Raw genomic sequence first — 57671 nt, 5'->3', positions numbered from 1 at the left:
GGCAATCAGCATAACAAAGGCAAATATAGCATTAAAGCCCGTTGTATCAATCTTGATATGACGGGCTTTTGCTTGTTATGAAGTGTTTTAAATAGTTGTAAATTAATGTGAAATGTTGTGGTCAGTCACACTGCTAGTCACACAATGTGAAATAAGTTGAAAATTTGTCGTTATTAATTTTTCAGGAATGAACATAACTCTTGATGTAGCAGGCTTAATTGCTTGCTTTTTTGTGTGACTGAGTGTGACTAAGGAGATATATTACTTTTTCTTTAATAATTTATCTGTTTTAGCTCGATCGCAATTTTATGTTTCTCACAAAATTAGCAGCAATTAAAGTTGTTGTAGTAATAACTAAGTAAAAAATTATTAAATCGCTAAGAATAAGGATCGCTGCTTTCCAAATATTTTTTATTTATTATGGATTCCACTAGCCTTATTTTTTGACTAAGTTATAGAGTTATACCCATGTTATGTTTATTTAATAGATTTTGATGAGCATCGTGTTCAACAATATTAAGTTAGTTATGCAACAAGTTGCTAATGAGGCTGAATTAAGTTCTAAGATAAATAGTTGGAAGAGATTTACGGAATCTCTCTAAAGATTCTTAATGTATAAACAAAATAAAAAGAGAGAGCATCATAATAAATGAATTAGTTTGATATAAAATAAAATTATAGTTTTAGCTATCTCTTAGTTCCTATGAGTAATATGAGTGTATAAAATAAATTTTGTATTTTGACCATATCAGTGAATTCTAGATCACTATTCAATGTGATAGTTTTTATACTGTCTTGATTTTTATCAATTTATTTGTGAAATTTTTTAAACAATAGCACAGTAGTTGCTAACATATTTGTACTTTTTATGATTATAAAAGCAGGCAAGTATTCCGTACTCATAGAATAGGTATATGTCACCAAAATGTTTCATTCAAATCTAAGATATATCTTTATTTTTTTGAAAATAGTTTTAGATGTTACCAGTATTTAAATTAAGCTTTATAAAATTTGTTTTCTGAAATATTAGCAATTGAGCTTCGTATGTGTTATCAGTTGTTAATAATTTCATTACAAATAATTATAAAAATGGTAAATTATATTTTATAAAAATATGAAAGTTATCATTTACTTTTTAATTAATTTAATTTATACTCTGTTAAGTATTTACTAAGGAGAAATAGATGAAAAAGAAAACAAATATAGAAAAAGCAAACATAATAAACTTATTGATAAGTGGACAAACAAATAGTTTTGGTACACAAATTTTTGATTACGCTAATCAACTTGTAATTTCAGGATTAAGTAATAACACAAATCTTTATATGGGATTGTATCAAGGGGGGGAAGCAATAGCTGGTCTGCTATTCAATTTAGTGGGTGGCGTTTTTGCAGATAAAAAAAACAGAAAGAAATTATTAATTTATACAGATATCCTTTCAGGAATTGTAACATTGATAGTCTACTTAAACTATTCATCTAAAAAAGCTTGGAATTTAATAGTTGTAAACATAATTCTTGCAATTCTTTATTCTTTTAACAGTCCTGCATATAAAGCAATTATTAAAGATCTATTATCCAAAAAAAACATTTATAAATATAATTCGTATTCTAAATCAGTTTCTGAAGTAATAAATGTCTTGTCTCCTATACTAGGAATGATAATTATTAATGGATTTGGCTTTAAAATTGGAATGCTTATAAATTCGCTTAGTTTTTTTGTGTCAGCTTTAATTGAATGTAGATTAACACTTATAGTAAATGATAGAGCTATTGATTTAAAAAAACGAGATAACTTAATAGGTTCTTTTATAGAAGGAAGCCAATATATATGGAACAATAAAAAGTTACTGATTATCATAATTTCCAGTAGCTTAATAAATTTTTTCTTGGCAGGTTATAACTTTACATTGCCTTTTATTAATAAAATAAGTAACAGCAAAAATTTATACGCTTATGTATTGGTTGCCTCTTCAGTAGGTAATATCTTGGGTGCTTTATTGAATGGTATATCTAAAAAAAGTCTGACACCTGAAAGATATAGTAATTTCCTATTAGGTATGTCGTTAGCAACTTTACTTGTATCTATTTTCAAATTTAGTAATATATTAATTTTACTACTGATTTCATTAGCTATGCTTTGCCTTACATTTTTTAATATTCAAATGATTTCAGGTATTCAATCTGAAATACCTGATGAATTTATGGGTAGGGTTTTTGGTGCTGTTTTTACAATATCCACACTTTTTGCACCAATAGGTACATATACTTTTTCAATTTTAAATATTTTAGATTGGTCGGCTTTTATTATAATCGGTTTTGGAGAGTTTATTGTTTTTGTGCTGATGAAGTTTGGTCTTATATTTTTTAACTCACATCATTTAGATTAAGTGAAAGGATAAATAATGTTATTTTCAAATACAGTAAATGATAATTATAAAATTATTAATCACAGAAATGTGGACAAAATGATAGATGTGGAATTTTTACAAGATCTGTACAGTCAAGTTGATTTAGAAATTAATCCAGTACGGTTTAGAAATATTATTTCAATTTACAGAGATGGAATTTTTCAAGCTTATGCACCGGAAAAAGAGTGGAACTTTCTCCAGGAATATGTAGGTAATAAATTTCTTGAAAAAGATAGATCTTTTTTAATCGGATTGAATCATTACATAGAATTTCCCAAAACAGAACTAAAAAAACTTCTAAAATCGATAGCTCAACGGGACTTGAACTCTGATAGTCCTAAAATATTATGTCATACATTAATTAAATTACATTTTTGTGCTTTAAATGAAATTTATGGTATAAATTTGGTTCAAATTGAAGAAGGTCTACATTATGCCATTAAAAAATTTCTTCAAAGTGAACAAAACTTTGGTACTGATGCATTTAATTGGCTGTTGGGAGACTCACACTCTATTTTAACAGATGCAATTGAATTGAAAGTTTCTCTCTCTGAAAAGAAAAGAAAAGGGTTGATTACTAATAAAGAAGCCGAACAAATTTATACAAATCAATATGGTGGCTTAGAAACAGCATATGGTAATTTTAAGGAAAAAAATAGTAATAATGAAAAAGAAAAGCAATTTGTGAAAGATACTAATAAGGAAAGTTTTTTACCTTCTTATGGGAGAAGAAAAGATAAAATTGCATTTAAAAATATGGATTTAGCAATATGTTTGAGAAATTACAGTTCCAAAATTTTTGAATTAAGGGATAAAAATAAATTTTTAATGGGACAAGTATCAACAGAAAAAAACAGAGTATTCAATACTTTATTATCAAAACTAAAAATTTTGCCACAAGAGGGAAAATTCTATATGTTAATGGAATTGTATAAAGCAGTTTATGAAGATTATAGAGTTTCAAAAAATACTATAAAAGAGCGATCAAAAGGTGTCGTATTAAGTCGTAAGGAAAATATTAAAACAGAAGCAAATAGTAATACTAAATTATTGATTACTAATTTTGCCAGCAAAACCTCAAACAGTAGAACTTTAAAATTAATGAGAGGCGTACCTGTTAGCAGAGGTTTAGTTATTGGTAAAGCACACTTAGTTAATGATTCAACGGATAGTAACCAGTTAAAAAAGGGAGAAATATTAGTTGCACCTGGAACTGATTTTAATTTGGTAGATTCATTTTATGAGTGTGCAGGTTCTATTACTGAAGAAGGGGGAATTCTAAGTCACGCGTCAATAGTTGCAAGAGAATTAAAAAAGCCCTGTTTAGTTGGCATTAAAAACTTGATAAGAAAAATACAAAATAAAGACAATTTGATTCTTAATGGCACAATAGGATTAGTTGCAAATTTGAGAGATATTAATGTTGCTTTGATAGGAACTAAAATAGACGCTAAAATATTTGGTTCAAAGGTAGCTAGATTATCTTTACTAAAAAGAAAAGGCTACCCTGTTTTAGATGGAATTGCAATTTCGTTTGATCCAAAAAAATATAATTTATTAGAACTGAATGAAATATTATATAAATCTACTGTTAATATGTGGAAAACAAAATTTTTGATTATTAGAAGTTCCTCTTCTGAAGAGGATGGTTTGAAGTTTTCGATGGCTGGAAAATATGAATCAATAAAATGTAGTAATAATTTTAATTCATTTACCAAAACTTTAAGAAAAATGGAAAAGGCAAATCATCTTCAAATTTTTATCCAGCCGTATATAGCTAGCTCAATAGGAGGTGTTTCTTTTTTAGAAAAAAATACTAATAAATTTATCACAGAAGTTTCTGAAAATGGACCTCAAGATGTTGTCAAAGGAAAAGTGAATGAAAGATTTAGTGGGTATATTGATAATGAAATGAAAAATATAGACAAAGATTGGAAAAAAGAACTATTTTTACAACTTAAAAAAATTCAATCTGAGTTTTCTTTTGATATTGATGTCGAATGGACTATAGATAAATTTGGAAATTTCAAAATTTTTCAAGTTAGGCCAATTACTAGCAAGGAGGTATTTTATGACATTAAAAAAGAATGATTTTAACAAGTATATGAGTACGAAAGGGTATGATTATTTACCAGAAGTAAAATTAAATGAAAGTAAATCAAATACACTTTTTGTTGGCTCTTCAATTATGGGACATATGGATTTATTAGATGATAATAATTGCTTTAAATATGTGACTGAGCAGAGAATATTTACTAGCAAGAGATTTTCTGATATTGGGAAGTATCCTTTAGCGACTCCTTTCGAAGTTATGCTCTCTATTATTTGTCAAGAACATGGTGGCTTTTCATCTAGTCTATCAGATATTTTGAGCTTTTTAATTGATAAGATCAAATTAGCTAAAGATAGAATAATATTTTTAGCTCCTAAAAGTAGTGAGATTATGAGTGAGATAGTATCTATAGGGATAAGTGATAATAATATTATTAATTGGGAAAAAGATTTACCTCTATATTTAAATGATAATAATAAAGGAACATATGTAAAGCTGTTTTATCCGTATAACAATGGACTCATGCCAATAGGAACAATAGGAATCATTAAAAAGAATAGTAATGAATTTATTGACAGCGCCCTTTTTTTAGAACGATTAAGTTTTATGGAAGCTGGAAAAAACGATTGGTTTGAAGATAGATATTTTGAGAATGCGATTAAATATTTAAAAAAGAGTTTTTCCATTAAAGAATCTAGAATTCTGGCTATTAATATTAGAGCATTTCTCATTTTATATGAAGATGGATTAAGAATAGAAAATAATAGTGCAGGCTATATTTTAAAAAAAATGCTTAGAGTGATGCTATCTGAATTAGATATATTGAATATTTCTACAATAAAAATTAATAGCATAATTTCTTTTTCTTCTAAAGATCTTGAGTTACTTGGCTATTCAGTTAGTCAAGTAACTCGAGAAATATTATTTAAAGATTTAATTAGAGAAATTAATAAATATAATACTAATCAGATAAGAGCTCTAAATAAGTTAAATAAAATCAATGGTAAAGGGAAAATAACATCAGATAATTTATTGAAATTACATGAAGAGAATGGCTTATCAATAGCAACAACGAAGAAATGGGCGAGTGATAATGGTATTGCTTTACCTATGAATATATTTGATAAAAATAATAAATTCTGGTTGAGAAATGAATTATATAAATTTAGTAATGATAAAAATAATGTAGATCCTAGAAAGACATTATATTTAGCAGGGAGGAAAAGATTATGAAAAGAGCATTAGTTATAGGTGGCTTTAGAAGCTATCATATTAAACTAAAGGAAAGGGGGTATATCATTGATATAATTAAAGAAAAACACAAAATAAAGTCAGATGATAGCAATTTATATAATTTAATAATAGGAATAAATGAAAAAGATTACTTAAATCGAAATTTTATAGAAAATATAAGCAGCTTTTTGGATAAAAATAATTATGATCTAATTTATAATTATTCAGAAAAAGGGCAAGAATTTACAGCAGTGTTATGTAAGATATTAAATTTTCCTTACCATTCTTTTTCTACTGTTAAGGCAGTAAATAATAAGTTTGTGATGAGAGAAAAAATGTGCGGAACTGAATATGATAATATTGAATATAAATTACTTCATTGTAAGAATGATATTCTTTCCCTAAGTAAAACTTGTGATTGGATTTTAAAGCCACTTAATTCCTGGGGAAGTACGGATATTTTAAAATATTCACCACGAAATTTTAAAATAAGTGATTTGGATAATTTGAAATTTCCTATCTTAGCTGAAGAATTTATAAATGGACAAGAGTATAGTGTAGAAGCTTTTGTTCATAAAAATAATATTGAAATTTTGTCAATTACGAAAAAATTTATTGATAAGATAACTTTTGTGGAAATTGGGCATACGGTTAGAGAAAGTCTTGATATTGAAACAATGCACAAAATAGAAGGATTTTTGAGAGTTGTTTTCAATAGACTTGGAATTGAAAGTGGAATTACACATACCGAATTTAAATTGGTAAACGATAAAATATTTCTAATTGAAACTCATATTCGTATGGGAGGAGATAATATTTCTGAAGCAATTAGTCTTGCAACTGGTGTAAATGTTGATGATTTAATTATAGATGAAAGTATTGATAAGCAATTGCCTAATTTCTGTCCTCAAAAAAATATACCAGTTTCGATTTGGTTTGCTCTACCCAAAAAAGTCGGTTATCTTAAGAAAGCAGAGTTTAAATGTTCTAAAACTGCTAATATACTGGATGAAGATATATTAATCTCTTCGGGCACCTTTTTACCTAAATTGCATAGTTCTTTTGAAAGAGTAGCTGTAGTACTAGCTACCGGAACTAATAGAGAAGATTCGTTAGACAATGCCCGAAAAAGAGTTAAAGAGTTAGTAACGACTATTGAAAAGAAATAGTATGAAAGTTTTAGAAAAAATATGCATTAAATCTATAATTTGTATAGGAATAATTATTTGTCTTGTATGTATGAAACAAGGGGATTACTTAAAGAAAGAGCAAAAAGTTATCACTATAGGTTATCAGATACCAACATCTGTAACTTGGGGTGCAACTATTATGAAAAGAAAATATTTGGTAGAAAAAGAATTAGAGAAGGAGGGGTTTAAGAATTATAAAGTTGAGTGGAAAAGTACACAAAGTGGTTCCCCATTAGTTAATCTAATGAAATCAGGTAAATTGGATATTGCTTTTTTGGGAGATATGCCAGCAATAATAGCTTTGAGTAAAAGCCAAAAGACAAAGTCGTATGATCCAAAGCTAATTGGGATAGATGGCTTTGGCAAAAACGGGGTTGGTCAATGTATAGTTGTAAGAAAAAAAGATAAAATAAACTCAGTAAAACAGCTTGGAAATAAAAGAGTAGCAACATCGTTTGGTTCAAGTGCAGATAGATTGTTGAGAGAAGCATTTACTTTTTCGAAAATTAAGCATAAAAAGCCAATAGAATATATGGACTTAAATGTTGCAAAATTATCTTTGGACAAAGGTAATGTTGATGCAATTTCTGTTTGGGCTCCATATACGGTTTTAACAGCGTCAAGAGAATATAAAGATATTTTTGATGGCAAAAAAACTAAAAGAAACTATATAAGTTTAGTTGTAGCTAATAAGAGTACGTTACAAAATTATCGAGTCTTAAATGCCGTTAAAAAGGCATTAATGAGGTCTCATAAAATTATTAATAAGAAAAAAAGCAATGCAATTAAATGTAGTGCATATGAAACGGGATTTAACAGAAAAATTGTGAATAAGGTTTTTAAGATAATATCATATAAAAGTATAAAGCCCGAAGACTATATCAATACTATAAAGTCAGACTTTATGTTTATAAATCGAACAAAACTTGTTAAGCAAAATTATACATGGGAAGAATTTAAAAATGAAAAAATTATATTTTAAAGTTATTGATTTAATTCTTACTGTTTTAATTTGCTATTTAATTATTTATTTTATGGCGAAATATTTATTTAATTTTTTTTGTTTGAATAATTTTCCAAATTTTATGAGAATAATTGAAGCATTTAAAGAACTTAGTTTTCATAATTCTTTGTATAAAGATCTTTTAAGTACGTTTACAAGAATTTTAATTGGTGGTAGCGTTGGCGAAATATTTAGCATTTTTTTTTCATTATTAGCAGTTAAATTAAAGGCTTTTGGAAAGGTATTAAAAGGAATCGTAGGAATCTTTGCACATGCTCCAATTATTGCTTTAATTCCTTTAGTAATCTTAATTACTCCTGATACAGAATCGAGTATTTTATTGATAATATCTATATCTAGCTTTCTTGGAACGTTTGATTATAATATATCAATTATCCGAAAAATATCTTCTTGGAATAAATATTATATTGCATTATTTTATAAAAGAAATATAATAAGCGATTTTGTAGTTTCGATACCTTATTTTTTACATTATCTCCCGACTTCAATATCGTATAGCTTTTCATCTAGTTGGACTACTGTTGTAACTGCTGAGGTTCTGTCAGGAACAACTGGTGTTGGATTCAGATTGTGGCAATCCTTTTCAATTTTAGACTTTCCCCAAATGATTGTTTATTTGATAATAATAATAGGTTGCGGTGAAATAGGAAGAGCTTTCATAGACAGTATTGGATATTTAGTAAAGAAATTAAAAAATGTATAAATATAAGAAAAAAGAGATAATAATAAACGACTTAAAAAAATATGTGGGTAATGAAGTTTTATTTGAATGCGAGCAATTTCGTATTAAGTATAGGGACAGAATGGGTATTGTAGGAAACTCTGGAATTGGCAAAACGACGTTCTTAAATATGCTAGCTGGTTTAGATAAAAAATTCGATGGAATAATAGAAAACAATTTTAATAGAACGTTTTTTGTTCCACAATTTGATGAATTCCCAAATTGGCTTGGGGTTAATTATATAATTAGAAGAGCTAAACATTTATCTAAAATCAGTGATATACAAGGAAATTTCATAATTGATCAATTAGGTTTAAACAGTTTATTCCAGCAGAAATATGGCACTCTTTCGGGAGGACAAAGAAAAGTAGTTTTAGTAGGTGTCGCATTACTAAGTTTACCAGATCTTTTAATATTAGATGAAGCTTTTAATGGAATAGATGACAATAAGAGAAGAGAACTGTTTACTTTTCTTAATAAATGGATAGAAAATAATAAAATTACACTTATATTTGTTAGTCATAATAAAAACGATTTGGCATTGCTAACAAATAAAGTTATAAAAATTAAAAATAAGAGGATAACTTTCTAATATGAAAATAAAAATCGGTCAATATGATATACCTGAGATAAAATTTTGTGATCTAAATAAAGAAAATGAAATTAAAGATGAAATGTTCCTTGGTGGACGACTAGGAATAATTAAGTTAGGAAATCAAAAACACAGAGGAATTATTGCAATAGACAAGCTGCATCCCCATACTTTATTTGATATTATGTTAGCCTTTTCAAGCTTAGATGGGATTGATGAAATTATTAATAATAAAAAAGAATTTAAAACTATTTTGCAGACAGGGATTGATATTCAAAAAAAAATAGAGAATTTTAAGTTAGAAAAGAAATTTAAAATATATCCTGAAACCACAAAACTAATTTATAATATTTCATCAAATATTTCTAATAAATCAGCAATGTCGCTACCAGCTTTTCACCTACATATTAACACTTTTTCTAGCTATGAACTGAATAAATTGAAAATTAAAGAGATTAATCTAAGTGAATTTGATAAAAAACTAGAGGAGGCGTGTGTTTATTTCAAATATTTGTTTAATAAACGATCTATAGGAATCAAAAAAAGCAAAAAATATGGCTTAGGGGTTGGTATTAATGTAATTACAGAATGGAAGCAGTTTTGTGAAATTGATTTAGAAAAATTAGTTTTTATTCTTCAAGAAATTCATTTTGCAATGCTTGATGTAGCAAATAAGTATTACAATTGCTTCTGCAATTATGGTGTAAGCATTTATAAGCAAAAAAAGATAATTATTTTAATTCAACCTAAGTATGGGACCTCTATTGGAGCAGCTGGAGCAATGCAATGGAAAGGAAAAGTAGATTTTTCTATTCCTCAGAGAAGCTCAGGTGTATTTGATAAAGAGACTTTACAGCGAAGAAAAAGATTTCAAGACTATGTACTTTCGAATTTTTAAGGAGAAAAAATGATAATATTAATTCATGAATTTGGCTATCAAAGTGTTAAGACGTTTGTAGAAACTATACGAAAAAATGAGAATCTTAAGGTTATAATTCATACATATAAGAAAAAAACTTTTCCAAGTTATATCGACACAATTGAACTTGATGATTTTTCTATAGAAAATATTGTTGAAGCGGTTGAAAATATTTCGAAAAATATAAGTAATGAGAATGTTGGATGTGTGACCTTTGACGAAAATTTAGTAGAATTATGTGGCATACTAAATGACAGAAATTCTAGATCAAATAAAAAATGTTTGTCTGCAGTTACTTCATATTTGTTGACAGACAAACTATTAATGAGGTCATTTCTTGGAAATATTGTACCAGAACCTAATTTTTCAGAATATACAGGAAAAGAAAATGCAAAGAAGTTTTTAAAAACAAACCCGAATGGTATAGTGTTAAAGCCGAGAGCCTTATATTCAAGCCGTGGGCAATACTATGTCAATAAAGAGTCAGATCTTAATCATATTCCAATCTCGTTAAATAATTATTTGATGGAGGAAAAAGTAAATTATACCAGCATGTATACAAGCGACGGCTTGTATACTAATGGCAATATTTTTGTTACTATTCATCAGTATGGTGAAAAAATCTCTGATTCTGAAAAAAATACTGCTCCTTTAAAAGTTAAAACAGCTGATTTGTATGAGAAAGATCCAAAATTAATAAAAAAAATAGAAAAGATGGCAAAAAACATTTTAATCAATGTTTCAACTAATGCAGAGGTTATTCCTTTTCACTTTGAATGGTTTGTTGATACTAAAAAACGAACAATTAAATTTTGTGAGGGAGCAGCAAGATTTGGAGGAGCATATATTCCTGAACTGATTATGGCAGAATATAATGTAGATGTTAAACAAATGTATGCTAAATTGTTGACTAGTTCAACAGACGCTATAATATTGGGTAATTTAAAACTACGTAATAGACTGACTTCAATTTCGTTTTCACCACGTTTTTCTTCACTAAATCAAAAAAAATTAATAAATAATATGTTAGATTTTCCTAATTGGATACTATTTAAAAAATCCTATCTCGATAATCGGAAAGTAATCATAACAGAAGAAAATTGGATGACTATTCAGGCTTATACTGTTGTTTTTAATTATTCTTCTCAATTAGATCTTGAAAAGAAAGAAAAAATATTGTTGAATTTGTTAAAGCCAAATAAGATATAACGATTTAAATAAAAAGGCGATGTTTTAATTTTAGTAATGTCGTTAAGTTAAGAAATACTTTTTCTTATAGAGTTACAATTTTGATCAATTGTAACTCTTTTTAATTGAAGCTTGTTAAATTCAAATAGTTATTTAGCTTTTAGGCAGTTTAGCGTACAGCCTAAAAAAGTATACATTTCTATAATTACATTGTTATTAATACACTATTATAGTATTTTGATCTGAACCCTAAAATTAGGACAAATTAATTTCAGGGTTCAGATCATTTTTTATTGGGGTAGTGCATTTTATTTTATGTGTGTTGGGTTTGTGTATTAAAAAAAGAATTTTGGAATTTATTTATCAGAATTATAATTTCTTCATCTGTCTCTTTAATTGAGGAATTTAAGAGTGTTTTTCCTACAATGATATGTGCAGATGTGATTGAAGTAATTGGTGGAATAGCGTAGCCAGAATTGTTTATTATTTCCATATTTTCAACCCCAATTTTAGCTATTTTACTTATTAAGGATTTAATTAGTCCGATAACAGAATTAATGATTGCTTTAGTTTCTTTTCTAGGCATCGTGTTTAACTGATTTATTTCTTTACTTAAACTTTTGTATAAGTTCTTGTATCTTAAGAATTTAAAGTTTTTGTCCAGTGAATTGGATTGGTTTTCGTCAAAGATATTTCTTAATAGAAGAGATTCAATTTTTTTGATTGCTAATATTAAGAAATTATATATTGACTCATTGTCTATGTAACTTTTGTTTAGTAACTCTATTGGTACTTTTGTGTTAAAAGCATAGAATTTTGGAAAAATTGCTTCCCCACTATTGATTGTGTTAAATAATTCAGGTGTTAGTAATCCAGCTCTACCTATAGAAGTGTCATAATTGATTTTTAGCCACGTCACAACTGAAGTTAATTGAATGTTACTTAATATCCTGTCTGTTTCAAACATTATAAAATTTCTTGCTATTTCATAAGTACATATTGGATCAATTAGCGTAGCTATCTGTTCATAACCGCGTCTAATTAAATCTTCTTTTAAAGTCTCTTGGTTAAGAGATTTAAACTCTGGAAATTTACGTTTTTTTGGTGTATCGCGAATTTTTGTCAAAACATCGCAGATATATGAAAAGACTTTATCCATAAATGGAATAATTTCTGCTCCATTAGCGAAAATTGTTTCAATATAATCTTTGTTTAATAAATTTGCGATAGCTTGTCGCTGAACACCATTTATAGGACGTTTAGGATTTTTGGAGGTTAAATTAGTCCAATCTGAAAAAGTTGAAGGAATCAATATCTTTGCTTTTCCCAATTTTTGAAATCTATCTACTTTGTATTGAATCTTATCATTTTCGTTTTCAATTAGACTGTTGATTTTTTTAATAACTTGAATATCACTAATATGTTTTTCTTTTTTATAACTATTGATTAATTCGGCTAATGTACTTGGAATTCTTGGTAGTTTAGGCATTTTTTACTCCGTTTTTTTCTGAATTTTTTCGGGAACCTTTTTCTTGATTAAAAGGCATATACTCAATTGTGAAGATTAAATCTGATTGCAATCAAAGACATCTTCAGTATTTGATATGGGTGTAAATAAAATTTTACACCTAATTATGTAAGCGCATGTAAAAAAGCGATTAGATTGGAGATAAGTATGACAATCAAAATAAATTTAACAGCAAAACAAGTATTAACTGGTATCACCGCAATTATTACAGGTATAAGCGAACGTAAAGCCAGTGAAAAGTATGATAATGCCAAAGATGTTGCTGAATATCCTTATCTAGTAAGAATGGCAATCACGGTTGATAAAAATAATGTTAATAATGGCCAAATGCTAAACTTTAAGCTTAAAAAAGTTGGTGATTTGAAAGCTGGTAAAATGATCGATTTTGATAAGAGTTCTATTAAGAATGATCAAGTCAATCTGTGGGCTAATCAACGGGGCTATGTTCAGGTTTCCATTAAAGGAGATGAGATCATTGCAGGGTAAGCATACAACTATCTGTAATTACATTGAAAATGTGCTTGATAGTGTCTTATCTGATGAAGCAAGTACAATTAAGCAATCTTATCTGGTCTTAGAAGTAATTAAGGAGCCGTATGGTTTCTTGTTTATTCCGCGCTACCCAACAAATTTGGTATTAAATACTGATACTTATTATCGTATTTACGATATTATTTCGGCAGCTGTTTTCCCTGAATATACCTGTGTTAGACCTACTTCCATGCAATTAGTAGAAGTGGACGGTGAACAATTAGCAACAGCTAGGGGTTTTTATTTTCCAGGTTACAAGGGTAAGAAACAACGTTTCGTCGGCACAATTACTAAAATTGTGGCTGACTATGATTTAAATAAGGAAATACCGTTGATGCGGGGATTAACTGTTGGCAGGAATGCCACCACTTGGATTATTAGCGGTAATACAGGTAGCGGTAAAAGCTATGCCTTACGTTATTTAGAAGAAATAATTAGTCGTTTAACTAATCAAAATGGTGATGAACCAGCACAAGTTATTATGATTGATCCCAAAAAGTCTGATGGTGCGAGATATGCTAAAAAACACTCTGAAATTAAATTATTAATTCCAGAAGATAGCGATCGACCAGAAGATTTTCTAACTAGGGTGAATGCGGAATTGGCTGCTGTGGTTAATGAAATGCAGTTAAGGCAAAGTAAGCTTTATGAAGTTTCAAATAAGATTAGCACTGACGCTAACGAAATCAATGTGCCACCAATTTTTGTTGTTTTGGAAGAAATGGCCAGCTTAACTTTGGGTTTAGCGTCAACTTCAAGACAAGTTAAAGATTTATACCGCGAATTAGAATTAATTGCCTTACTTGGCAGAGAAAGCTTAATTAATTTAATTATTACTAGTCAAATTGCTAGAAATGATATTGTGCCTATTCCAATTCGCTCACAGATGAACGTTAGAATTTTGCTAGGACGAATAGATAAGGCAACCGTTCAGTATTTGTTCCCGTCAATGATTGATGGCTTGTCTATCCCTATTGGCGGCTTAGGAACGGGAATAATTGAGATTAATGATGGTAAACATTACGGGATTGAACCACTTGCCATGCCGACAATAACCAAAGGAGAAGAATCATGAAGGGAATAGACTTAATTAATAAGTTATTTGATAAATTAATTGCTTTGCTTGGCAAGATCAGCGTAATTTTGCTGATTATTCTAGTAATTCTGTTAATCGTACATTATTTTCTGAAATTTTATGGTAAATCAATTTCTAAAACCATTGCTTTAGAACAAACATTGAAGCTCATGGAACCAGAAAAACCAGATAAAATAATTTCTGCTGTTAACAAAGTGGTTTGTTGGGCTAGTGTTAAATACCTTGATAATAAGGGGCGTGTGCAGATAATAGTTCCAACTAAACGCTGGTTTCAATTATCATCACAATTAGAAGTTAAAAAGCGAATTAGGGAAATGCTTAGTTCAGAAGATTTTAGATTATTTTTAATGGATAATTTAGACAATTATCGTTTTGTAAGTAGACCAGACTATTATCATGATCAGTTTGTTTTAACCGGTACAAGAATTTAATAGAAGCAAGGTGCCAGCTTTGTCCTCAAGACAAAAAGAATGGCACCTTGCATAATTTATAAATATTCTACTGTGTAAGTGTGCTAAGCACTGATGTGACAACATTTGCTGGGCTTGTTATGGCAAATGTTAAAAGTGTGCAAACTGTGCAGAAGGGAATTATATGGCAGAGATTAGAGCTAGACAGTTTATGTATATGCAAGATTTTGCCCATTTAAAGATAGATTTTACTGAACTAACCAATATTTTAACTAAGGCTAATATTCAAGAGTGGGCTTATATCATTCATGACCAAGATTTGGATCAAGGTAATAGGCTAATTAGGAAACATCTACATGTGGTCTTAAAATATGCTAATCCGCAAATACTTTCTCATGTTGTAAGGCTTTTTAATGATAAACCGCAATATTTAGAAGTTTGGCAAGGAAGAATCAGTAATGCTTATAGCTATCTAATTCATGCAACATTGGAAGCTAAAGATAAGTATCAATACGATCCTAATAGTGTGGTGGCTTCATTTGATTTTCCCGCAAGGATTACTGAAATACAAAGCAGTGTTAACCAAAGCAGGTTAAATTCTAAAGTAGTGGCTAATTTCTTAACGCAATATGCTAATGAAGAAATTGATTATCAAGAATTAGCGGATATTATTGGTTTAGCTGAAGTTGCTAAAAGAAAAAGCGTGATTGACAATATTACTAAATTAATTGCGGATAAAAAGCATGAGGAATGGTTACATGAATATCATGATCGCAAAGCAGAAACAATTTGGTTATGGGGCGAAGCTGGAGTTGGTAAAACACGTTATGCAAATAAGCTAGTTCGTGGTGAAAAAGTTGCTATCTTAGGCAGCAGTCGGGATTACTTTCAAGATTATCATGGTGAACATTATGTAATTCTGAATGATTTGCGTCCCAATGATTTTAGATATGCCGACTTATTAAGGCTACTAGATCCTTATGAGCATGATAAAGTAGCACCAAGACGCTACCATGATGTGAAATTAAATGTTGAAATGTTGATTATTACTACTCCTTATAGTCCGTTTGAATTTTATCAACATGTGAAAATTGCTGATGAAAAAACAGATACCTTTGAACAGCTTAAAAGGCGGGTTCATGCAATTCATATTACACCAAAATTTATTGCGGAAGTTTTTCAAGATAATGAATCTGAATTTGAAGAGTTATTTGGTGGTAGATAAAACAATGAAAGAAGATGTAAAAATGTTTGGCAATGAGTTATTAAATGCCCGACAAATAGCAAAAAAGTTAGAAATTTCTAATACTTATTTTTTCAAATTAACTAAATTAGGTATGCCGTTTCACCGCATAACGCCAGGGGGTAGGAAATTTTATAACTATGATGAAGTAGTAAATTGGATCAGAAAGCGGTGATTATTGTGGTAAAATTTAAAGTAATCAAGGGTATGTTCTTCCTAAAAGTAAAAGGAGAATAAACATGCCAATTAGTAAAATTAATAAAGGAAAGAAAGCTGGTAAGTATCGAGTAAGAATACAACCAAGAGATGAGCATACTGGGAAAGTTATTCCTGTTCCTAGTCAAGTTGCCGACAATTATCGGGCAGCTAAGGCTTTATATGAAAAAATGTGGGTAGATTTCCGTTCTAATCCGCACGGCAATTACCAAGAACTGAGTCAACCGCTAGTGCAATCATATAAAAGTTTTATCGAAAGCGAGCATAAGTTAGGTAGATGGCAATCGGCAACTACTTATAAAGCATGGACTTATACAATTAGGCTATTAAAAGACTATTTTGGTGATAAAAAAGTAAAAGATATTACTGAAACTGATATTCGACAGTTTGCCCGTAATTATGTGCAAAAACATCATGCCAGTGTAGCACCACATACAACAATTGACCGCCAATTACAAAATATTAGATGTTACTTTAGTTCACTGGACAAGATAGTAAAAAATCCTGTTCCTATAAAAGCCTTGTATAAATTCTTTCGTAATGATGAAATGACTGTACCAGATGAAAAATATGTTTTTTCTGATAAAGAAATTATTGCCATTATCACTGATATTAAGGAGCGGTTGAAGTCAATAAAACCTAATTATTGGTGTAGTCGCTTGGCAATCTGGATTGCTTTAGAGACAGGAATGCGACCGCAAGAAATTCAAGCTTTGAAATGGGCTAATTTGACTAAAGATCATGGTAAAGTAGTGTTTGAAATTAACGATTCTTGGAATAGCAAGGCAAAGAAGCTAAATGGTCATTTGAAAACTAGACCTAAAGGGGCTAAAAGATTAACTTTGCCAATATCTGAAAACTTATATCAAATATTAATGATTTTTAAAGAAAAGCAAACAGATGTATTGCAAGAATATGGTTTAGATAATGAACAGGATTATATTTTATTAGCATTAACTACTTATAATTTATGTTCGTTAGGGATGCCAATAGATCAACGTGGCTTAAATGACATGATGCGTAAAATCTGTAAAAAGATAGGCGTTAATAATCGTGGCTTGCGTGTTAGTATGTATACTTGTCGTCATACTATAGCAACTAAATTAGCTAATATTCCAAGTATGAGTTACCCTTGGGCAGCTTATCGGTTAGGACATTCACTAAAAACGTTTATGAAAGTTTATGTTCATGTTGACCAAGATAAGAACGAAGATATGTTAAATGTCGTTAGCTCACAGTTAGTCACACAAAATTAGATACAATAGTTGTAAATGCTAGATTAGCAAGGCTTAAAAGGTTAATGCTACACTGGCAATCAGCATTTTTAAATTTCAGATAGTTCAAAACCTTTCAAAGAAGTCCTAATGGGTGAGCGCTTGAAAGGTTTTTTATATTGCACCTGTATTAAATAGATTTGGATAATCAGGTAAAACTTCAGAATAAAAACAAAATATTTTTACAAATGTAGAAATTGTTGATTATCACTAATCGAGAGTTTAATAAAATGAGTAAAATTACGAAACCCACAATTGGAGAAATACTAAAAGAAGAAATTATGAAGCCGTTGCAAATTTCTGCATATAAACTAGCAAAATTAATAGGTGTGCCTACTTCAAGAATTCAAAACATATTGCATGATAGAATTGGAATAACAGTCGATACTTCTATTAGGTTAGGTAGAGTATTTGGCGTGAGTGACAAATATTTTTTAAATTTACAGGAAGATATAGATTTTTGTAATGCTAAGATAAAAAAGGGTAAAGAATACGATCAAATAAAAAAGTACCAATCTGCATAGCTGTTTTATCCGTTGATATGTTTGAAATTTGAAATAGTCTTTTAAAATAATTGTAGGTATATAGTTATATTTCTTAGTAGGTAAAAGTTTCCTGAAATTAAATATAAAAACTGAATTTGGTCCGAATTTTTATATTCTAATAGAAACGCTATTTTGTATAATAGAATTAATTACTAGATTAGTTACAAGGATAAAATAATGGATGTTGCAACACAAAAGAAAAATGCAAAAAAATTTATTAATGATTGGAAAAATCGTGGGCGTGAAAAGCAAGATAGTCAGTCATTCTGGTTAGCATTGTTACATAATGTGTTAGATGTAGAAAAACCAGAAAATTTTATTCATTTTGAGGAAAAGGTGCATCTTGAACACGATAGTTTTATTGATGCATATATTGATCAGACTCATGTGATGATTGAGCAAAAGGGTAGTAATAAAAACTTAGATAAGCAGCCAATCAGACAATCTGATAAAACATCTCTCACTCCCTTTCAACAAGCACAGAGATATTCTGCTGGATTGCCATATTCAAAACGACCTAGATGGATTGTAACTTGCAATTTTAAGGAATTTCGAGTTTACGACATGGAACATCCTAATTCTGAACCTGATAAAATTGAGCTAAAAAATCTTGAGAATGAATATTATCGCTTGGATTTCTTAGTTGATAAAAGTAATCAAAATTTGGAAAAAGAAAAACAAGTTTCAATAGAAGCCGGGGAATTAGTTGGCCAAATTTATGATGAATTATTAAAGCAATACAAGGATCCTGACAGTGAATTTTCTCAAAAAAGTATTAATCAGCTTTGTGTGAGAATTGTTTTTTGTCTTTATGCAGAAGATGCCGGAATTTTTGGTCGTAGAAATATGTTTCACGATTACCTAAAGGATTTTGACGCTCATCACTTTCGATCAGCATTAATCAATCTTTTTAAAGTTTTGGACACAAAAGTAGAAAATAGAGATCCTTATTTAGCTGATGATGAACCTGTACTTGCAGAATTTCCTTACGTTAATGGCAGGATGTTTTCAGATGAGAAAATTGAAATACCTTCTTTTACTGATGAATTAAGAGACTTATTACTTAATAAAGCTAGTAATGAATTTGATTGGTCTGAAATAAGTCCAACTATTTTTGGAGCAGTTTTTGAATCTACTTTAAACCCAGAAACTAGACGTCAAGGTGGAATGCATTATACTTCTGTTGAGAATATACATAAAGTGATAGATCCTTTATTTCTTGACGATTTAAAAGATGAATTCAATGAAATTAAGAAAACTAAGCAGCCAGCAAAATTAAAGAAAAAAGCAAAAGCTTTCCAAGATAAAATTGCTAACTTAACTTTTTTCGACCCTGCCTGTGGCTCTGGTAATTTCTTGACAGAAACATATTTACAACTTAGAAAACTAGAAAATGAAGCAATTAAGCTAATATATGGTGATAATGTCCAATTAGATGTAGGCCAACAAATAGTAGAAGTTACTATTCAAAACTTTTATGGAATAGAAATAAACGACTTTGCTGTATCTGTGGCAAAAACTGCTCTTTGGATTGCTGAAAGTCAAATGTTAGAAGAAACAAAAGAAATTGTTTATGCTAATTGGGATTTCTTACCTTTAAAGACTTATTCGCATATTCATGAGGGAAATGCACTAACAATGGATTGGAATAAAGTGCTGCCGAATTATGCTTGCCATTATATTATGGGAAATCCTCCGTTTATAGGTAAGAAAGAACAAAGCATAGAACAGAAACAAGAGTTAAAAAGAGTTTTTAATGATAAAAAAACTGGCAATTTAGACTATGTAAGTGGATGGTATAAAAAAGCATCAAATTATGTTAAAAAATATGATGTCCAGTGCGCATTCGTTTCAACAAATAGTATTACTCAAGGGGAACAAGTTCCGATTTTATGGTCAAAGTTATGTGTAACTATTAACTTTGCCTATACTTCATTTAGATGGAATAATGACACAAAAAATGGTGCACATGTTCATGTTGTTATAATAGGATTTAGTAATAATGAGTTTTCTAAGAAAGATAAAAAAATTTATTTTTCTAATAAATTATGGAGAACAGCTAAACAAATAAACCCCTATTTAATTGATGCAAATCCGAAATTATTTGTTGTTTCAAGAACAAAGCCTGTGTCCAAAGTTCCTGAAATGAGATATGGAAGCATGCCTATTGATAATGGATATCTTATTTTAGAAAAAGATGATGTTGCTCAGCTTTTAAAAGAAAATAGTAATAATAGTAAATTCATTAGATTATGTTTTGGTGGTAGGGAAATTATTCAAAATAAAAAAAGATGGTGTATATGGCTTAAGGGGGTTAACCCTTATGAATATAGAAAATCTAAAATAATTATGAATAGAATAAAACATGTTAAGTCTTATAGACAATCTAGTTTGAGGTTTCAAACTAAAAAATTAGCTGAAAATCCAAGTTTATTTGGTGAAATTAGACAACCTGATACAAAAATGTTAGTTTTTCCAAAAGTATCTTCTCAAAATAGAAAATATATTCCTATTTCATATATTGATCCTACAATAATTATTACAGGAAGTGCATTAATTTTACCTGATTCGGGATTATATCAATTTGGAATCCTTGAATCAAATATGCATATGGGCTGGATGAAGACTGTAGCTGGAAGAATGAAAAGTGATTACCAATATTCTAAAAATATCGTTTATAATAATTTTCCTTGGCCAAATCCAAGTGATAAACAAAAAAGTAAGATAGAAAAAACAGCACAAGCTATTTTAGACGCTCGTGCTTTATATCCTAAAGATTCACTTGCCGATTTATATGATCCATTAACTATGCCACCTGAACTTCTAAAGGCTCATCAAAACAATGATCGTGCAGTAATGGAAGCGTATGGGTTACCAGTTAAAACTACAACAGAAAGTGATGCTGTCGCTTTCTTATTTGATTTATATAGCAAACTGATTAAAAGTAAAGATAATTAATACTTAATCATTTTATCTTTACAAAACATTGATTTACAAAAAGAGTGATTGTTTGAATTATCAAAAATTCAGCAGTTTGTAAGTCAATACTGAGTTGAAAATAAGGCTCTTTGTCAAATCCTGTTGATAGAGCTTAAATGAATAGAATCAAGCAGCTAAAAAACTGCTTGGTTCTTTTTCTTTTACCTTGTTTTCTGCTAATCTAATCCTGGTTAGCAGATTGTGGAAGTTGGCGTAGCCAAAAGCTGTGCGCTCAATTTGTTTAATCTTGCGATTGAAGCCCTCTAAGCAGCCGTTGGAATAATTCAATGTTATCCCGTTAATTACTGCTTTCAGGTTATGCTTAAAAGTTAACAGGGTTTGATGCATTTGCCAGCCAACTTCTTCTTTAGCATGAATCACTTCTTTAATTGCCAGCGGATCTTTGGCAGCCAAATCATCATAAAATGCCTGCAGCAGGTTGTAGGCATTAGTAAGCTCCGTGCTGCAGGCGATGCCTTCGTTGACTATCTGCTCTTGCGTCAGATTTTCTTTGTAGTGCCAATTGTAATGCGGATGAATTTGGTCGAGTGCCTGGTACTTCTTGAGATACAGTTTCCACGGTGATTTAAGCAGCTTGTATTCTCTGCTGATCTTTTTGAATTTCTTCATGACCTGCACGCGCAGGGAGTTGAAGGAACGCGTAAGCATTTGTACCATGTGAAAGCGATCAAGCACAATCTCAGCGCTGGGGAAGCATGCTCGCACAATGTCCTGATAGTAAAAATTCAGGTCCAGAGAAACTGTTTTGACGCCTTGCAAAGCCGCTGGCGAAAACTTTTTGAAGTAGGCAATGATTGCTTTTTTATAGCGTGTTCGGAGAATCTGCACCACCTCGTGTTTGTCGGCATCAAGACAAATAAAATGCAAGGTGCGGTCAACGCCTTTAAACTCGTCGAAGGCCAGATGCTCCGGCAAATAATCATAGCTGCTACTAAACTGATGCGAGCAAGAAGCCCAGCACTCTTTGCACCGTTTTGACAGAGACATTGTTTTCCCGGGCAATGCTGGTCATTGAGCGGTCTTCTGTTAAAGCACTGAGAATTTTGAGCTTAGAATGCTGGGAAATACAGCAGTATTTGCCTACCAGGTCAGATTGAACCATTGAGCGTTTATTGCAGGTGCGACACCAGACTTTCTGCTTAAAAAGTCTAATAATGACTGGCTGACTGGCATTGGCAGCAGGATAGCGGATTTCGGTTTTCAAACGGCCATTGTGTCGCAGCTCCTGTGAGCCACAAAAGGGACAACTGGGCTGCAATAAGACAGCTTGGTAAATCTTCTGCTTATAGCCGTTAGCCAAACGGAAGAAATAATCTTCAAAAACAATGTTTTGATCTTTAATATCAAGAACAAATTTAATATAATTATTAAAAGAGGACATAATTCAAACCTTCTATAAAATATTGGGTGAAGTTAATATTTTATTACAAGAAGCAAGAGGAAGATGTCCTCCTTTTTTATTTAAAAATAGCGAATTTCACTAGGAAGGCAGTTAAATTTATTCTTAAACTTTTGGTAAAAGAAAGTTTTGTTTGAAATCCCTACCTTTTGAATAATATCAGAAATTGACAAATTAGTTGAATTAAGTAGGTTGTATGCATCTAGTAGCCGTTGCTCAGTTAGTGCATCTGAAAAAGATTTACCCACAGTTTTCTTAAATAAATTGCCTAAGTAAGAGCGACTATAATTGGTCTTTTTTGCAATATAAGATAGAGAAATGTTGGCACTGTTAGCAGATATTTCTTTTAAAATATACAGAATAATATCGGGAGTGTTTTCTTTTAAAATCTTGTCAGAATGGATGTTAGTATTTCTTGATAACAATATCAATAACGAATTGAGGTAACTGTCAATCAGCTTATCAGAAAAATTTTTGTCAAAGTAATATTCTTCAATTATTAAATTGGCTATTTGGCGAATTGATGATTCAGTATGCTTTTTTCTATAAATCATAAAATCATGAGAGTTGTCATTGGCCAAAATAAAGCTGGACAGAACATTCTTGGTCTTGCCAATGATTCTTAAATTTTCTAAAGAGAAACTAATATTATTTCTGAAAATAATATTTATCAAAATGTCATCTTTACCCAGAGTAGCAATTGAATGGGTAGTGCCGACACCTAATAATAAAATATCGCCTTGGTTTAAATAAATGGTATGACCATTCACTTTTTCCTTGGCACTTCCAGATACCATATAATTCATTTCCAAGAATGTATGGGTATGTTTAGGATAGGGCGCAAAGCGGTTGTGCTTACTGACATATATATTTTTACCTTTAAAAAATTCCTCCGTAAAAATAGGGACAAATTTTTTGTCTGAAGCATGTAGCAAGGTTTTATCGTTAAAGTCATTAATAAAAAGTTGTTCATTATATTGCTTTTTTTCCACCGGATTTAGTTCTTTTAGTTTGCTTAGTAATTCATTGTTCATCCATTTACTACCTCAAATATAACTACCTATCATATTGTTATTTGATATTATCTTCAGAATAGATAAGTTTATAAATAAATGTAATTAATACTTATGTTATGGTGCTATAAAACTAATGAATAAATATTTCAAATCAAAATAGACCTACCAATATGATACAATACGCAACCTTATATGTCATTGTAAGCGGTGACATTTTAACGTATAAATATAACTGTAAGGTTTGAAAGTGAGGTGATTATAATTGACCAAGACCTATGTAGCGGTAGACATTGGTGCTTCAAGTGGCCGTCTGATGCTAAGTCAATTAAAAAATGGCAAAATGGTCTTAACAGAAATGCATCGTTTTAAAAATGGTTTTACCTTAAAAAACGGACATGACCGCTGGGATATTGACCATATTATCAAAGAGATTTTATTAGGTCTGCAAAAAATAAAAAGAGCTGGCTTTAGTAAAGTTTCTTTAGGAATTGATACTTGGGCAGTTGACTATGTTCTAGTAGGAAAAGATGGAAATAAGCTTGATGATCCGATTAGCTATCGTGATAAGAGAACCACGAATGCGATTAAGGAATTAACAGCTAAAGTATCTAAGGGACAGATTTATCAAAAGACAGGAATCCAATTTCTGGATTTCAATACTCTATACCAGTTGTTTGAGGAAAACAAAGAACTTCTGGCTCAAACGGATAAGATCATGATGATTCCTGATTATATTGGATATGTTCTCACCGGGAAAGCAGTTTTAGAGACGACAAATGCTTCAACTACACAAATGTTGAGTCTCAGAGAAGGCTTGTTTGATCAGAATCTGCTACAAGAAGTTAATGTGAGACAGGATCAATTTCCTAAATTAGTTGATGCTGGTACCCCGCTTGGTAAACTGAAGCGAGAAGAATTTCAAAGTTATGATTTGCCTGATACTGATGTGATTACAGTCGCAACCCATGATACAGCTTCAGCTGTAGTCGGCACTCCTGGAATAGGACATCATTGGGCATATATTTCTTCAGGCACATGGTCGCTTCTGGGAACAGAACTCAATGTTCCAGAAAATGGTCCAGATGCATATAAAGAAAATTACACTAATGAATGGGGCGCTTATGGCACCTATAGATTTTTAAAAAATATCATGGGGCTGTGGATGGTTCAATGTGTAAAACGTGATTTTAATGACAAGTATTCCTTCAGTGAATTAGCGCAATTAGCAAGCAAAACTAAACCGTTTAGTCAATTTATCAATATTAACGATGAACGTTTTGTCAATCCCAAAAATATGATCCAAGAAATTCAAGCTTATTGTCAAGAAACAGGCCAAAGAGTTCCAAAAACACCTGGTGAAATAGCTATGGCGATTTACTCCAATTTAGCTTTATTTTATGCTTATGAAATTCAAAAATTAAATCATATTATAGGATACCAAATTGATACTTTGAATATTGTTGGTGGTGGATCAAACGTTGCCTTGCTAAATCAGTTGACGAGCACAATTGCTGGCATCGATGTTTACGCTGGACCAAGTGAAGCTACAGCAATCGGTAATTTAGCAGTTCAAATGATTACCAGAAACGATGTTGCAAATGTTTCAGCGGCGCGACAAATTATTAAAGATTCATTTGCAATTAAGCATTTTAAACCTGAACAAGGTAAGTATTTAGGAACCCTTGATGACTACATTAACTTTTTGCACACAGCTAACCGAGGTGGAGCAATATAAGAGTGGGCCCGGCTAAAGTAAAAAATAAAATCAGTGTCAGAATGCATCATAAAAATCATATGCAATTGTCCACGATACTTGAACGAAAATTTGTGCAGTAAGCAAACCTTACAGTAGACCTATGCATGCAAATTCAAGGGATAGTCTAGTTATTTATGTTTATAAGTATTTTTTAAATAAAAGGAGAATAACGATGGTTAGTGAAAAAGCAGTTGAAACAGCATATCAAGTTGCTAAAGAACGTTACGCAGAAGTCGGTGTTGATACAGAAAAGGTTTTAAAGAAGTTACAAAATATTCGTGTATCTCTTCCTTGCTGGCAAGGAGATGATATCCATGGCTTCTTAACACCAGATGCTGCTTTGTCTGGAGGAATTGGCGTATCGGGTAATTACCCTGGCATTGCAAGAACACCTGAAGAATTAACTAATGACTTGGATGAAGCCTTTAAGTTAATTCCTGCAAAGCAAAGATTGCAACTGCACCAAATTTACGCTGTGACTGATGGTAAAAAGAAGGATGTGTCTGAAGTTGGACCAGAAGACTTTAAGTTCTGGGTTGACTGGGCAAAGAAAAATGATATTTACCTTGATTTCAATCCGACATTTTTCTCAAGTCCTAAAGTAAAAGAAAATATGACTTTAGCAAGTCCTGAAAAAAGCGTTCGCGATTACTGGATTCAAGTTGGTAAAAATGCACGTGCAATTTCTAATTACTTTGGCGAAGAGCAAAAAGCACAATCGATCGACAACTTCTGGATTATGGATGGTATGAAGGATGAACCTATCAGTAGATTGGATCCACGTGAGCGTTTGATTGATTCATTAGATCAAATTAACGAAGAGAAATATGATGAAAAGAACACCATGGAATCATATGAAGGCAAATTGTTTGGTACCGGTGTTGAAAGTTACACAGTTGGTTCTCACCTCTTTTACAACAACTATGCTTTAACAAGAGGTAAAGATTGGTGTATGGATATTGGTCACTTCCATGAAGCTGAGGATCCTTCTGATTACCTGTCATCATTCTTGGCATTTGGCAAGGGCATGTTCTTACACTTATCTCGTCCGGTTCACTGGGACAGTGATCACGTACCTGCAATGAATGACATGTTAATTAAAATGATGCGGGCTTTGGTCAGAGATGATTTATTATCCAAGACAGTTATTGGCTTAGACTTCTTTGATGCCTCAATTAATCGCGTTTCTGCCTGGGTGATTGGTACTCGTTCAGCACAAAAAGCTCTGCTTTTGGCATTGCTGGCTCCAATCGACCAATTAAAAGATGCAGAAAATCACTATGACTATACCCTACGCTTAGCAGAAACTGAAGAATTAAAGTCATTCCCATTTGGTGCTGTATGGGATGAATTCTGCTTAAGAAATAATGTTCCCGTAGGGATGGATTGGTATCAAGAACTTAAGGATTATGAAAAGAACGTTCAATTTAAGAGAAATTAATAAGAAAGTTTCTGGAGATTAAATAATGGCTAAGTTTATCAATTCAACATTTGTTAAAGATATGTGTAATATCACTCGTCAAAGCTATGACAATGGTTGGGATGAGCGCAATGGCGGCAATATGAGTATCCGCATTATTCCTGAAGAACTAAAGGAATATGAAGACGTTAAAGAAGTAAAAAGAGTTTTTGATCTTGGCTTTGACGCTAGTTGTTTGAAGGGGCAGTATTTTCTAGTCACAGGCACAGGACGCTATTTTAGGAATGTTTTCCAAAATACCGAAAAAGATTTGGGTTTAGTTCGTATTAGTGCTGATGGCCAAAAAGGTGAAATTGTTTGGGGTTACACTGATGGCGCTTTGCCCACAAGTGAATTTCCAACTCACTTAATGAATCACTATGCTCGTTTAAAGCTCGATCCCAGGCAAAGAGTAGTTATGCACTGCCACCTAACCAACTTGATTGCAATGTCATTCACTCAGCCACTTGATGAAAAGTATTTCAGTAAAACTATTTGGAAGATGCAAGCTGAATCAATGCCAGTTTTGCCAGAGGGGATAGGAATTATTCCTTACGAAACACCTGGTACTACAGTTATTGGTGAGCACACAGCAGCTAAAGTTGCGGATGGCTTTAGAGTTGTTATGTGGCCACACCATGGCATATTTGCAGTGGGTGACACACCGGATGAATGCTTCGGTTTAATTGAAACTGTTGAAAAAGCGGCTACTATCTTTACAGCGATTCAAGCGCAGGGTGGTAACAGGTTAGACGAAATAACTGATAAGCAATTGGTGGAAATTGCCAAGTATTTCCATGTTACACCCAGGGAAGGGTTTTTAGATTAAGAGCAAAATGAGTTGAATATAAAAGAAAGTCGGAGTTAGTTAGCTTCGACTTTCTTTGTGTAAGGGAGATAACAATTATGAGTATGCCAATATTAGTTATTTTTTTAATTTTGATGGGTATCATTTCAGGCATTATTTCTGCCGTTGCCAGCATGGCATCTTTGGTATCTTATCCAGCCTTATTAATAGCAGGCTGTTCACCGATTGCAGCGAATATCACAAATACAGCCGCTTTAATTTTTACGGGCCCTGGTGTACTTTTAGCTTCTGCCAAAAAAATGAAAGGCCATTGGCAAGAGTTCAGCTTCTACTGTCTTTTCTTGTTATCTGGCGCGGTGGCAGGAGGACTGCTTTTAATCTCTTTTCCTGGAAAAGTCTTTGAAAAAATAGTCCCGTTTCTGGTGCTTTTATCTGCGGTTGGTTTAATAATGACAAGTGGCAAAAATAGTAATAAAAATGAAGCTAGAAAAAGAACTAAAGGGAAGGCTTTTTTAGCCTATATTGGTTTGTTTCTAGGAGGGGTTTACTCTGGTTATTTTGGAGCTGCTGCTGGTGTAATTCATTTGATTTGCATTAATTATCTATCTGATGATGAGTTTTATACTATTAACGCTATGAAAGATCTTGTAGGTGCTTTAGCAAATTTGGTAGCCTTAATTGTTTTTATTTTTGGTGCTCATGTCAACTGGATGATGGCCATATTGCTAGCAATTGGCTTATTTATCGGTGGCTATATAGGTCAATATAGTATCAAGTTCTTGTCTTTAAAGATTGTATCTTGGATTACCTTTGCTTTTTCAATTGTTTTAGCAGGTTGGTTATTTTATACTGCTTATTTTGATTAAAATGAAATTTTTCCACTTAAGGACTTATAAAAACAGTGAGTTAAGTACGAATTTGGATACTTAATTCACTGTTTTAATTTAAAAAAGTTCATAGTTTATTTAACTGTTTTGCGAAATTGGTCGGGAGTAACATTATTCTGCTTTTCAAATGTTTTAAAAAAATAGCTGACACTTTTATAACCCACCAGCCTTGAAATTTCTTCAACTGAATAATTAGTTTCTGATAAATATTTTTTAGCTTGTTTCATCTTTTCTTGCATAATAATTTCTTTAATAGTTAGTGCAGTATGTTTTTTAATGTATCGTGATAAGTAAGCCGTACTGTAGCCAAAATTTTGGGCTAATTGTTGGACAGTGATAGTTTGAACGTTATCTTTTATTGCTGATATGACATTTAAACTTAGGCTATCGATTCCAGTGTAAGAATAATAATTTTCATGACTCAATTGGTCAAAAAAGATGAGCAATAACCCCAGCATTGCGTAATTATAATGATAATTGTTGGTAACATATTCAGATAAAATTCCGTTAATTATAGGTAAATATCTAGATAAGCTGGTAGGGGAAAAATAGAGGTAACTGTTATTACCTTTATCACAAAGAAAATTACATAAATAATTGTCTTGCTGTAAAAATTCAGCAAAAACACCACCTGTAAAAATTTCCGGTTTAATGCAAATATTGATTACTTGTGCCTTAGGATCTTTGACCTTTAATGAGTGTGCACTATGTAAATTCATTAATAACAACGAATCAGGAAGTAGGTAGATATCTTTATTATTAATATTGCTAATAGCAATGCCGTTAGTAATAAAAACAAATTCATAAAAATCATGTTTATGAAAGGGTACAGGAATATCTAAATCGTGGCTTACCACAAAGATTTTTTCAGAATTTGGTATATTGCTTGAACGAACCAAATTTGGAATTTTAAAAAAATCATTTCTTGAAAGCTTAGGCAATTTATTAGAATTAATCAATTTCATTTTTGGTAATCCTCAATGTCATAAAAACACACAAACTTATCATAGCACAGTATTGTAAGCACTTACAATAAGCTGTTAATATGACCATGGATTAAAGAGATAGGCCTATTAATGAAAGTTATTATGTAAGAGGTATTCGTTATGAATAAAACAAAAATGAAAATAAGTATTCTAAGTATGAGCTTGCTAACAATGAGCTTCTTAGTAATCACTAACGCATTTGGGGCGATGACAAAGTCTTTTCCAGATGTTCCTGTCGCTAAAATTCAAATGATAGGAACAGTTCCTTCTTTAGGAACACTAATTGCCACAGTGGTAGTTGGAACTTTGGCCGTTAAATATTCAAAAAAATTGTTATCGTTAATTGGTTTGGGAATAGCTACGTTGGGCGGTTTATTACCGCTATTAGTTCATAGCAGCATTGATGTTTTAATCGGATGTGCTTTTATTCTGGGATTTGGCTTAGGCTTTGTTAACACCTTAATTCCTATGCTCATTTCAATCTTTTTTGAAGGAGAAGAAAGAAATGCAATGATGGGTAAGAATACAGCGATGAATAGTTTAGGCTCTATTTTAATGATGCTTGGCGGTGGACTTTTAGGAGCTAAGAATTGGGTTAATTCTTATTGGGTATTTCTTTTAGGTATATTTGTTTTTCTCCTAGTGCTGTTTGCCTTACCGAATGATAAAGTAGACCGTAGTGAAAAGAATGCTAGCGGCAATATTTTTGGGATTTTAAAACATTTAAATGGATATGTCTGGCTGATAGGATTTGTTACTCTTCTAATGGGGATACTTTACACAATCTATCCGACTAACCTGTCAATTATTATTGGACAAAAAGAACTAGGTAGTACTAGTATTACGGGTATTATCAATGCTGTCGGCACAGCGGGCGGTTTTATTGCCGGCTTTAGCTTAAAGTATCTGAACAAAGTATTTAAGGACAAAATAATTGCTGGTGGTTACATTACTTTGGGAGTTACCTTCTTACTGGGAAGAATTGCCAATAACCTTATTTTAATTGGTATTGGCGGTGTCCTTTCAGGTTTTGCCATGTCTATGATTATGTCCACAATTCCGTTTTATATGTCTGTCCTTTCACATAAATATGAATTAGCAGTATCAATGATGCTTTTCCAATTTATGAATTCTATAGGAGGTTTTATTAGTCCTGTATTATTAAATTTACTTCACATTAAAGTTGGTGAAAGTTCCTTTACTTTTGGGTGTGTAAGTTGCTTTGTAATTGGTATTATTTGTATTTTGACAAATCTTGGTAAAAAAGTTTTGTCTAATTCTGTCAAAGAGGGATAGTAGAAATGATTAAAAATAGTGAAGATAAATGGTTAGGAAAATGGATAAGTTCAGATTTTGCTGAGGTTAGTAAAGAACCAGAGTTTTCTTTAGCTGACATGTTTGGTGGCAAAAAGGCACCAGTTCCCAAGCCTGTTGATGAAAGACTACATGCGCCAATAGTTTTTAAGAAAATTTTTAATATAGCTAAAACTATTAATTCTGCCAAACTAGAGATTACTGCACAAGGCTTGTATCAAGCATATTTAAATGGTCAGAAGATTGGTGATGCCATCTTTACGCCAGATTATACACAATACCAAGAATATTTACTATATCAAACTTATGACATAAAAGATCTATTAGTCAGTGGGCAAAATGTGTTGACAGTAGTTGTAGCAGATGGTTGGTATGCCGGCAGAATCGCTGTTTCAGGAGAAAGTTGTCAGTTTGGTGATCGGTTAGCATTACTAGCTGACTTAACTGTTGAATATGAAGATCACAGCTATTTAAAAATTGGTACGGATAAGTCTTTTACTGCTGGTACCGGCAAGTGGCGTTATGCAGATGTCGTTATCGGTGAAAAACAAGATCTGCGCATTAAAAATGAGTTAGCTACTAATACTCCTTTTTCGCAAGAGGCAGAAGTAATTGATGCAGATTATGAGCGCTTAGCCCCACAATTTGGCCCGCTGGTAAAACGAATGCAAACTTTAACAGCAAAAAAGATTTGGCAAGAAGAAAACAAGTTAGTAGTTGATTTCGGTCAAGTTATAACGGGACGAATTCGGCTAACAGCTACTTTTAAAAAGGATGTTGATATTAAGATTGAACATACTGAAGCTTTGGACCAAGATGGTCATTTCTTCAAAAATATCATTGGTCGTAATAAGGATCAGGAAGATCATGTGATTGGTGCTGGGAAGTTGGCAACTTTCGAGCCTGACTTTACGTATCATGGCTTCAGATATATTAGGATCACTGGCCTTGAGCAAGCAGATATTCAAGATTTGACTGCGATAGTTATTTTTAGTGATATGAAAAGAACTGGTGAGATAAGTACTTCTAACCGGCAAATAAATCGTTTACTACAAAACATTAAATGGAGTCAACAGGGAAACATGTTGTCTATTCCAACTGATTGCCCGCAGCGTGAACGTGCTGGTTGGACCGGGGATATGCAAGTCTTTGCACCAGCTGCTACTTTTTACTACAACGCAGAAAATTTGATTCGTCGCTGGCTAAAAAATGTGCGGATTGATCAGCAAAAAAACGGGGAAATTATTGACTACTCACCGGCTCCTGCCAGCTTTTATCAAAGCACGTTAGATTTTAAAGGCAGCTTAAGTTCAGCTGGTTGGGGCGATGCAATTATAATGGTGCCGTGGACTTTATATCAAAGATATGGTCATAAAGAGGTTTTGACCGAAAATTATGCTGCCATGAAGAAGTGGCACAATTATAGCGTCAAAAGTGCTGCTGGTCATAAGAGTGGCATTGATCGCTACATTTGGGATACTACATTTCATTATGGTGACTGGATGCTTCCAAGCATGATGATTGGAGATCCTAATCCAATGAAATCTGCTGAGGCAACTAAAGATGTAGTTGCTACTGCTTTTCTAGCTCATTCTTCTGACCTTCTAGCTAAAATAAGTAATGTTTTAGGTGAAAATGGTGACGAATATATTGCCTATTCTAATAAAGTTAAGCAAGCCTTTACTGAAAAATTTGTCAAAGACGGGAAATTAACCAGCGACTATCAGGGATGTTATGTTCTGGCCTTAGCATTTGATATGATTAGTGATACTAATACGAGAAAGAAATTACTAAGTAGATTAGTGGCATTAATTCATAATAATCATGACTGCCTGGATACAGGGTTTTTATCTGTTCCTTATTTGCTGGATGTATTAGTTGATAATGGAGAAACTGATTTGGCCAGAAAGGTCTTTCTCCAGAATAAATGTCCGTCTTGGTTATATGAAGTTGACCATGGTGCAACAACTATTTGGGAATCATGGGCAGGAATTCAACCAGATGGTAAAACAGGAACATTTTCGTTCAATCACTATGCGATGGGGTGTGTTCTTGACTGGTTTATTAGAAAAGTTGTTGGTCTAAAAGAGGTTAAACCTGGATTTAAGGAAGTAGAAATTAAGCCTCAGATAAAAGGTGTTGTTGATGATTTCCAAATGAAATACTTGAGTGAAAATGGCTTGTTTACAATAAAATTGCTGAATGGAAAATATGAATTTACTATTCCTGAGGGTTGTCAAGCGATAGTATATCTTCCAAATGCTGCTGGCTTTTTAAAGAAATACCCTGAAGCCAAAAATCAAAACACCGGAATTAGTGTAAAACCAGGTACTTATCAATGGGAATATTAATGCAATAAATAAAGGATTGGTCCAAAATGGTGGGTTAATCCTTTATTTTATGTAATTTTTCAAAAAGGTTAGTATGTTTACGAACATATGTACTATAATTTGCTTATATAATTTTGTAACTTAATAGGTAGCTGGCATTTATGAAACAAAAACAAACTTTTTCAGATAAAGTTTTGCAATTTGCTCAAACTTTCTATCAAAAATATTTCAATGACACTAATAAGCGGCGCTTAATATTGGGCAGTTCACCAACAAGAAGAGGATTGGCAATAACGGGAGTTCCCTTTGAAGATGGTTCCAATCTCCAAAAAGAAATAGGAATCTTAATTGGAAATTTTCATGTCAGTAATGCAGCTTCTATTTTTTAATAATGTCATAGACAAATAAGAGGGAAGGAACAAATTTTATCATGACTTTTACCTCAATTTTGCCAGCAATTTAGATGATGATGTGAATAAAATCAGATATTTTATGCAAAAAGCTGCCAATAAAAAGTTTCCATACTTGTCTGGTAATATGCTTTGTAACTATTGGCTCTATGCTCTCAGTAACTACATTGCAATTCCCTTAAAAAACACTAATAATATTTATATTACTGCAGACAAGCATTTAATCAAAGCAAGATATAAATTAGGCATAATAACCAAAGAACGAATGGAAAGTTCTAAAGTGCAAACTTATGTGATTAATGCTTGGACAAAAGAACTTCAGAGTACAGAATATGTGCCAACCGACCTGCAAAATCCATTGTGGTTATGGAGTACGAAAGATTTTAAGACTATGAATTGATGTGATAAATAATTAAACTGAAGGAAAATTAATGGTTTTAGAAAGGCTGGAACGGCAGTAAAATTTTACGCTAATAGATAAAAGGATTGCAATCTTTTTCTTAAAAGATGATAATGGGCAATACAAAAAAGCGCTTGCTTTGTTTAAAGTGAGATGCTATACTTAACTATACATTAATGGTGGGATGGTAATTGTCTCTGACAAGCTAAACCCGTTTACAAACATGAGTAGAATCTACTCTTGTTTGTGAACGGATTTTTTGTTTTAAAAATCTAATTTGTGATTCATAGTTAAAATCTAGTGAATAAAGATTATTGGCAACTATCAAAATTAACTTTTGAATGGTATGAGACATTATGGAAGGGAGCAAAAAGGAGTGATTATTTATAAAGTTTTAAATAATAATGCAGTAATTGTCCAGAATGAAAAAGGTGTTGAAGAAGTTATTTGTGGAAAAGGTATTGCTTATAAGAAAAAAGCGGGATACTTCTTACCGGATAATGGAAATTACCAAATTTTCGTAATGCATAGTAAAGATTTAAGTCATAAATTGCAACAATTAATTGAAGAAATTCCTTTAGAACAATTAACACTTTCATCTAAAATCATCGACTATGCAAAATTGCATTTAGGTAAGCCATTAAACGAAAGTATTTACATTTCTTTATCTGATCATATTCATACATCAATTATACGTTATAAGGAAGGTATATCCTTAAAAAATGTTATTTTTTTAGACATTAAACATTTTTATCCTGATGAGTTTCGTATAGGCGAGAAAGCATTAGAAATGATAAATAAAAAACTTGGTATTAGTTTGCCAGAAGATGAAGCGGGATTTTTAGCTATTCATTTTATTAATGCGGAAATGGATGAAAATTTCGATAATACTCTTGAAATTATTCATTTAATTCAAGACATTTCATCGATTGTCAAATACGTTTTTAGTATCGAGTTTGATGAAGACGATGTTTATTATTATAGGTTTATTACGCATCTTAAGTTTTTTGCCCAACGAGTAATTTCAAAAAAAACTTATCAAGAAAGTGATGATGAATTATTAGAGATTGTTCAAAAAAAATATCCAGCAGCTTTTAGTTGTGTTGAAAAAATTGACGATTATTTACAAAAAAAATATGCTTATCAAGTTCCTTGTGAAGAACAAGCTTATTTGACAATTCATATTCAACGTGTTGTCTATAAAACGAAGCAATATTAAAACATTTTTAAGATAGATAGAGAGACAGCATAAAAATAAAAATTTGGATGGTAACATTAAGTTGGCCAAACCTTCAATTTAATAAAATAAAGAAGAAGGTAAAAAGCAATGAGAAAATATGAAGAATTAGCAGCAAATATCATTAAATATGTTGGAGGAAAGGAAAATATTAATAGCTTAACCCACTGTGTTACACGTTTACGTTTTCAACTAAAAGATGAGCAAAAAGCTAATGATAATAAAATTAAAAGTCTTGATGGTGTAATAACGTTAATGAAAAGTGCCGGACAATACCAAGTAGTTATTGGTAATCAGGTACCTGATGTATATAAAGAAGTGGTGCGGCAAGCTGGACTTTCTGATGTTGCAGCAGAACATATAGAAAAGAAGAAAATGGGTATTGCGGCGAGTTTTATGGACTTTGTCACTGGTTTGATGACACCTATTTTAGCTGTCATGACAGCCTGCGGAATGATTAAAGGTATTATGTCCATTGTGCAAGCATTTGGATTGATTTCACAAAAAAGTGATTTGTATACCTTATTAAATGCAGTAGGCGACTCGCTGTTTTATTTCTTTCCTGTATTTCTTGGATATACTACAGCTAAGAAAATGAAAATTGATCCTTTTGTTGGAGCAGCAATTGGAGCTGGACTTATGTATCCTACATTGCAAGGTGTTAACTTGAATATTTTAGGTATAAAAATTAATGTAACATATTCGAGTACTGTAATACCAGTGGTTTTGACGACGGTTGCTGCTTCCTTTTTATTTAAATGGTTACAAAGCTTTATACCTGAAGTCATTAGAACATTTTTTGTACCAATGATTACCTTAATGATTTCTATTCCTGCTGGATTTTTATTAATCGGACCTTTTGCAAATCTGTTATCTAATACTTTAGCCAACTGGATTATGGCTATTTATAAATTAAGTCCTTTAATAGCTGGAATAGTTATAGGTGCTGGCTGGGAAATTATGGTACTATTTGGTATTCATATGGGGCTCATAGCTGTAGCATTGGTTCAATTTGCCGCTGGTCAACCGACTCCTGTTTTTTCATTAGCTGGTTCTGCTTCTTTTGCACAAACTGCCACAGTATTTGCTATTTGGTTAAAAACAAAGAATAAAAAATTAAAAGAGATCGCACTACCTGCTTGGATATCTGGGATTTTTGGCGTTACTGAACCTGCAATTTATGGCGTAACCCTACCACGAATAAAATACTTTATTATAAGCTGTATTGGAGCTGGATTAGGTGGTGCTTACGCAGGACTTTCTGGGCTTTTGGCTTATCAAATGGGTGGAATGGGAATTTTTTCATACCCAATGTTTTATGGTGGACACATGAATGTTATGCAAGCGACACTACATTTTTCAATTTCAATTTTAATAGCAATGGCTTTTTCCTTTATTGCTACAATGACACTGTTTAAAGATAACAAGTCTATAAAACCTTTACAAAATAAAAATTTTTCTTCCATACCAACCGAAGAAAAAATCTTGGCACCTGTTAGAGGACATGTTGTTCCTTTAAGTCAAGTTGATGATGAGGCATTTTCATTAGGTGTTCTGGGTAAGGGAGTGGCAATCGATCCAGCGGAAGGTAAGGTTTATGCACCGGTAGCTGGTACTGTAACAACTCTTTTTCCAACGCTACATGCCATTGGATTAACCTCTGATAAAGGTGTTCAGATATTAATTCATATCGGTATGAACACAGTTAATTTAAATGGTAAAGGATTTACTGCACATGTGAAGCAAGGAGACAGAGTCACTCAAGGACAATTATTGATGGATTTTGATATGGTAGCAATTAAAGAAGCAGGATATTCTCTTCTTACACCAGTGATTGTCACTAATAGTAAAGATTTGAAAAAAATTGAAGAGACTAAAAAAAGCCAAGTTTCAAAAGATGAAGAACTGATACGGGCAATTTATTAGTGAAAGGATAGTATAAATATGAGTTTTCCAACTAATTTTTTATGGGGCGGCGCTACAGCTGCTAATCAACTAGAGGGAGCTTGGAATATTGATGGAAAGGGAGATAGTATTTGTGATCATGTTCGAAGCGGTAGTAGAAAAAAAGCTAGAGTTTTTGATGATGTGATTGATTCCCATTACTACTATCCTAGCCATGATGGAATTGATTTTTATCATCACTTTAAAGAAGATATTGCATTATTTGCAGAAATGGGATTCAAAATTTTCCGTCTTAGTATAGCTTGGTCACGAATTTTTCCTCAAGGTGATGAGGTTGAACCAAACGAAGCTGGATTGCAATTTTATGATGAAGTGTTTGATGAACTTGCTAAATATGGTATAGAACCATTGGTAACACTCAGTCATTTTGAAATGCCATACGGGCTAGCAAAAAAATACGGAGGATTCAGAAACAAGAAAACTATTGAATGTTTTGTTCACTATGCAGAAACTGTTTTTGCTCGCTATAAAGATAAAGTTCACTATTGGATTACTTTTAATGAAATAAATTTTGGTACCTTGCCTCATGGAAAAAGGGCAGTCTTAGGGATTTTAGACGATTCTGTGGACGAAGAAACTTGTTTTCAAGCACTACATAATGTTTTTTTAGCAAGTGCAGAAGCGGTAAATATTGGTCATCAAATTAATCCAACATTCAAAATAGGTTGCATGATCGCATATATTACAATGTATCCATTAACTTCTAAGCCGAATGATGTAATAGAATGTCAATCAGTTAATCGAATGGTTAATTTATTTTGCGGAGATGTTCAAGTTAAAGGAAAATACCCCTATTATATGGAAAACTATTTTCATAAAAAGAACATTAATTTGGTAGTTAGTCCAAAAGACCGAGATATTTTGAAAAAGGGTACAGTAGATTTTTATACTTTTTCTTATTATATGAGCACTTGTATTACTGCAGAAAAAGGAAATACCACTACTACAGCCAGAGGAAATTTATTTGGAGGAGTCAAAAACCCATACCTAAAGACTAGTGATTGGGGTTGGCAAATTGATCCAGTTGGCTTACGGTTTACTTTGAATGAAATATACGATCGTTATCAAATTCCAATAATGATTGTAGAAAATGGATTAGGTGCTGAAGATAAGGTGGAAAAATCTGGAAAAATTCATGATAGTTACCGAATAAATTATTTGCGACAACATATTTTAGAAATGAGTAAGGCAATTGAAGATGGTGTTAATTTAATAGGTTATACCCCTTGGGGATGTATTGACTTGATTTCAGGTAGTACTGGTGAAATGCTGAAACGCTATGGCTTTATTTATGTAGACAAAGATGATGATGGAAAAGGGACATTAAAACGTTTTAAAAAGGACAGTTTCCAATGGTATAAGAAAGTAATTTCTACCAATGGTAAAAACATATAGTTAATTTTGATTTTATTTAAATATGATATTATAAAGGCTTTTATAAATACAAAAAATAAGATAATATACCTGATTTATTGATCAGGAAGAGACGGTAAAATTAATCCTCCAGGCTGAACAAAGGTTCAACTGGAGGATTTTATTATAAAAATATAGTCACTATAAAGTTAAATAGAAATTAGTATTTGTGATGATACCTTAAAGAAGTAGTTTATTATCTTTACTAGGTACTTTTTAATAATTACGCATAATAATCAATGATTGCTTTCAATATTTTCGCAGCGTCAGGGTTACCGGTGCCTTCTTCATAATATTTTCTAAAACGTGGGTCACACACATACATTTGGGCAAGTTTCTTATGTGCTTCTCCCGAATACTGACCTTTAGGCCATATTGTTAATAAATATTCTTTGTGCAAGTCGAAAAGGTGCTTGGCAGCAGCTTGTTTGATATCAGCAGTCTTATTAAAGTTCTTTAATTCAGTTAAAATTTCAGCGGACAATTTTTTGAAATGTGCTAATTCTTTTTCAGATAAAGAGCTAAATTTTTGATTGCTAAGATCTATATGATCATCACCATATTTCTCCCTGATTTCCCTACCATATTGTTTTTCATTTTTGCTAATCATTTCTTTTTTTAATGTGGCAAATTTTTCCGTGTCAGTCATTTGTGCTTCTCCCTTCATTGTTGCAAGTGTCTTGTCTAAATTCCTAATCAAATCATCTAGATATTGCTCTCGAGCAACTAGTTTGCTCCGCTGACTTCGTAAAACTTGATATTGAGTTTCCGGTGAAGTCTGCATTACCTGTTTTATTTGTTCAAGTGGTAAGTCAAATAGCTTTAAAAATAGTATTTTCTGCAATTGATCAACTTCGCTTTCCTCATAATAGCGATAATTATTTTCGGGATTCCTGCGCGCTTTTAAAAGTCCCTGTTTATCGTAATATCTTAAAGTTCGTGATGAAATGCCAGCTAGTTTTGCTAGTTCATTGATAGAATACGACATGGTTAAACTCTCCTCACTTGCAAAATTAAGTATATTGGTTGACGCAGCGTCAAGGTCAAGCACGGAAAATAATTTTTAGAATAAAAAGCCAGTAATCAATCAAGACTACTGGTTTTTGACTATGATATTTAATTTACGACGTTTAATTTTTCACCTTTTAGAAATGCCTGCAGATTTTCAACGACAATGCCCAGTAAGCGATTGCGGGTTTCGCGCGGTGCCCAAGCAATATGAGGGGTAATGTAACAGTTCTTAGCAGAAAGAAGTGGACTGTCAGCAGGAATGGGCTCTTTTTGGGCAACATCAATCCCCGCTGCAGCAATCCTGCCTTCATTTAAAGCGTCTGCGACATCTTTTTCATTAATTAAACCGCCACGAGCAGTATTAATTAAAATGACGCCGTCCTTCATTTGAGCAATTGCTTCTTGGTTTATCATTTCGGTAGTTGCCGGTGTTTGTGGCACATGCAAACTGATGATATCTGCTTTTTGATAAAGTTGATCAAGTTCAACCTGCTTAACGTAATCTGGTAAATCTGATTTTGGCCGATGGTTCCAAAAAATTATATTCATAGAAAAAGCATGACCGATTTCTGCCACTTTTTTAGCTATGTTGCCAAAGCCAATTAATCCTAAAGTTTTACCGTTTAGTTCCATTAACGGTTTTGCCCAAAAAGTAAAATCAGGGTTGCTGCTCCAGCGACCTTCATGGACTAATTTGTTATGTAAGCCAACTTGACTGGTAATTTCAAGTAGCAAAGCAAAAGTAAATTGGGCAACCGCATCAGTACCATAAGTAGGGATGTTAGTAACAGGGATGCCAGCTTCGCGAGCTGCAGTCGTGTCAATAATGTTATAACCAGTAGCAGTCACACCAATATATTTGATGTTGGGCGCAGTCTGAAGGACTTTTTCGTCAAGAGGCGTTTTGTTAGTCAAAACAATTTCAGCATCCCCAATCCGCTTTAAAATTTCAGCATCATCATTAACTGGAGTCCGGTCATAAAATTTGCATTCACCTAATTGTTCAAGTGCTGACCAATCTAAATCACCAGGATTGAGAGCATAGCTATCTAAATTAACAATCTTCATATCTTTGACCTCACATTAATATATCTGTACTTCTTAAGTTTACTACATATTTTATGCATAACGATAAATTGTGGGACAATCAAAAATGGAGAAATTGAGAGGTAATAATGACTGTATCTCTATCCTTATTAATTTTGCTACCTTATATCAAATTGAATATTGCAAGTTTAAATAAGATGTTATGATTTGTAGAATTTTAAAAATTTAGAATATTTGAATTGAACTAGAGTAGTAGTTATTACTGATACATGAAAATACCTTTTTATTAATAAAACGCTTTCTTTTTTTAAATGAATAAAAAAATATTTTTTAAAGAAAAACATCTGTTATAACTCTTAATATTGTGCTATTATTTTTTATATAATAAGAAAGAGAGGTAATTTTCTTCATATGCATGGATTAACTCAAATTGATGAGTCTTTTGCAATGGGGAAAGTGCGGCTTTCTTATCTATATAAATTGTTGCTGCTGTTTTTTAATATGATCAATAATAGACTTAGCTTGATACATTAGTATTATGCTAAGTCTTTTTTGATTGCAATATTTCCAGATTAGGAGGAAATCATGCCAAAATTTAAAAAGTTTTTAGTTGGTGCTATTGCAGTTTTAGGTACAGCTTTACTTGCCGGATGTTCTAATTCAACCAAAAAGCAAGCTGATAGTGGTACACCAAAGTCTCTCAACGTACAGTTCGTACCCAGCGTTTCTGCGAATACGCTAGAAACTAAGGCAAAGCCATTAGAAAAAATGTTATCCAAGCGTCTGGGAATCCCAGTTCATGTTTCAGTTTCAACAAGTGGTAATGCGTTGGTAGAAGCAATGAAGTCTAAAAAAGTAGATGTTGGCTTTTTACCAGGGGATGACTATGTGCAAGCTCATAGACAGCATGCAGCTGACGTTTTATTACAGTCGGAGCGTTTTGGCTTAAGCAGACCGGACGGCAACTGGACTAAAAAACTAGTTCATACTTTCCATTCCGAGATTTTAGTTAGAAAGGACTCTGGCATTAAGAGTTGGAAAGATCTTAAGGGTAAGAAAATTTCAATTCAAAGCCCAACCTCAACATCTGGTTATATCTTCCCAATTGCTGAATTAAAGCAAAAGGGATTAGATGTTCCTCGCAGCTGCAAATTAGTTACTACTACTGGGCACGATCAAGCCGTACTTAATGTCTTAAATAAAGACACTGATGCTGCTTTTGTTTTTGAAGATGCCCGCAACAATGTAATCAAGGATAATCCTAAGATTAAGTCCGAAGTTGTGCCAATTTACTATACACGTGCTATTCCCAACGACACTATCTCAGTTATTCCTAGTTTGTCAAAATCTTTCCGGGAAAAATTAGCTAACGCATTTATTGCAATTGGCAAATCTAAAGAAGGTAAGAAAGTAATCGAACGTGTTTACTCACATGAAGGATATGTCAAAGCCAAAGATAGTGACTATGACACTGTGCGCAAATATGAAAAAATTTCTCAGTCAATTTCTAAATAGTCAGATTATTAATTAATAGTAAATGCATCTTTTTAGCCAAAAGTTAAAAAGATGCATTTTTTGTGGATAAAATATAAACTAAATTCAGATAAATATAAGTTTTTAAATAATTGCGATCTTAATTTTGTAAAAAAGCTCCAGATTGTTTTAATTAACTTAAATGTAAATTGCAACCTTTTTAGTTCATACTATAGCTATCGAACAATTTCAAACATTGACAAACAAAAGTTAACAACTATAATAAAAATGGACTAAGTTAGTTGCTTAATCTAGTTAAGAAGTAGGTTACTAATGTTAAAGAGTGAAAGACTGAAAACTATCTTACAAGTAGTAAAAACTCAGAAATTTGTTACAGTTGATGAATTGGCACAGGCTTTAAAAGTTTCGGATATGACAATTAGACGGGACCTCAATGAATTGCATAAGGCAAATAAAATTTTGCGTATTCATGGTGGAGCTCAATTATTATCTGATCAGATTCGGACCGAAAAAAGCTACCAGCAAAAACGGGAAATTCATAGTAAAGAAAAGTATGAAGTAGCTAAAAGAGCTTGTAACTTAATCCACGAAAATGACTCAATTTATGTCGGCCCGGGAACAACGTTAGAGTTACTTGTTGCTAACCTAAAAGTTAAGCATTTGAGAATAGTTACTAATTCATTACCAGTATTTGAAGCTGCAAAAGATAATATGAATGACTATGACTTGATTATGGTTGGCGGCTCATATAGAAGAATAAGTGGAGCTTTTGTGGGTGCTTTAGCTAACAATGAGTTAAAAACTATGTCTTTTTCTGTTGGTTTTGTCGGCGTTAATGGCATTAATGATACTTCTTTGACAACTGCTAACTTAGAGGAGGGTCAAACCGAAGGTATTGGATTAGACCGTTCTCAAATAAAATTTGTTGTCGCTGATTATACAAAGTTGGATCACAGTGATTTTCACCAATTTTACGATTTGCGCAATGTGGATGGACTAATTACTAACCATGGAATTGAACCTGAGTTGGAAAAGCATTACAGCCAGTTTACGACTATATATAAATAGTTTTGAGAGGAGATTTGACTATGAAGGTTGTCATTGGTAGTGACAAGGCAGGTTTTGCTTTAAAGGAAAAAGTAAAACAATACTTGCAAGCACACCATTATGATGTTTTGGATGTTACACCGCAAGCCGCAGAGGACTTTGTTGAATCGAGTTTAAAGGTGACTCACGAAGTCTTAGATAATGGTATCAAAAAGGCCATTATGTTTGACGAATACGGTGTAGGCTCGGCTATGGCTTCAAATAAAGTTAAGGGCATGGTTACAGCAAACGTCAATGAAGAAAGAACTGCACATATGACCGCTATGCACAATGGTGCAAAGGCAATTGCGTTAGGTAGTGGCATCGTAGGTGAAAAACTAGCTTATTCAATTGTGCAACATTATCTAGATACAGAATATGCTGGCGGACGCCATCAGGTTCGCCTGAATATGCTTGAAGAAATGATTTAAGGAGGCTTACTAATGTTAGATAATGATAGACCACAACCAGAATTTGTTGATACTAAAGTTGACAAGCATACTGTTATTGCCTTAGGAAACGATCATATTGTAACCTCTGTTAAAATGGCCATTTCTGATCATTTAAAAGAAGAAGGATACCAAGTCATTGATGAAGGTACTCATGACAATACTAGAACTCACTACCCAATCTATGGTAAACGCGTAGCTGAAGATGTTGCCGATGGTCGTGCAGATTTAGGTATTGTTCTTTGTGGTACTGGCATTGGCATTTCTACTGCTGCTGATAAGAACGAGGGAGTTCGTGCGGCAATGGTAGGTGATGTTGCTCAAGCCGAATATGCTCGGCGTGAATTAAACGCCAATATCTTGGGCTTTGGTGGTATTGTTTTAGGACGTGACTTTATTTTTGATATTGTCGATTCATTCTTGAATGCTAAATATGAGTCTACCCCAAAAAGACAAAATTTAATTGCCAAAATAGACGGTATTGCTAAACCAAATCCTGATCAAAAGGATAATGTACACTTCTTTGATGAAGAAAATAAGAAGTGGGCTGAAGGCGTGTACCACGACTAATAGCTAAATAATAATCTAAAAATTTAAAGTTTTAATCGCACACAAAAACCATGACTTAAAAAAGTCATGGCTTTTATTTTGCTTAAGAAATTAATAGTGAATGTAAATCAAAAATGCGTAGTGCTAAAAAGTACAATATGATACTATTAAAGTTTTCAAATCGAATTATTTTGATTTTAGTAGTAGGACTAAATTTTTACAAGTAGTTTTTGTAGTTTAAATAGATATTAAAAATATATTGTTAATAATTTACCTACTCTTTGCTAGTTTAAATATTAATGTCAATTAAAATGTTTTATAATTTGATTGGACTATTATATTTTAATTTTGAAACATATTGTCTGGCATTTTCTTCTACCTGATCAAAGTTACCATTTGCTCCTGGACTTACAAGGTTACTGCCAATTCCCACTGCTGCAACGCCTGCTTTTACCCAGTCTGAAATATTATCTAAGTTAACTCCGCCAGTAGGCATTAAATTAGCATTAGGAATTGGTCCCAAAATACTCTTGATAAACTTTGGACCAAGGACATTACCTGGAAATACTTTGATTATATCAGAACCATATGATAATGCTGTTGTTATTTCTGTAGTGGTCATACAACCGGGGATGTATGGCCTTTGATATAAATTAGCAATAAGAGCAATTTCTTTGTTAAAGTTTGGTCCCACAATAAAGTCTGCGCCTGCTAAAATAGCTAAGCGTGCGGAAACTTCGTCTAAAATTGTGCCAGCACCAATTATTACATCATTTTGATATTTTTCTTTTAATTTTTTTATTACGCTATCAGCAGAAGGAACGGTAAAAGTTAGCTCGATGGTTTTAATTCCACCCTTAATGCATGCAGCAGCGTCGTTAAAGGCTTCATCAGCAGAAGCACCTCTAATGACTGCGACTAAAAAATTATGATTAATTGATTTTAAAATATTTATTTTTTTATCCATTTTATTGTCCTGTTTCCAAATAATAAATTATAATTACAAATAATAAATTCAAATTGAGTATAACGCTTGCAGTTTTTTTAATCAAGAAAGGAAAATAAATTATGACAGATAAACTTTATGGTACTGTTCTTCTCAAAGCGAAAAAGATAATGGATGTGCTTTCTGCATCAGAGACAAGCTTGACTTTAGAGCAAATTTCTAGTGCAGCAGGAATACCTAAGCCAACGACATTTAAAATATTGACTACCTTGGACTACATTAATTTTGTAAGAAAAGATCAATCTGAGAAAAAATATTCTTTAGGAACAAATTTAATTGGTTATGGCAGTAAAGCTATGAGTGGCTTTGATATAGTTTCTATTGCAGAACCATATTTGATTGAATTAAATAAAGTAACAAGTGAAACTGTTAATTTAGGAATTGAGGAGCATTCTCAAATTGTACTGTTAAAGAAAATTGATAGTCCTCAGCCAGTTAACTTAAATTCAAAAGTTGGAGGAACCCTTGAACTTTATTCTTCTGCTATGGGTAAAGCAATACTAGCAACTAAATCAGAAAGAGAGCTTGATCAATACTTTTCAAGCGTTGAGTTGAGGCCAAGTACACCAAATACAATTACAAGCATTGCTAAATTAAAAAAGCAGATTGAAGAGGTCAAAAAAACAGGATATGCAATTGATAATCAGGAAAATCAAGCAGAAGTGGTTTGTGTTGGGGCAGCGATTCAGAAATATGGCAAGGTTTTTGGGGCAATAAGTGTAAGTACGCCAAATTATCGTTTGGACGAGCTATTGTTTAGTGACTTGAAAAAGCTTGTTAAATCAGCAGTTGATCAAATTAATCAAATTATTTAAAAAAAACACTTGTAAAATCGCTTACATTGTATTATATTTTATTTGTTTGGATAAATAAGAAATATAATTTCTTATATGGAAAGGAAAAGCAATGTATGAAGACTTAACAAAAAAAGTTATTAACCCTGATCATAAAACCTTTTTAAGTAAACAAGAGATTGAAGCTGCGATAAACACAGTATTGAAGCAAATTAATCTGAATATCAAGTTTTTTGACAATCTTTATCCAGCTCCAGCTACTTCCCAAGGAATTTATCGCAAAATTTCCAATACTGAATGGACAAATGGTTTTTGGACTGGAATTTTGTGGCTAGCTTTTCAGTATACTCAAGATCCTAAATATAAAAGGATTGCAGAAAAAAACATTGACTCATTTGAAAAAAGAATTAGTCAAAAGATTGCAGTCAATCATCATGACTTAGGCTTTTTATATACGACTTCGGTAGTTAGTGATTTCAAAATTACTGGAAGTGAAAACGCCAGACAAATAGCCTTGAAGGCTGCTGATTGCCTGGTCTCAAGGTTTCAACCTAATGGTGGATTTATTCAAGCTTGGGGTGATCTAAATGATAACAATGAATATAGACTAATCATTGATTCTTTAATGAACATTCCTTTACTTTATTGGGCTGAACAGGTCACACGGAATTCTAAATACGGTAAAATTGCTGATCAACATTACCAAAATGTTATTAATACTGTTATTAGGGATAATGGTTCAACTTATCATACATATTACTTTGATAAACAAAATGGTAGACCTTTAAAAGGTATGACCAAACAAGGATATAGTGATGATTCAAGTTGGGCCAGAGGACAAGCCTGGGCCGTTTATGGTATTCCTTTACACTATAAATATCGTCACAAACAGGAAGATTTTAAACTTTTTAGAGGCGTAACTAACTATTTTTTAAATAGGTTGCCTAAGGATTTTATTCCGTACTGGGATTTGATCTTTAATGATGGTGATAATCAACCTAAAGATTCTTCATCTGGTGCTATAGCAATTTGTGGAATTGCTGAAATGCTAAAACATTTACCTGAATCTTTTAGCAACAAGTACGAATATGTATTGTTACTGCATAAAATGTTGAGATCTTTAATTGATAATTATGCAAATAATGATTTGAAGCCTGGTGCACCATTACTAAATCATGGTGTGTACTCTTGGCATTCAGGTAAAGGAGTTGATGAAGGAAATATTTGGGGAGACTATTTTTATTTTGAAGCACTTATGAGATTTTATGAAGACTGGAAAGTATTTTGGTAGAAAAGGGCGAAAGAAATGACGAATCCAAATATTGTAGCTGTCCGTTTGGATGAAAGATTAATTCATGGCCAGGGTAGATTATGGATTTCTAATTTAGGAGTTAATTTGGTCATAGTTGCAAATGATGAAGTTGCTAAAAGTTCAATTCAGCAAACTCTGATGAAGTCACTATTACCTGACTCAATCGGGGTTAGATTTTTTACAATTGCAGAAACTATTGACAAGATTTTTAAGGCAGCACCTCAGCAGTCAATTTTTATAATTGTTAAAACTGCAGCTGACACGTTAAAACTAGTTGAAGGAGGCGTACCAATTAAGAAATTAAATGTGGGAAATATTCATTTTAAAGATGGAAAAACTAAAGTTACAAATTATATTTCGGTAGACAAGGAAGATATGACGGCTTTTAAAACAATGAGAGATAAATATCAGATTGATTTTAATACCCGCGTAACTCCGATTGGAAACGAAGTAGGATCAGATTTTAATTTAAATAAATATGTTGATGATTGGAAAGGAGAATAAATATGAACTTTACCGTTTGGCAGGCTATATTGGTAGGTTTATGGGCCGCATTTTGTTTTGCAGGACAAGTTTGGGGCACTTATACAAATAGGGCTTTGTTTATATCATTTGGTGTTGGCCTCATTTTAGGAGACTTAAAGACAGCAGTTATTTTTGGTGCTACAGCTGAATTAGCATTTATGGGCTTTGGTGTTGGACCTGGAGGTTCTACTCCACCTAATCCGCTTGGACCTGGTATTGTAGGTTCAATTTTAGCAATTTCTATGCATAAATTATCGCCAAGTGCAGCATTAACTCTGTCATATCCATTTGCTATGTTAGTACCATTTATTATCACTTTGATTTTCACGATTAACTCAGGTTCAATGGCTTCTGCTAAAAAAGCCGTTAGTGAAGGAAAATATCATAAGTTCAATATTATGTCTAATTTAACTTTGTGGGAATTTATGTTATTTGCTTTTCTGTTTGGACTAGCAGCTACATTAAGTACATCAGCTTTAAGAGCATTTGTTATGATGATTCCTCAATGGTTGATGAATGGATTAACAGTTGTCGGTGGTTTGCTTCCAGCTGTTGGTTTTGCTCTTATCATGAGTACCATGCTTAAAAAAGAATATATACCAGCCATCATAGTTGGATATATCTGTGTTGCTTACCTTAAGATGCCGGTTATTGGTCTTGCATTTGTAGGTGTAGCCTTAGCATTTAATAATTACTACAATCGTAAAAAATCTGGTAGTAATCATCAAGAGCAAAACAATGGAGGTGTAGAAAATGGCATCTAGGAAACCAGTTTTAACTAAAAAAGATTATGCCATATCTATTTTAAGATCATATTATCTGCAAAATGTCCAGAATTACGGCAATATGCAGGGAACAGGAGTTTTAAAATCTATTTGGCCAGAGTTACATAAAATCTATCAGGATGATGAACAAGAGTTTAGACGTGTAGCTATTTCTAACTTAGAGTTTTATAACACTAACCCACAACCTTATCCTTTTGTTACCAGCATTATGCTGGCTATGTATGATAGTGGTCAAAGTGAAAGTGATGTGCAAGCAATTAAGATGGCTTTAATGGGACCTTTAGCAGGTATCGGTGATGCGTTATCACAATTTGCCTTGGCACCATTGTTTTCAACTATATTTGCCTCACTTGCTTTACAAGGCATTATTTATGCACCATTAATGTTCTTTGCCTGCTTATTTGGAATTACATTTGGTGTTAGATGCTTAATGGGTTACTTGGGCTGGAAAGTCGGTACTAGTATCATTGATACTTTGAGTGACAAGATGGCTGTTATAGCTGATATTGCTAGTACAATTGGTCTGACAGTTATTGCCGGGTTATCTGTTTCATTTGTTAAAGTAAATTTAGGCTTAAAATATTCTGCTGTAATCAAAGGTAAGACCCAACTAGTAACAGTGCAGGCATTTTTAGACAAAATCATGCCGTACCTATTGCCTGTATTACTAATTTACTTTGTTTATTGGTTAATTACCAAGAAAAAGTGGACAGTTTATAAGATTATACTTTTACTTTTAGTCTTAGGAATTGCACTTTCAGCCATGGGCATATTAGTTCCTTGAGGTAAATAGTTATGAAATATGATGTATGTATCATAGGACATGGTAATTTTCCTTCGGGCCTTAAATCGGCTGTCAAATTAATTGCAGGAACTTGTGATAGAATCACCTGCTTTAATTTAAATGAAGAAACTACTCATGAGCAATTTGAGCAAGATGTTGATCACTATATTCAATTACATACGAATGTAATTTTCTTTGCTGATATGGTTGGCGGTGCACCATACCAAATCGTAGCTAAAAAAGTTTTATTACAAAATGATGTACACAAATTTATAGTAGCTGGTGTTTCTTTAAATTTAGTTTTGGATATATATTTGAAAAACATGTCTGAGCAGTTGAACACTCAAAATATTGACAAAGAAATTAAGCATGTAATTAATGAATCAAAATTATTAATGAAAGAGATTTCATGTAAACAAGATTTAGAAAAAGAGTCCTAATAGTGAACTGGATCAATATTTTAATAACAATTATGGTAATTATCTTGGTAGTTCTTTATTTTGTTATTATTCCTATTGCCAGAAAAAAAAGCAATGAAAGGAAGAAAGCAGAGATGGATAACTTTTTTGCTTCACTACATGAAGGTGAAAAAGTTATGCTGCTTAGTGGTGTTGTCGGTACCATAAAAAACATAACAAAAAATTATGTTGATTTAAAAGTAACAGATAATGCTGTAGTCAAAGTCAATAAGCACGGGATAGCTTCGAAAATAAAAAATGAAACCAAATAATCTAAAAGAAAAAATAAATTTAAATAGTTTTATTCACGAGGGTAGGATTTCATATGCAAAAGACTATTTAGATAACGCAAAATTATTATTGAATAGCCAATTCCGTTTTCAACATGTTTATGATATGGAGCCTAGTCCTGAAGTATATCAATTAAATAGCTGGCAGAAGTCTCCTAATGGTGACCCTGAATGGCTTTATGTTTTAAAGCGTCAAGAATATTTACAGGATCTTTTATATTCTTATCTTCGGACAAATGAGAGTGAGTATTTATTTAAAATAAAAACATTTATTTTTGACTGGATACAAAATAATGATACAGACGATTCAGCTCGTTATAAGACATGGCGCACAATTGATACTGGGATAAGGCTGTTAAATTGGTCAAAGCCCCTTAGCTATTTAATTAGTAGGAACATCGTTAGTGCGGAAGAAGAAAGCCAAATTAATCAATCAGTCAAGTGTCAAGCTAAGTATTTGGAAGACAATTATATTGAAAAGTATGATCTAAGTAATTGGGGAGTACTAATAACCACTGGTATACTAGCCTTTTCTGCTGAACACCCTAATATAATAGATGATCAAATTTCAAATTGGGCCTTGGATAAGTTAATTCAAGAGTTAAAACTGCAAGTAGATGAGACGGGCCTTCAATGGGAGCAATCACCACTGTACTTCATTGAAGTATTTAGAAGCTCATTATCAGTTGTTGCTAGTTTTAAGGCTAATAAAAAGTTTGTTCCTGCAGAAATTACGAATGTATTAAAAAGAATGCTTAAAGCAAGCAAATTTTTAATTAAACCTAATGGCAATCTTTTACAGCAGGGAGATACTGATTCAATTAAAATAGCTGACTTAGTTGCAACAGCAGAATATATTTTAGCTGGCAAATTCAATTCGAATTATAAATATGATTTTTTACTGATTTCTTTGGCAGATAAAGCAGAAATAACTTTAGGCCAAAAAAAATTAGATGAAAATAGATATTTTGATTCGATTACTTCAGGAAACTTTTTCTTTAAAGATACTAATAGCAAGAATTATTGGCACATTTATAACGGTAATTTAGGAAGCGGACACGGTCATGCTTCTTCCGGTCATTTAGACTTGGTAATTAATGATGATGATATATTTCTTGATCCTGGAAGGTATACATATGTCAATTCGCAAGAGCGTAGATATTTGAAGTCAGGCTTTTCACATAATGTTATTTTAGTGGATAATACTTTTCCTACTGTACCACTAAATTCTTGGAAGTTTAGTACGGTAGTTTCAAACCAGAGAAATGAAGTAGCCCATTTTAAAACCTTTGACAGTATCAAATGTACTTATGTGGATAAGAAGATAAATTACATTGTGACAAGGTATTTTATCTGGATTAAGACTGCCACTATTATGGTTATTGTGGATATTGTCGAAGATTCTGGCCAGCACTTACAAAGCAATAATTGGATTTTAAATCCAGTATCTCAAGTAAAGGAAATAACACAAAACCAAATTAAAATTAGTATTAACCAAAATGAATACTATTTATTTCATTCTTCAAAACAAGTTGAAATACAAAGGCAATTACTTTCAGATAGATATAATCAGATCCAGCAAACTTCGAAACTGATTATTTCTGATAATTTTAATAATAGTAATGTTTCTTACACTGTAATTGGTAAAAAAGAGGTTATTGCAGGTGTTAACCATGTGGACTCAATGAGGAATGGCAAGGTTGATACAAGTGATATCCATAACTACGGAATAGTTATTTCTTTGAATGGAAGAAAGCCGATAACTGTTAATATTCAACATGAAAATACCATTAAAGGAAATAAGTTATATTTTGTAAATAATATTCCTTTTTATGGCAACATCAGTGTTGAGGAGTAGTTTTAAAGCCAAAAAGAGGTGAACAAAGATGAAAAAAAAGAAAATTTTTTGTTTCATTTTAACATTTGCCATAGCTATTTTAGGAATTGCATTTACACAGACGAATGTTAAAGCAGCTACTTATTATGTTGATCCTAAAGGATCGGACTCAAATAGCGGCATAAGTAGAAATTATGCGTGGAAAACACTTGCTAAAGTTAATTCTGTTCAATTTTTACCTGGCGATAAAATCCTTTTTAAGAGCGGTGCTGAATGGAACGGCCAGCTTCATCCCAAAGGAAGTGGCAATGAAAATCACCCAATTGAAATAAATAAGTACGGGGGAAAAGAAAGACCTCGTATCAACGGCAATGGTACTTCAAATTATGTTAGAAATTCTGGAACAGTAATGCTTATTAATCAACATGATTGGGTGATAAGTAACTTAGAAGTTACAAATTATAGTTTACAAGTTCATTCTCAGAGGTCCGGAATTTTAGTAATTAATAACGGAAATACACCAGAAAAAAATATTACAATTGCTAACAATTTTGTCCATGATGTTAATTCTGACACACAGGTAGATCATGCCTGGAAAGTAACTGGTGGAATCATACTGATTGGTATCAATGAAGATCTCAATGGCAAAATAAATAATAATAAGAACTTTGGCTTTCAAAATGTTTCGGTCACAAGTAATCAAGTTAAAAATGTAGCAACAGCTGGAATTAGAAACAAAACTACGATGCTTTATTCTAATGGTTCAGAAAGTTACCCTAAGCTAAATAAAAATATTAGGTATGAAAACAATAAAGTTGACGATGTGTTTGGCGATGGATTGATTATTTCTGAGGTTGCTAGTGATGGTATTGTAAAAAACAATATAGTTAATAAATTTTGTAATGCAAATACTAGTTATAACTACGCTGGACTGTGGGTAATGTCCTCAGACAACGTTGTAGTTGAAAGAAATGAAGTTGCCAACGGAAAATATGGTTCTAATGACGGTACTGCGTTTGATATTGATTTAAACTGCAATAATGTTATTGTCCAACACAATTATTCTCATGATAATGCTCGTGGTACAGTGCTGTTTATGAATTATTCTAAAAACGGGGTATTTCGATATAACGTCAGCGTCAATGATGGTTGGGATAATAATAAATTGATTTCTTATCTACCTAAAGACAATGCTGAAAAAGTGGATATTTATAATAACCTTTTTATTACTAATCCAAATACGGCTGAAATATTTAAAACAAGTTCTAAAAAACGGACTTTGAGGTTTGTAAATAACGTCATTATTTCTAAATCGGAAAAGCTAAAAACATTCAATTATGACGACATGACTGGTGATATTAATATTTGTAATAACGCTACTTATGGTTTTAATGATAAGTGGTTCACAAGTGGTGAGAATATTAAATTACAAAATCCCGTACTGGTAGAAAAATTACTTTCTGATATTCAGGATAGTGATTCAGGGATAAATAATTTGAATATCGCTGAGTTATTACAAATATCAGAATTACAGAAAGCTGGTACTACTATAGCAAGTAATATTACAGATTTTGCTGGTAATCCCATTTCAATTAATCCTTCAATTGGACCATTAGAATTTAAGTAATATAAAGAAAGGCTTTTATTTTTATGAAAATGAATATTAATTATGGTCATAACCCTGAAGATATAAAAAACTATTCAACTTCAGAATTAAGAGATCAGTTTTTGGTAGAAAAAGTATTTGAACCCGGAAAAATCAATTTGACCTATACTTTTAATGATCGAATGATTCTTGGCGGAGTAATGCCAACTGATAAGCCATTGGAAATAGTTCTAGATAAGGACTTAGGAGTTGACTACTTTTTGCAAAGACGTGAATTAGGAATTATTAATCTAGGAGGCGATGGTGCATTAGAAATTGATGGTCAAAAAGAACAAATGACAAAACATGATGGCTTTTACATTGGTAAAGGAAATAAGCATGTGGTGTTCACTTCTGCTAATCCAAAAGAGCCGGCAAAATATTACGTAGTATCAACACCTGCTCAAAAAACGTATCCTAATAAAAAATTGTTATTTAAGAATGCACTTAAGAAACGTTTAGGTGATCAGGAGCATATGAATAAGCGTACTATTTATAAATATATTGATGCCAGCCAGATGGATACCTGCCAATTACAAATGGGGTATACAGTTCTAGATAGTGGCTCAGGCTGGAATACAATGCCTGCGCATACTCACGCCAGACGTATGGAAGCTTATTTATATTGTGAGTTTGCTTCACCAGATACCCGAGTGTTCCACATTTTGGGTAAGCCGCATGAAACTAAGGAAATTGTTATTAGAAATGAACAAGCTGTAATCAATCCTAGCTGGTCAATTCACTGTGGAGTCGGAACAGCAAATTATGCTTTTATCTGGGCTATGGCTGGTGAAAATCAAACTTATGATGATATGGATACAATTCCAATGGAAGATTTAAATTAAAAGAGGACAAAATGGAACAATCAAAAGAAGAAATTAAAAATAACGAAAAAGCATTAGATAAATTTAAGATGAGCTTTTTTGATCTAACAGGAAAGGTTGCCGTTATTACTGGTGGTAATACAGGATTAGGTCAAGGTTATGCCGTTGCTTTAGCAGAAGCAGGAGCCGATATATTTATTCCTACTTTCGGTACACTTGAATGGGATAATACTCGTGCAATGATTGAAAAACGCGGCCGTAAAGTAGAGTTTATGGATGTTGACTTGACTAAGCCAGGCGTTCCTCAACAGGTAATAGATAAAGTACTAGAAACTTTTGGTCATATTGATATTTTAATTAATAATGCAGGTATGATTAGACGTAATCCTTTACTAGAATCAAAAGACGAAGATTGGGACAAGGTTATTAATATTAACTTGAATGCAGTTTACCATATGTCAATGGCAGCAGCTAAGGTAATGGCAAAGCAAAAGTCCGGAAAAATTATAAACATTGGTTCTATGCTATCCTTCCAAGGTGGTAAATTTATACCATCATATACTGCTTCAAAGCATGGGGTTGCAGGACTTACTAAATCTTTTGCTAGTGAGTTAGGTGCTTACAATATTCAGGTTAATGCTATTGCACCAGGCTATATTAAAACAGCTAATACCGCCCCAATTCGTGCTGATAAAGATCGCAACAAGGAAATTCTAGATCGTATTCCAGCTGGTCATTGGGCAGAACCTTCAGAATTGATGGGAGTGGCAGTTTTCTTAGCTAGTGCTGCTTCAAATTATGTCAATGGTATTATTTTACCAGTTGATGGTGGTTATTTAGTAAGATAGGATACTATGAAGCGGCTTAAATGCCGCTTTTTTATTGGTGAAAATAATGGAGTCTCAAAAAAATAAAGTTTTAACGGTAGGTGAGCCAATGATTGTGTTTAGCTCTAGAGACATAGACCAATCATTGATTGATTCTGAGAATTTCACAACGTTTCCTTCTGGTGCAGAGCTAAATGTCGCTGTTGGTCTCGAAAAGTTAGGAATAAAAACGACATATTTATCAAATGTGGGTAAAGATCTTTTAGGCAAAAAAATTGTCAAATTTATGCGAAAGCAAGAAATAGATATAAGATATTTGCGACAGGATGAGGAATGGCCTACGGGATTTTACTTTAAGGAGTTAGTGTCAAAGGGAGATCCGCAAGTTTCATATTGTCGTAAAAATTCTGCTGCTTCACATTTGTGTTGTGCAGACCTGGCAAAAATTAACATTTCAGATTTTCAGGCAGTTCATGTGACAGGTATTTTAGCTGCGTTATCAACTAGTACTTTACATTTAACTGAAAAGATTTTGACTGAAGCTGAAAAACAGGAAGTTATTAGTTTTTTCGATCCTAATATTCGCATGTCTCTTTGGCACGATAAAGAAAAAATGATTAGAGTCCTCAATGATTTATCATTTCAGTCTAAAGTTGTTCTGCCTGGAAGCAATGAGGGAAAAATATTAACTGGTACTTCTGATCCAAAAGAAATTGCTAGTTTTTATTTAAGTAAAAGTGATATCACAAAATTAGTAGTTGTTAAATTAGGAGCTAAAGGTGCCTATTACCAAACTAGCAGCGGTTCTAGTGGATATGTAAAAGGATATCATACAGATAAAATAGTTGATACTGTTGGTGCTGGAGACGGTTTTGCAGTGGGACTAATCTCAGGCTTGATTTCTGGCTTAGAAATAAAGCGATCTGTAAAAAGAGCTTGCGCAATTGGCTCGTTAGCTATTCAGTCTCGTGGTGATAACGATGGCTATCCTAATGTAAGTCAATTAGAACAATTTATGAGGAAAAATAATAAATGCGAATAAAGGTTAGCTTAAAAGATGCAGAAGATAAGGTATTATTGGAACAAATGCAAGATGATATTACAGTTCTTGTGTTTAAAAAAAGATATCAATTGGGGGATTATTATGAAATTGAATTAGAAAAGCCTAATTCATATATAGTTGTTCAGCTTGATCCTATTTTAAATCCAGCATTAATATATATTCAGGGCAAGCACTGGCGGTATAATATTCCCTTTAATTTTCAACGCTACCCTGCTATGGCAGATGGTTCTTTTGGAGGGATTGCTCATTATGCCTACGTCCGAGAGGCAACAACAGAAGAAATATTAAGAGAACAGAACCTGGCATATAATTCACACGATCAGCACCAAAATAGTGGAGCCTTTCCTCATGTTACTGCCAATGCAGAGACCAGAAATGAAGATGCCTTTTTAGCTAAAAATGTGATTGATGGTTATTTAGCAAATAAAGGACACGGTCGGTTTCCTTTTCAGTCATGGGGAATAGACCAAAGAGATGATGCTGAATTAAAATTAGATTTTGGCCGTGAAGTGTTGGTTAAAAAAATTGGTATTCTTTTGCGTGCGGACTTTCCTCATGATAATTATTGGACTAAAGCAGATATTACGTTTTCTGATGGAGCAACTATAACATTAAATTTAGAAAAGACAGATAAAATTCAGTATTTTTCCGTAGTAAAAAAGAAAAGCAGTTATTTAAAAGTCAACCATTTGTGTAAGGCTGCGAATGGTAGTGAAGCTTTTCCTTCTCTAAGTCAGCTATTGGTGTGGGGAACGAATATCAATTAAATAGTTATTGTATTTCGGCTGATTCATTTTTTCTTTAAATTAATGAATCAATAATAAGTCAAAAACTTATTTACTTGAGTGAAAAATTTGGAGAAAATATTACTTTTAAAAATTAGTTGAATAAATCTAGTTAATACCATTAAGGGTTTTCTCTTAATGGTATTTTTAATCTCCTATTTCATTTTTATTATTTATAAAACACTAAAATCAAATTGCAATGAACCGCTTTCTTTGATAAACTTTAAGTGGTATCAACCAGTTAATTGAGGAGGGGGTATTAATGGAAAAACCACTTTATCGACAAGTAATTTTAGACTTAGAAAAACAGATAAAAAATATGAAACCTAATGCCAAATTACCTAGTGAACGACAACTATTGGTTAAATATGGGGTTAGCCGTAATACAGTTAGGTTAGCACTTCTGGATCTTGAAGAACGGGGACTGATTTATCGTCTTCATGGTAAAGGTACTTTTGTTTCAAGTACTTTTCTTAATCAGCCTAATATTGGAGGGATGTACTCTTTTTCAGAAGAATTAAAACGAACTGGTCAGAAGGCTTCAAC

General features: G+C 32.3%; 52 protein-coding genes, 1 tRNA gene and 1 pseudogene (2 of these 54 cut by a window edge). 47 read left to right on the top strand and 7 right to left on the bottom strand.

All coding sequences use genetic code 11. The features are described 5' to 3' along the window. The 10 genes from ACFQ32_RS09190 to ACFQ32_RS09145 form a co-directional block, all read left to right on the top strand. A tRNA-Thr gene (locus ACFQ32_RS09190) sits at positions 1-11 on the top strand (it extends 62 nt beyond the left edge of the window). Between the two features lie 1173 nt (positions 12-1184). Further along, positions 1185-2390, top strand: coding sequence for an MFS transporter (locus ACFQ32_RS09185; RefSeq protein ID WP_046324364.1), 1206 nt, complete (start codon positions 1185-1187; stop codon positions 2388-2390). A 15-nt stretch (positions 2391-2405) separates the two neighbouring features. Next, on the top strand, positions 2406-4502 hold the full coding sequence (locus tag ACFQ32_RS09180) for a PEP-utilizing enzyme (RefSeq protein ID WP_046324365.1): 2097 nt from the start codon (positions 2406-2408) through the stop codon (positions 4500-4502). Next, positions 4483-5697, top strand: coding sequence for an alanine--tRNA ligase-related protein (locus tag ACFQ32_RS09175; protein ID WP_046324366.1), 1215 nt, complete (start codon positions 4483-4485; stop codon positions 5695-5697). Before ACFQ32_RS09180 ends, ACFQ32_RS09175 begins: the two co-directional genes overlap by 20 nt. Further along, positions 5694-6866, top strand: a complete 1173-nt coding sequence (locus ACFQ32_RS09170) for an ATP-grasp domain-containing protein (RefSeq protein WP_046324367.1) — start codon at positions 5694-5696, stop codon at positions 6864-6866. The genes ACFQ32_RS09175 and ACFQ32_RS09170 overlap by 4 nt, the downstream gene beginning before the upstream one ends. A 1-nt stretch (position 6867) precedes the next feature. After that, the gene (locus tag ACFQ32_RS09165; RefSeq protein WP_052724622.1) at positions 6868-7869 is read left to right on the top strand and encodes an ABC transporter substrate-binding protein; all 1002 of its coding nucleotides are present in this window, start codon (positions 6868-6870) and stop codon (positions 7867-7869) included. Continuing rightward, complete coding sequence (locus tag ACFQ32_RS09160; RefSeq protein ID WP_046324368.1) at positions 7850-8614, top strand: hypothetical protein; 765 nt, start codon at positions 7850-7852, stop codon at positions 8612-8614. Before ACFQ32_RS09165 ends, ACFQ32_RS09160 begins: the two co-directional genes overlap by 20 nt. Continuing rightward, a complete protein-coding gene (locus ACFQ32_RS09155) occupies positions 8607-9224 on the top strand; it encodes an ATP-binding cassette domain-containing protein (protein WP_046324369.1) in 618 nt (205 codons plus the stop codon). Before ACFQ32_RS09160 ends, ACFQ32_RS09155 begins: the two co-directional genes overlap by 8 nt. 1 nt (position 9225) lies before the next feature. Continuing rightward, positions 9226-10122 (top strand): hypothetical protein, encoded by an 897-nt coding sequence (locus ACFQ32_RS09150; RefSeq protein WP_046324370.1) that lies wholly within the window; start codon positions 9226-9228, stop codon positions 10120-10122. A gap of 9 nt (positions 10123-10131) precedes the next feature. Continuing rightward, positions 10132-11352: a hypothetical protein gene (locus ACFQ32_RS09145; RefSeq protein WP_046324371.1), complete on the top strand. Its 1221-nt coding sequence runs from the start codon at positions 10132-10134 to the stop codon at positions 11350-11352. A gap of 292 nt (positions 11353-11644) precedes the next feature. Here ACFQ32_RS09145 and ACFQ32_RS09140 read toward each other — a convergent pair whose 3' ends face one another. Next, positions 11645-12820 (bottom strand): hypothetical protein, encoded by a 1176-nt coding sequence (locus ACFQ32_RS09140; RefSeq protein ID WP_046324372.1) that lies wholly within the window; start codon positions 12818-12820, stop codon positions 11645-11647. A gap of 186 nt (positions 12821-13006) precedes the next feature. Between ACFQ32_RS09140 and ACFQ32_RS09135 the strand changes: the two genes are divergently transcribed. The 8 genes from ACFQ32_RS09135 to ACFQ32_RS09100 all read left to right on the top strand — a co-directional run bounded on the left by ACFQ32_RS09135 (position 13007) and on the right by ACFQ32_RS09100 (position 21132). Then, a complete protein-coding gene (locus ACFQ32_RS09135; protein WP_046324373.1) occupies positions 13007-13345 on the top strand; it encodes a hypothetical protein in 339 nt (112 codons plus the stop codon). Continuing rightward, on the top strand, positions 13326-14465 hold the full coding sequence (locus tag ACFQ32_RS09130) for a chromosome partitioning protein ParA (RefSeq protein ID WP_052724623.1): 1140 nt from the start codon (positions 13326-13328) through the stop codon (positions 14463-14465). Before ACFQ32_RS09135 ends, ACFQ32_RS09130 begins: the two co-directional genes overlap by 20 nt. Continuing rightward, positions 14462-14917, top strand: a complete 456-nt coding sequence (locus ACFQ32_RS09125) for a hypothetical protein (RefSeq protein ID WP_046324375.1) — start codon at positions 14462-14464, stop codon at positions 14915-14917. Before ACFQ32_RS09130 ends, ACFQ32_RS09125 begins: the two co-directional genes overlap by 4 nt. Before the next feature lie 163 nt (positions 14918-15080). After that, positions 15081-16121: a Rep family protein gene (locus tag ACFQ32_RS09120; RefSeq protein ID WP_046324376.1), complete on the top strand. Its 1041-nt coding sequence runs from the start codon at positions 15081-15083 to the stop codon at positions 16119-16121. Then, positions 16111-16314 carry a hypothetical protein gene (locus tag ACFQ32_RS09115; protein WP_046324377.1) on the top strand — a complete coding sequence of 68 codons (204 nt, stop codon included), beginning with the start codon at positions 16111-16113 and terminating at the stop codon, positions 16312-16314. The genes ACFQ32_RS09120 and ACFQ32_RS09115 overlap by 11 nt, the downstream gene beginning before the upstream one ends. Positions 16315-16378: 64 nt before the next feature. After that, positions 16379-17611, top strand: a complete 1233-nt coding sequence (locus ACFQ32_RS09110; RefSeq protein ID WP_046324378.1) for a tyrosine-type recombinase/integrase — start codon at positions 16379-16381, stop codon at positions 17609-17611. 248 nt (positions 17612-17859) lie between these two features. Further along, positions 17860-18153 carry a HigA family addiction module antitoxin gene (locus ACFQ32_RS09105; RefSeq protein ID WP_046324379.1) on the top strand — a complete coding sequence of 98 codons (294 nt, stop codon included), beginning with the start codon at positions 17860-17862 and terminating at the stop codon, positions 18151-18153. Between the two features lie 198 nt (positions 18154-18351). After that, the gene (locus ACFQ32_RS09100; RefSeq protein WP_046324380.1) at positions 18352-21132 is read left to right on the top strand and encodes a DNA methyltransferase; all 2781 of its coding nucleotides are present in this window, start codon (positions 18352-18354) and stop codon (positions 21130-21132) included. A 147-nt stretch (positions 21133-21279) separates the two neighbouring features. Here ACFQ32_RS09100 and ACFQ32_RS09095 read toward each other — a convergent pair. Next, positions 21280-22555: pseudogene (locus ACFQ32_RS09095) on the bottom strand (ISL3 family transposase). 80 nt (positions 22556-22635) lie between these two features. Further along, a complete protein-coding gene (locus ACFQ32_RS09090; protein ID WP_046324381.1) occupies positions 22636-23607 on the bottom strand; it encodes an AraC family transcriptional regulator in 972 nt (323 codons plus the stop codon). A 244-nt stretch (positions 23608-23851) separates the two neighbouring features. Between ACFQ32_RS09090 and rhaB the strand changes: the two genes are divergently transcribed. The 4 genes from rhaB (at position 23852) to ACFQ32_RS09070 (ending at position 28478) form a co-directional block, all read left to right on the top strand. Further along, positions 23852-25324, top strand: coding sequence for a rhamnulokinase (rhaB, locus tag ACFQ32_RS09085; RefSeq protein ID WP_046324382.1), 1473 nt, complete (start codon positions 23852-23854; stop codon positions 25322-25324). Positions 25325-25517: 193 nt separating this feature from the next. Further along, on the top strand, positions 25518-26786 hold the full coding sequence (locus tag ACFQ32_RS09080) for an L-rhamnose isomerase (RefSeq protein ID WP_046324383.1): 1269 nt from the start codon (positions 25518-25520) through the stop codon (positions 26784-26786). A 25-nt stretch (positions 26787-26811) separates the two neighbouring features. Then, positions 26812-27633 carry a rhamnulose-1-phosphate aldolase gene (rhaD, locus tag ACFQ32_RS09075; protein ID WP_046324384.1) on the top strand — a complete coding sequence of 274 codons (822 nt, stop codon included), beginning with the start codon at positions 26812-26814 and terminating at the stop codon, positions 27631-27633. 77 nt (positions 27634-27710) lie between these two features. Next, entirely contained in the window at positions 27711-28478 is a 768-nt protein-coding gene (locus ACFQ32_RS09070; protein WP_046324385.1) for a sulfite exporter TauE/SafE family protein, read from the top strand. 95 nt (positions 28479-28573) lie between these two features. On the opposite strand, the gene ACFQ32_RS09065 is transcribed toward ACFQ32_RS09070, so the two are convergent. Continuing rightward, positions 28574-29464 (bottom strand): AraC family transcriptional regulator, encoded by an 891-nt coding sequence (locus ACFQ32_RS09065; protein ID WP_046324386.1) that lies wholly within the window; start codon positions 29462-29464, stop codon positions 28574-28576. 141 nt (positions 29465-29605) lie between these two features. On the opposite strand from ACFQ32_RS09065, the gene ACFQ32_RS09060 reads away from it, so the two are divergent. The 7 genes from ACFQ32_RS09060 (at position 29606) to ACFQ32_RS09030 (ending at position 38536) form a co-directional block, all read left to right on the top strand. Then, positions 29606-30781, top strand: coding sequence for an MFS transporter (locus tag ACFQ32_RS09060; protein WP_046324387.1), 1176 nt, complete (start codon positions 29606-29608; stop codon positions 30779-30781). A gap of 5 nt (positions 30782-30786) precedes the next feature. Next, entirely contained in the window at positions 30787-33150 is a 2364-nt protein-coding gene (locus tag ACFQ32_RS09055) for an alpha-L-rhamnosidase (protein ID WP_052724624.1), read from the top strand. A gap of 140 nt (positions 33151-33290) precedes the next feature. Further along, complete coding sequence (locus ACFQ32_RS09050; protein WP_052724625.1) at positions 33291-33518, top strand: DUF4918 family protein; 228 nt, start codon at positions 33291-33293, stop codon at positions 33516-33518. Positions 33519-33600: 82 nt separating this feature from the next. Then, positions 33601-33939 carry a hypothetical protein gene (locus tag ACFQ32_RS09045; protein WP_052724626.1) on the top strand — a complete coding sequence of 113 codons (339 nt, stop codon included), beginning with the start codon at positions 33601-33603 and terminating at the stop codon, positions 33937-33939. A 376-nt stretch (positions 33940-34315) separates the two neighbouring features. Continuing rightward, positions 34316-35158 carry a BglG family transcription antiterminator LicT gene (gene licT / locus ACFQ32_RS09040; RefSeq protein ID WP_046324388.1) on the top strand — a complete coding sequence of 281 codons (843 nt, stop codon included), beginning with the start codon at positions 34316-34318 and terminating at the stop codon, positions 35156-35158. Between the two features lie 108 nt (positions 35159-35266). Next, a complete protein-coding gene (locus ACFQ32_RS09035; RefSeq protein WP_046324389.1) occupies positions 35267-37102 on the top strand; it encodes a beta-glucoside-specific PTS transporter subunit IIABC in 1836 nt (611 codons plus the stop codon). A gap of 18 nt (positions 37103-37120) precedes the next feature. After that, the gene (locus ACFQ32_RS09030) at positions 37121-38536 is read left to right on the top strand and encodes a glycoside hydrolase family 1 protein (RefSeq protein WP_046324390.1); all 1416 of its coding nucleotides are present in this window, start codon (positions 37121-37123) and stop codon (positions 38534-38536) included. A gap of 241 nt (positions 38537-38777) precedes the next feature. Here the strand turns inward: ACFQ32_RS09030 and ACFQ32_RS09025 are convergent, their stop codons facing one another. Next, complete coding sequence (locus ACFQ32_RS09025; protein WP_046324391.1) at positions 38778-39542, bottom strand: MerR family transcriptional regulator; 765 nt, start codon at positions 39540-39542, stop codon at positions 38778-38780. Positions 39543-39670: 128 nt separating this feature from the next. Next, entirely contained in the window at positions 39671-40633 is a 963-nt protein-coding gene (locus ACFQ32_RS09020; RefSeq protein WP_046324392.1) for a D-2-hydroxyacid dehydrogenase, read from the bottom strand. 564 nt (positions 40634-41197) lie between these two features. Here ACFQ32_RS09020 and phnD point away from each other — a divergent pair. From phnD to lacB, 4 genes are all read left to right on the top strand, one after another. Beyond that, a complete protein-coding gene (phnD, locus tag ACFQ32_RS09015; protein ID WP_046324393.1) occupies positions 41198-42127 on the top strand; it encodes a phosphate/phosphite/phosphonate ABC transporter substrate-binding protein in 930 nt (309 codons plus the stop codon). Between the two features lie 291 nt (positions 42128-42418). Next, complete coding sequence (locus tag ACFQ32_RS09010) at positions 42419-43174, top strand: DeoR/GlpR family DNA-binding transcription regulator (RefSeq protein ID WP_046324394.1); 756 nt, start codon at positions 42419-42421, stop codon at positions 43172-43174. Positions 43175-43194: 20 nt separating this feature from the next. Then, positions 43195-43623, top strand: a complete 429-nt coding sequence (gene lacA, locus ACFQ32_RS09005; protein ID WP_046324395.1) for a galactose-6-phosphate isomerase subunit LacA — start codon at positions 43195-43197, stop codon at positions 43621-43623. Positions 43624-43635: 12 nt separating this feature from the next. Next, positions 43636-44211, top strand: a complete 576-nt coding sequence (gene lacB, locus ACFQ32_RS09000; RefSeq protein ID WP_046324396.1) for a galactose-6-phosphate isomerase subunit LacB — start codon at positions 43636-43638, stop codon at positions 44209-44211. A 295-nt stretch (positions 44212-44506) separates the two neighbouring features. Here the strand turns inward: lacB and ACFQ32_RS08995 are convergent, their stop codons facing one another. Next, a complete protein-coding gene (locus ACFQ32_RS08995) occupies positions 44507-45157 on the bottom strand; it encodes a bifunctional 2-keto-4-hydroxyglutarate aldolase/2-keto-3-deoxy-6-phosphogluconate aldolase (RefSeq protein WP_046324397.1) in 651 nt (216 codons plus the stop codon). 101 nt (positions 45158-45258) lie between these two features. Here ACFQ32_RS08995 and ACFQ32_RS08990 point away from each other — a divergent pair, with 101 nt between their 5' ends. The 14 genes from ACFQ32_RS08990 to ACFQ32_RS08925 form a co-directional block, all read left to right on the top strand. After that, the gene (locus tag ACFQ32_RS08990) at positions 45259-46011 is read left to right on the top strand and encodes an IclR family transcriptional regulator (RefSeq protein WP_046324398.1); all 753 of its coding nucleotides are present in this window, start codon (positions 45259-45261) and stop codon (positions 46009-46011) included. Positions 46012-46102: 91 nt separating this feature from the next. Next, on the top strand, positions 46103-47281 hold the full coding sequence (locus tag ACFQ32_RS08985) for a glycoside hydrolase family 88 protein (RefSeq protein WP_046324399.1): 1179 nt from the start codon (positions 46103-46105) through the stop codon (positions 47279-47281). A 15-nt stretch (positions 47282-47296) separates the two neighbouring features. Next, positions 47297-47806, top strand: a complete 510-nt coding sequence (locus tag ACFQ32_RS08980; RefSeq protein WP_046324400.1) for a PTS sugar transporter subunit IIB — start codon at positions 47297-47299, stop codon at positions 47804-47806. A 2-nt stretch (positions 47807-47808) separates the two neighbouring features. Further along, complete coding sequence (locus tag ACFQ32_RS08975) at positions 47809-48591, top strand: PTS mannose/fructose/sorbose/N-acetylgalactosamine transporter subunit IIC (RefSeq protein ID WP_046324401.1); 783 nt, start codon at positions 47809-47811, stop codon at positions 48589-48591. Continuing rightward, the gene (locus ACFQ32_RS08970) at positions 48581-49396 is read left to right on the top strand and encodes a PTS system mannose/fructose/sorbose family transporter subunit IID (protein WP_046324402.1); all 816 of its coding nucleotides are present in this window, start codon (positions 48581-48583) and stop codon (positions 49394-49396) included. The genes ACFQ32_RS08975 and ACFQ32_RS08970 overlap by 11 nt, the downstream gene beginning before the upstream one ends. 11 nt (positions 49397-49407) lie before the next feature. Continuing rightward, positions 49408-49836, top strand: a complete 429-nt coding sequence (locus ACFQ32_RS08965; RefSeq protein WP_046324403.1) for a PTS sugar transporter subunit IIA — start codon at positions 49408-49410, stop codon at positions 49834-49836. Between the two features lie 2 nt (positions 49837-49838). Further along, complete coding sequence (gene yajC, locus ACFQ32_RS08960; RefSeq protein ID WP_046324404.1) at positions 49839-50126, top strand: preprotein translocase subunit YajC; 288 nt, start codon at positions 49839-49841, stop codon at positions 50124-50126. Continuing rightward, positions 50113-52002, top strand: coding sequence for a heparinase II/III family protein (locus ACFQ32_RS08955; RefSeq protein WP_046324405.1), 1890 nt, complete (start codon positions 50113-50115; stop codon positions 52000-52002). The genes yajC and ACFQ32_RS08955 overlap by 14 nt, the downstream gene beginning before the upstream one ends. 28 nt (positions 52003-52030) lie before the next feature. Then, on the top strand, positions 52031-53608 hold the full coding sequence (locus ACFQ32_RS08950; RefSeq protein ID WP_046324406.1) for a hypothetical protein: 1578 nt from the start codon (positions 52031-52033) through the stop codon (positions 53606-53608). 17 nt (positions 53609-53625) lie between these two features. Then, entirely contained in the window at positions 53626-54471 is an 846-nt protein-coding gene (gene kduI, locus ACFQ32_RS08945; protein WP_379907137.1) for a 5-dehydro-4-deoxy-D-glucuronate isomerase, read from the top strand. A gap of 11 nt (positions 54472-54482) precedes the next feature. Beyond that, complete coding sequence (kduD, locus tag ACFQ32_RS08940; RefSeq protein ID WP_046324407.1) at positions 54483-55298, top strand: 2-dehydro-3-deoxy-D-gluconate 5-dehydrogenase KduD; 816 nt, start codon at positions 54483-54485, stop codon at positions 55296-55298. Between the two features lie 46 nt (positions 55299-55344). Continuing rightward, a complete protein-coding gene (locus ACFQ32_RS08935) occupies positions 55345-56319 on the top strand; it encodes a sugar kinase (protein ID WP_046324408.1) in 975 nt (324 codons plus the stop codon). Beyond that, entirely contained in the window at positions 56310-57107 is a 798-nt protein-coding gene (locus ACFQ32_RS08930) for a hypothetical protein (RefSeq protein ID WP_046324409.1), read from the top strand. Before ACFQ32_RS08935 ends, ACFQ32_RS08930 begins: the two co-directional genes overlap by 10 nt. 280 nt (positions 57108-57387) lie before the next feature. After that, positions 57388-57671: the beginning of a GntR family transcriptional regulator gene (locus ACFQ32_RS08925; protein ID WP_046324410.1), read on the top strand. The gene runs 433 nt beyond the window's last position; only the first 284 of its 717 coding nucleotides appear in the window; the start codon lies at positions 57388-57390; its stop codon lies off the right edge, out of view.

The sequence above is a fragment of the Lactobacillus melliventris genome (assembly GCF_042679465.1).
GTDB lineage: Bacteria > Bacillota > Bacilli > Lactobacillales > Lactobacillaceae > Lactobacillus > Lactobacillus melliventris.
The sequence above is the reverse complement of the archived record's forward strand: the minus strand, read 5'-3'. Positions and strand labels throughout refer to the sequence as shown.

Excerpts from the sequence above, each read along its gene's own strand:
- ACFQ32_RS09185 (WP_046324364.1), top strand. The coding sequence starts at position 1,185 with ATGAAAAAGAAAACAAATATAGAAAAAGCAAACATAATAAACTTATTG.
- ACFQ32_RS09180 (WP_046324365.1), top strand. The coding sequence starts at position 2,406 with ATGTTATTTTCAAATACAGTAAATGATAATTATAAAATTATTAATCAC.
- ACFQ32_RS09175 (WP_046324366.1), top strand. The coding sequence starts at position 4,483 with ATGACATTAAAAAAGAATGATTTTAACAAGTATATGAGTACGAAAGGG.
- ACFQ32_RS09170 (WP_046324367.1), top strand. The coding sequence starts at position 5,694 with ATGAAAAGAGCATTAGTTATAGGTGGCTTTAGAAGCTATCATATTAAA.
- ACFQ32_RS09165 (WP_052724622.1), top strand. The coding sequence starts at position 6,868 with ATGAAAGTTTTAGAAAAAATATGCATTAAATCTATAATTTGTATAGGA.
- ACFQ32_RS09160 (WP_046324368.1), top strand. The coding sequence starts at position 7,850 with ATGAAAAAATTATATTTTAAAGTTATTGATTTAATTCTTACTGTTTTA.
- ACFQ32_RS09155 (WP_046324369.1), top strand. The coding sequence starts at position 8,607 with ATGTATAAATATAAGAAAAAAGAGATAATAATAAACGACTTAAAAAAA.
- ACFQ32_RS09150 (WP_046324370.1), top strand. The coding sequence starts at position 9,226 with ATGAAAATAAAAATCGGTCAATATGATATACCTGAGATAAAATTTTGT.
- ACFQ32_RS09145 (WP_046324371.1), top strand. The coding sequence starts at position 10,132 with ATGATAATATTAATTCATGAATTTGGCTATCAAAGTGTTAAGACGTTT.
- ACFQ32_RS09140 (WP_046324372.1), bottom strand. The coding sequence starts at position 12,820 with ATGCCTAAACTACCAAGAATTCCAAGTACATTAGCCGAATTAATCAAT.
- ACFQ32_RS09135 (WP_046324373.1), top strand. The coding sequence starts at position 13,007 with ATGACAATCAAAATAAATTTAACAGCAAAACAAGTATTAACTGGTATC.
- ACFQ32_RS09130 (WP_052724623.1), top strand. The coding sequence starts at position 13,326 with ATGAGATCATTGCAGGGTAAGCATACAACTATCTGTAATTACATTGAA.
- ACFQ32_RS09125 (WP_046324375.1), top strand. The coding sequence starts at position 14,462 with ATGAAGGGAATAGACTTAATTAATAAGTTATTTGATAAATTAATTGCT.
- ACFQ32_RS09120 (WP_046324376.1), top strand. The coding sequence starts at position 15,081 with ATGGCAGAGATTAGAGCTAGACAGTTTATGTATATGCAAGATTTTGCC.
- ACFQ32_RS09110 (WP_046324378.1), top strand. The coding sequence starts at position 16,379 with ATGCCAATTAGTAAAATTAATAAAGGAAAGAAAGCTGGTAAGTATCGA.
- ACFQ32_RS09105 (WP_046324379.1), top strand. The coding sequence starts at position 17,860 with ATGAGTAAAATTACGAAACCCACAATTGGAGAAATACTAAAAGAAGAA.
- ACFQ32_RS09100 (WP_046324380.1), top strand. The coding sequence starts at position 18,352 with ATGGATGTTGCAACACAAAAGAAAAATGCAAAAAAATTTATTAATGAT.
- ACFQ32_RS09090 (WP_046324381.1), bottom strand. The coding sequence starts at position 23,607 with ATGAACAATGAATTACTAAGCAAACTAAAAGAACTAAATCCGGTGGAA.
- ACFQ32_RS09080 (WP_046324383.1), top strand. The coding sequence starts at position 25,518 with ATGGTTAGTGAAAAAGCAGTTGAAACAGCATATCAAGTTGCTAAAGAA.
- rhaD (WP_046324384.1), top strand. The coding sequence starts at position 26,812 with ATGGCTAAGTTTATCAATTCAACATTTGTTAAAGATATGTGTAATATC.
- ACFQ32_RS09070 (WP_046324385.1), top strand. The coding sequence starts at position 27,711 with ATGAGTATGCCAATATTAGTTATTTTTTTAATTTTGATGGGTATCATT.
- ACFQ32_RS09065 (WP_046324386.1), bottom strand. The coding sequence starts at position 29,464 with ATGAAATTGATTAATTCTAATAAATTGCCTAAGCTTTCAAGAAATGAT.
- ACFQ32_RS09060 (WP_046324387.1), top strand. The coding sequence starts at position 29,606 with ATGAATAAAACAAAAATGAAAATAAGTATTCTAAGTATGAGCTTGCTA.
- ACFQ32_RS09055 (WP_052724624.1), top strand. The coding sequence starts at position 30,787 with ATGATTAAAAATAGTGAAGATAAATGGTTAGGAAAATGGATAAGTTCA.
- ACFQ32_RS09050 (WP_052724625.1), top strand. The coding sequence starts at position 33,291 with ATGAAACAAAAACAAACTTTTTCAGATAAAGTTTTGCAATTTGCTCAA.
- ACFQ32_RS09035 (WP_046324389.1), top strand. The coding sequence starts at position 35,267 with ATGAGAAAATATGAAGAATTAGCAGCAAATATCATTAAATATGTTGGA.
- ACFQ32_RS09030 (WP_046324390.1), top strand. The coding sequence starts at position 37,121 with ATGAGTTTTCCAACTAATTTTTTATGGGGCGGCGCTACAGCTGCTAAT.
- ACFQ32_RS09025 (WP_046324391.1), bottom strand. The coding sequence starts at position 39,542 with ATGTCGTATTCTATCAATGAACTAGCAAAACTAGCTGGCATTTCATCA.
- ACFQ32_RS09020 (WP_046324392.1), bottom strand. The coding sequence starts at position 40,633 with ATGAAGATTGTTAATTTAGATAGCTATGCTCTCAATCCTGGTGATTTA.
- phnD (WP_046324393.1), top strand. The coding sequence starts at position 41,198 with ATGCCAAAATTTAAAAAGTTTTTAGTTGGTGCTATTGCAGTTTTAGGT.
- ACFQ32_RS09010 (WP_046324394.1), top strand. The coding sequence starts at position 42,419 with ATGTTAAAGAGTGAAAGACTGAAAACTATCTTACAAGTAGTAAAAACT.
- lacA (WP_046324395.1), top strand. The coding sequence starts at position 43,195 with ATGAAGGTTGTCATTGGTAGTGACAAGGCAGGTTTTGCTTTAAAGGAA.
- lacB (WP_046324396.1), top strand. The coding sequence starts at position 43,636 with ATGTTAGATAATGATAGACCACAACCAGAATTTGTTGATACTAAAGTT.
- ACFQ32_RS08995 (WP_046324397.1), bottom strand. The coding sequence starts at position 45,157 with ATGGATAAAAAAATAAATATTTTAAAATCAATTAATCATAATTTTTTA.
- ACFQ32_RS08990 (WP_046324398.1), top strand. The coding sequence starts at position 45,259 with ATGACAGATAAACTTTATGGTACTGTTCTTCTCAAAGCGAAAAAGATA.
- ACFQ32_RS08985 (WP_046324399.1), top strand. The coding sequence starts at position 46,103 with ATGTATGAAGACTTAACAAAAAAAGTTATTAACCCTGATCATAAAACC.
- ACFQ32_RS08980 (WP_046324400.1), top strand. The coding sequence starts at position 47,297 with ATGACGAATCCAAATATTGTAGCTGTCCGTTTGGATGAAAGATTAATT.
- ACFQ32_RS08975 (WP_046324401.1), top strand. The coding sequence starts at position 47,809 with ATGAACTTTACCGTTTGGCAGGCTATATTGGTAGGTTTATGGGCCGCA.
- ACFQ32_RS08970 (WP_046324402.1), top strand. The coding sequence starts at position 48,581 with ATGGCATCTAGGAAACCAGTTTTAACTAAAAAAGATTATGCCATATCT.
- ACFQ32_RS08965 (WP_046324403.1), top strand. The coding sequence starts at position 49,408 with ATGAAATATGATGTATGTATCATAGGACATGGTAATTTTCCTTCGGGC.
- ACFQ32_RS08955 (WP_046324405.1), top strand. The coding sequence starts at position 50,113 with ATGAAACCAAATAATCTAAAAGAAAAAATAAATTTAAATAGTTTTATT.
- ACFQ32_RS08950 (WP_046324406.1), top strand. The coding sequence starts at position 52,031 with ATGAAAAAAAAGAAAATTTTTTGTTTCATTTTAACATTTGCCATAGCT.
- kduD (WP_046324407.1), top strand. The coding sequence starts at position 54,483 with ATGGAACAATCAAAAGAAGAAATTAAAAATAACGAAAAAGCATTAGAT.
- ACFQ32_RS08935 (WP_046324408.1), top strand. The coding sequence starts at position 55,345 with ATGGAGTCTCAAAAAAATAAAGTTTTAACGGTAGGTGAGCCAATGATT.
- ACFQ32_RS08930 (WP_046324409.1), top strand. The coding sequence starts at position 56,310 with ATGCGAATAAAGGTTAGCTTAAAAGATGCAGAAGATAAGGTATTATTG.